This is a genomic window from Halobellus sp. EA9, from assembly GCF_051195055.1.
GTDB lineage: Archaea > Halobacteriota > Halobacteria > Halobacteriales > Haloferacaceae > Haloquadratum > Haloquadratum rubicundus.
This window is the reverse complement of sequence record NZ_JBNTJW010000003.1, coordinates 54,299-108,936: the sequence shown is the minus strand read 5'-3', so window position 1 is coordinate 108,936 and position 54,638 is coordinate 54,299. Positions and strand designations below refer to the sequence as shown.

General features: G+C 67.3%; 54 protein-coding genes and 1 pseudogene (1 of these 55 cut by a window edge). 21 read left to right on the top strand and 34 right to left on the bottom strand.

Going from position 1 to position 54,638, the window contains the following annotated elements; all coding sequences use genetic code 11:
* Positions 1–782: the final stretch of a formate dehydrogenase subunit alpha gene (fdhF, locus tag ACQUQ0_RS05295; RefSeq protein WP_435183641.1), read on the top strand. 1,345 nt of this gene lie to the left of the window's left edge; only the last 782 of its 2,127 coding nucleotides appear in the window; its start codon lies beyond the left edge, outside the window; the stop codon is at positions 780–782.
* Positions 783–963: 181 nt separating this feature from the next.
* Here the strand turns inward: fdhF and ACQUQ0_RS05290 are convergent, their stop codons facing one another.
* From ACQUQ0_RS05290 to ACQUQ0_RS05280, 3 genes are all read right to left on the bottom strand, one after another.
* Positions 964–2,781, bottom strand: a complete 1,818-nt coding sequence (locus ACQUQ0_RS05290) for an aldehyde ferredoxin oxidoreductase family protein (RefSeq protein ID WP_435183640.1) — start codon at positions 2,779–2,781, stop codon at positions 964–966.
* Between the two features lie 128 nt (positions 2,782–2,909).
* Positions 2,910–3,290: a Rid family detoxifying hydrolase gene (locus ACQUQ0_RS05285; protein ID WP_372390056.1), complete on the bottom strand. Its 381-nt coding sequence runs from the start codon at positions 3,288–3,290 to the stop codon at positions 2,910–2,912.
* Between the two features lie 102 nt (positions 3,291–3,392).
* Positions 3,393–3,803: an EamA family transporter gene (locus tag ACQUQ0_RS05280; protein ID WP_435183637.1), complete on the bottom strand. Its 411-nt coding sequence runs from the start codon at positions 3,801–3,803 to the stop codon at positions 3,393–3,395.
* Positions 3,804–3,943: 140 nt separating this feature from the next.
* Between ACQUQ0_RS05280 and ACQUQ0_RS05275 the strand changes: the two genes are divergently transcribed.
* Together ACQUQ0_RS05275 and ACQUQ0_RS05270 are read left to right on the top strand one after the other, a co-directional pair.
* Complete coding sequence (locus tag ACQUQ0_RS05275) at positions 3,944–5,275, top strand: NAD-binding protein (RefSeq protein WP_435183636.1); 1,332 nt, start codon at positions 3,944–3,946, stop codon at positions 5,273–5,275.
* A gap of 26 nt (positions 5,276–5,301) precedes the next feature.
* On the top strand, positions 5,302–7,167 hold the full coding sequence (locus ACQUQ0_RS05270) for a BCCT family transporter (protein WP_435183634.1): 1,866 nt from the start codon (positions 5,302–5,304) through the stop codon (positions 7,165–7,167).
* 15 nt (positions 7,168–7,182) lie between these two features.
* On the opposite strand, the gene ACQUQ0_RS05265 is transcribed toward ACQUQ0_RS05270, so the two are convergent.
* Together ACQUQ0_RS05265 and ACQUQ0_RS05260 are read right to left on the bottom strand one after the other, a co-directional pair.
* Positions 7,183–7,749 carry an anthranilate synthase component II gene (locus ACQUQ0_RS05265; RefSeq protein WP_435183631.1) on the bottom strand — a complete coding sequence of 189 codons (567 nt, stop codon included), beginning with the start codon at positions 7,747–7,749 and terminating at the stop codon, positions 7,183–7,185.
* On the bottom strand, positions 7,746–9,449 hold the full coding sequence (locus ACQUQ0_RS05260) for an anthranilate synthase component I family protein (RefSeq protein WP_435183629.1): 1,704 nt from the start codon (positions 9,447–9,449) through the stop codon (positions 7,746–7,748). Before ACQUQ0_RS05260 ends, ACQUQ0_RS05265 begins: the two co-directional genes overlap by 4 nt.
* A gap of 295 nt (positions 9,450–9,744) precedes the next feature.
* Between ACQUQ0_RS05260 and ACQUQ0_RS05255 the strand changes: the two genes are divergently transcribed.
* The 3 genes from ACQUQ0_RS05255 (at position 9,745) to ACQUQ0_RS05245 (ending at position 11,450) form a co-directional block, all read left to right on the top strand.
* Positions 9,745–10,650, top strand: coding sequence for a bifunctional 5,10-methylenetetrahydrofolate dehydrogenase/5,10-methenyltetrahydrofolate cyclohydrolase (locus tag ACQUQ0_RS05255; protein WP_435183627.1), 906 nt, complete (start codon positions 9,745–9,747; stop codon positions 10,648–10,650).
* 70 nt (positions 10,651–10,720) lie between these two features.
* On the top strand, positions 10,721–11,137 hold the full coding sequence (locus ACQUQ0_RS05250; RefSeq protein WP_435183625.1) for a VOC family protein: 417 nt from the start codon (positions 10,721–10,723) through the stop codon (positions 11,135–11,137).
* A gap of 151 nt (positions 11,138–11,288) precedes the next feature.
* Entirely contained in the window at positions 11,289–11,450 is a 162-nt protein-coding gene (locus tag ACQUQ0_RS05245; protein WP_435183623.1) for a hypothetical protein, read from the top strand.
* A gap of 72 nt (positions 11,451–11,522) precedes the next feature.
* On the opposite strand, the gene ACQUQ0_RS05240 is transcribed toward ACQUQ0_RS05245, so the two are convergent.
* Together ACQUQ0_RS05240 and ACQUQ0_RS05235 are read right to left on the bottom strand one after the other, a co-directional pair.
* Complete coding sequence (locus ACQUQ0_RS05240) at positions 11,523–12,560, bottom strand: sulfite exporter TauE/SafE family protein (RefSeq protein ID WP_435183621.1); 1,038 nt, start codon at positions 12,558–12,560, stop codon at positions 11,523–11,525.
* 3 nt (positions 12,561–12,563) lie between these two features.
* Positions 12,564–12,713, bottom strand: a complete 150-nt coding sequence (locus ACQUQ0_RS05235; protein WP_435183619.1) for a DUF7512 family protein — start codon at positions 12,711–12,713, stop codon at positions 12,564–12,566.
* 606 nt (positions 12,714–13,319) lie between these two features.
* Here ACQUQ0_RS05235 and ACQUQ0_RS05230 point away from each other — a divergent pair.
* The gene (locus tag ACQUQ0_RS05230; RefSeq protein WP_372390044.1) at positions 13,320–13,724 is read left to right on the top strand and encodes a helix-turn-helix domain-containing protein; all 405 of its coding nucleotides are present in this window, start codon (positions 13,320–13,322) and stop codon (positions 13,722–13,724) included.
* Between the two features lie 153 nt (positions 13,725–13,877).
* On the opposite strand, the gene ACQUQ0_RS05225 is transcribed toward ACQUQ0_RS05230, so the two are convergent.
* The 3 genes from ACQUQ0_RS05225 to ACQUQ0_RS05215 all read right to left on the bottom strand — a co-directional run bounded on the left by ACQUQ0_RS05225 (position 13,878) and on the right by ACQUQ0_RS05215 (position 19,149).
* Positions 13,878–15,797: a beta-CASP ribonuclease aCPSF1 gene (locus tag ACQUQ0_RS05225; protein ID WP_435183618.1), complete on the bottom strand. Its 1,920-nt coding sequence runs from the start codon at positions 15,795–15,797 to the stop codon at positions 13,878–13,880.
* Between the two features lie 247 nt (positions 15,798–16,044).
* A complete protein-coding gene (katG, locus tag ACQUQ0_RS05220; RefSeq protein WP_435183617.1) occupies positions 16,045–18,210 on the bottom strand; it encodes a catalase/peroxidase HPI in 2,166 nt (721 codons plus the stop codon).
* Positions 18,211–18,414: 204 nt separating this feature from the next.
* On the bottom strand, positions 18,415–19,149 hold the full coding sequence (locus tag ACQUQ0_RS05215) for a DUF2270 domain-containing protein (protein WP_435183616.1): 735 nt from the start codon (positions 19,147–19,149) through the stop codon (positions 18,415–18,417).
* A gap of 249 nt (positions 19,150–19,398) precedes the next feature.
* Between ACQUQ0_RS05215 and ACQUQ0_RS05210 the strand changes: the two genes are divergently transcribed.
* Complete coding sequence (locus ACQUQ0_RS05210; protein ID WP_372390036.1) at positions 19,399–19,683, top strand: translation initiation factor eIF-1A; 285 nt, start codon at positions 19,399–19,401, stop codon at positions 19,681–19,683.
* 18 nt (positions 19,684–19,701) lie between these two features.
* Here ACQUQ0_RS05210 and ACQUQ0_RS05205 read toward each other — a convergent pair whose 3' ends face one another.
* Together ACQUQ0_RS05205 and ACQUQ0_RS05200 are read right to left on the bottom strand one after the other, a co-directional pair.
* The gene (locus ACQUQ0_RS05205) at positions 19,702–20,079 is read right to left on the bottom strand and encodes a DUF7475 family protein (protein WP_435183615.1); all 378 of its coding nucleotides are present in this window, start codon (positions 20,077–20,079) and stop codon (positions 19,702–19,704) included.
* Positions 20,080–20,105: 26 nt separating this feature from the next.
* Positions 20,106–21,233, bottom strand: a complete 1,128-nt coding sequence (locus ACQUQ0_RS05200) for a glycosyltransferase family 4 protein (RefSeq protein WP_435183614.1) — start codon at positions 21,231–21,233, stop codon at positions 20,106–20,108.
* Positions 21,234–21,327: 94 nt separating this feature from the next.
* Between ACQUQ0_RS05200 and ACQUQ0_RS05195 the strand changes: the two genes are divergently transcribed.
* Together ACQUQ0_RS05195 and ACQUQ0_RS05190 are read left to right on the top strand one after the other, a co-directional pair.
* Positions 21,328–23,340, top strand: coding sequence for an aldo/keto reductase (locus tag ACQUQ0_RS05195; protein ID WP_435183613.1), 2,013 nt, complete (start codon positions 21,328–21,330; stop codon positions 23,338–23,340).
* The gene (locus tag ACQUQ0_RS05190; RefSeq protein ID WP_435183612.1) at positions 23,337–24,170 is read left to right on the top strand and encodes a CDP-alcohol phosphatidyltransferase family protein; all 834 of its coding nucleotides are present in this window, start codon (positions 23,337–23,339) and stop codon (positions 24,168–24,170) included. The genes ACQUQ0_RS05195 and ACQUQ0_RS05190 overlap by 4 nt, the downstream gene beginning before the upstream one ends.
* A 95-nt stretch (positions 24,171–24,265) precedes the next feature.
* Here the strand turns inward: ACQUQ0_RS05190 and ACQUQ0_RS05185 are convergent, their stop codons facing one another.
* Positions 24,266–25,174, bottom strand: coding sequence for an AEC family transporter (locus tag ACQUQ0_RS05185; RefSeq protein WP_435183610.1), 909 nt, complete (start codon positions 25,172–25,174; stop codon positions 24,266–24,268).
* Between the two features lie 96 nt (positions 25,175–25,270).
* Between ACQUQ0_RS05185 and ACQUQ0_RS05180 the strand changes: the two genes are divergently transcribed.
* The 3 genes from ACQUQ0_RS05180 (at position 25,271) to ACQUQ0_RS05170 (ending at position 27,921) form a co-directional block, all read left to right on the top strand.
* Positions 25,271–25,747 carry a hypothetical protein gene (locus ACQUQ0_RS05180; protein ID WP_435183609.1) on the top strand — a complete coding sequence of 159 codons (477 nt, stop codon included), beginning with the start codon at positions 25,271–25,273 and terminating at the stop codon, positions 25,745–25,747.
* Positions 25,744–26,496: a hypothetical protein gene (locus ACQUQ0_RS05175; protein WP_435183607.1), complete on the top strand. Its 753-nt coding sequence runs from the start codon at positions 25,744–25,746 to the stop codon at positions 26,494–26,496. Before ACQUQ0_RS05180 ends, ACQUQ0_RS05175 begins: the two co-directional genes overlap by 4 nt.
* Positions 26,497–26,676: 180 nt before the next feature.
* A complete protein-coding gene (locus tag ACQUQ0_RS05170; protein ID WP_435183606.1) occupies positions 26,677–27,921 on the top strand; it encodes an iron-containing alcohol dehydrogenase family protein in 1,245 nt (414 codons plus the stop codon).
* Between the two features lie 5 nt (positions 27,922–27,926).
* Here ACQUQ0_RS05170 and ACQUQ0_RS05165 read toward each other — a convergent pair whose 3' ends face one another.
* Positions 27,927–28,538 (bottom strand): hypothetical protein, encoded by a 612-nt coding sequence (locus tag ACQUQ0_RS05165; protein ID WP_435183604.1) that lies wholly within the window; start codon positions 28,536–28,538, stop codon positions 27,927–27,929.
* Positions 28,539–28,651: 113 nt separating this feature from the next.
* Here ACQUQ0_RS05165 and ACQUQ0_RS05160 point away from each other — a divergent pair, with 113 nt between their 5' ends.
* The gene (locus ACQUQ0_RS05160) at positions 28,652–29,272 is read left to right on the top strand and encodes a molybdenum cofactor guanylyltransferase (protein ID WP_435183602.1); all 621 of its coding nucleotides are present in this window, start codon (positions 28,652–28,654) and stop codon (positions 29,270–29,272) included.
* Here the strand turns inward: ACQUQ0_RS05160 and yqeC are convergent.
* Complete coding sequence (gene yqeC, locus ACQUQ0_RS05155; RefSeq protein WP_435183601.1) at positions 29,269–30,000, bottom strand: selenium cofactor biosynthesis protein YqeC; 732 nt, start codon at positions 29,998–30,000, stop codon at positions 29,269–29,271. The two genes, ACQUQ0_RS05160 and yqeC, sit on opposite strands and share 4 nt — an antisense overlap.
* A 1-nt stretch (position 30,001) precedes the next feature.
* Positions 30,002–30,373: a CBS domain-containing protein gene (locus ACQUQ0_RS05150; protein WP_435183599.1), complete on the bottom strand. Its 372-nt coding sequence runs from the start codon at positions 30,371–30,373 to the stop codon at positions 30,002–30,004.
* 91 nt (positions 30,374–30,464) lie between these two features.
* On the opposite strand from ACQUQ0_RS05150, the gene ACQUQ0_RS05145 reads away from it, so the two are divergent.
* Positions 30,465–30,692 (top strand): CDGSH iron-sulfur domain-containing protein, encoded by a 228-nt coding sequence (locus tag ACQUQ0_RS05145; protein ID WP_435183598.1) that lies wholly within the window; start codon positions 30,465–30,467, stop codon positions 30,690–30,692.
* Positions 30,693–30,698: 6 nt separating this feature from the next.
* Here ACQUQ0_RS05145 and epsC read toward each other — a convergent pair whose 3' ends face one another.
* Positions 30,699–31,565 carry a serine O-acetyltransferase EpsC gene (epsC, locus tag ACQUQ0_RS05140; RefSeq protein ID WP_435183597.1) on the bottom strand — a complete coding sequence of 289 codons (867 nt, stop codon included), beginning with the start codon at positions 31,563–31,565 and terminating at the stop codon, positions 30,699–30,701.
* A gap of 217 nt (positions 31,566–31,782) precedes the next feature.
* Here epsC and ACQUQ0_RS05135 point away from each other — a divergent pair, with 217 nt between their 5' ends.
* Positions 31,783–31,905: a hypothetical protein gene (locus ACQUQ0_RS05135; protein ID WP_435183595.1), complete on the top strand. Its 123-nt coding sequence runs from the start codon at positions 31,783–31,785 to the stop codon at positions 31,903–31,905.
* 443 nt (positions 31,906–32,348) lie between these two features.
* Here ACQUQ0_RS05135 and ACQUQ0_RS05130 read toward each other — a convergent pair whose 3' ends face one another.
* On the bottom strand, positions 32,349–32,588 hold the full coding sequence (locus ACQUQ0_RS05130) for a hypothetical protein (protein ID WP_435183593.1): 240 nt from the start codon (positions 32,586–32,588) through the stop codon (positions 32,349–32,351).
* 33 nt (positions 32,589–32,621) lie between these two features.
* On the bottom strand, positions 32,622–32,945 hold the full coding sequence (locus ACQUQ0_RS05125; RefSeq protein ID WP_435183591.1) for a phenylacetate--CoA ligase family protein: 324 nt from the start codon (positions 32,943–32,945) through the stop codon (positions 32,622–32,624).
* A gap of 45 nt (positions 32,946–32,990) precedes the next feature.
* Here ACQUQ0_RS05125 and ACQUQ0_RS05120 point away from each other — a divergent pair, with 45 nt between their 5' ends.
* Complete coding sequence (locus tag ACQUQ0_RS05120) at positions 32,991–33,836, top strand: alpha-ketoacid dehydrogenase subunit beta (RefSeq protein ID WP_435183590.1); 846 nt, start codon at positions 32,991–32,993, stop codon at positions 33,834–33,836.
* A 110-nt stretch (positions 33,837–33,946) separates the two neighbouring features.
* On the opposite strand, the gene ACQUQ0_RS05115 is transcribed toward ACQUQ0_RS05120, so the two are convergent.
* From ACQUQ0_RS05115 to ACQUQ0_RS05065, 11 genes are all read right to left on the bottom strand, one after another.
* Positions 33,947–35,257 (bottom strand): ABC transporter substrate-binding protein, encoded by a 1,311-nt coding sequence (locus ACQUQ0_RS05115; protein ID WP_435183589.1) that lies wholly within the window; start codon positions 35,255–35,257, stop codon positions 33,947–33,949.
* 14 nt (positions 35,258–35,271) lie between these two features.
* Positions 35,272–35,922 carry an IS6 family transposase gene (locus ACQUQ0_RS05110; RefSeq protein ID WP_435183588.1) on the bottom strand — a complete coding sequence of 217 codons (651 nt, stop codon included), beginning with the start codon at positions 35,920–35,922 and terminating at the stop codon, positions 35,272–35,274.
* A 175-nt stretch (positions 35,923–36,097) separates the two neighbouring features.
* Positions 36,098–37,030 (bottom strand): VOC family protein, encoded by a 933-nt coding sequence (locus ACQUQ0_RS05105; RefSeq protein ID WP_435183586.1) that lies wholly within the window; start codon positions 37,028–37,030, stop codon positions 36,098–36,100.
* 100 nt (positions 37,031–37,130) lie between these two features.
* Entirely contained in the window at positions 37,131–37,916 is a 786-nt protein-coding gene (locus tag ACQUQ0_RS05100; protein WP_435183585.1) for an HpcH/HpaI aldolase family protein, read from the bottom strand.
* A 128-nt stretch (positions 37,917–38,044) separates the two neighbouring features.
* Positions 38,045–38,410 carry a VOC family protein gene (locus ACQUQ0_RS05095; protein ID WP_435183583.1) on the bottom strand — a complete coding sequence of 122 codons (366 nt, stop codon included), beginning with the start codon at positions 38,408–38,410 and terminating at the stop codon, positions 38,045–38,047.
* 92 nt (positions 38,411–38,502) lie between these two features.
* Positions 38,503–39,471, bottom strand: coding sequence for a branched-chain amino acid ABC transporter permease (locus ACQUQ0_RS05090; protein ID WP_435183582.1), 969 nt, complete (start codon positions 39,469–39,471; stop codon positions 38,503–38,505).
* Positions 39,468–40,355, bottom strand: a complete 888-nt coding sequence (locus ACQUQ0_RS05085; protein WP_435183581.1) for a branched-chain amino acid ABC transporter permease — start codon at positions 40,353–40,355, stop codon at positions 39,468–39,470. Before ACQUQ0_RS05085 ends, ACQUQ0_RS05090 begins: the two co-directional genes overlap by 4 nt.
* Positions 40,356–40,541: 186 nt before the next feature.
* Positions 40,542–41,252, bottom strand: a complete 711-nt coding sequence (locus ACQUQ0_RS05080) for an ABC transporter ATP-binding protein (protein WP_435183579.1) — start codon at positions 41,250–41,252, stop codon at positions 40,542–40,544.
* Entirely contained in the window at positions 41,245–41,991 is a 747-nt protein-coding gene (locus tag ACQUQ0_RS05075; RefSeq protein WP_435183578.1) for an ABC transporter ATP-binding protein, read from the bottom strand. Before ACQUQ0_RS05075 ends, ACQUQ0_RS05080 begins: the two co-directional genes overlap by 8 nt.
* A gap of 228 nt (positions 41,992–42,219) precedes the next feature.
* Positions 42,220–43,074 (bottom strand): methylenetetrahydrofolate reductase, encoded by an 855-nt coding sequence (locus tag ACQUQ0_RS05070; RefSeq protein ID WP_372389971.1) that lies wholly within the window; start codon positions 43,072–43,074, stop codon positions 42,220–42,222.
* A gap of 180 nt (positions 43,075–43,254) precedes the next feature.
* A complete protein-coding gene (locus ACQUQ0_RS05065) occupies positions 43,255–44,604 on the bottom strand; it encodes an aminomethyl transferase family protein (RefSeq protein WP_435183576.1) in 1,350 nt (449 codons plus the stop codon).
* A gap of 108 nt (positions 44,605–44,712) precedes the next feature.
* Here ACQUQ0_RS05065 and ACQUQ0_RS05060 point away from each other — a divergent pair, with 108 nt between their 5' ends.
* A complete protein-coding gene (locus ACQUQ0_RS05060) occupies positions 44,713–45,114 on the top strand; it encodes an acyl-CoA thioesterase (RefSeq protein ID WP_435183575.1) in 402 nt (133 codons plus the stop codon).
* A gap of 197 nt (positions 45,115–45,311) precedes the next feature.
* On the opposite strand, the gene ACQUQ0_RS05055 is transcribed toward ACQUQ0_RS05060, so the two are convergent.
* The 4 genes from ACQUQ0_RS05055 to ACQUQ0_RS05040 form a co-directional block, all read right to left on the bottom strand.
* Positions 45,312–46,073 (bottom strand): IclR family transcriptional regulator, encoded by a 762-nt coding sequence (locus tag ACQUQ0_RS05055; protein ID WP_435183574.1) that lies wholly within the window; start codon positions 46,071–46,073, stop codon positions 45,312–45,314.
* A gap of 876 nt (positions 46,074–46,949) precedes the next feature.
* A complete protein-coding gene (locus ACQUQ0_RS05050) occupies positions 46,950–47,906 on the bottom strand; it encodes an NAD(P)-dependent oxidoreductase (RefSeq protein ID WP_435183573.1) in 957 nt (318 codons plus the stop codon).
* Positions 47,907–48,091: 185 nt separating this feature from the next.
* Entirely contained in the window at positions 48,092–49,411 is a 1,320-nt protein-coding gene (locus ACQUQ0_RS05045) for an aminomethyl transferase family protein (RefSeq protein WP_435183572.1), read from the bottom strand.
* A 254-nt stretch (positions 49,412–49,665) separates the two neighbouring features.
* Positions 49,666–51,228: a class I adenylate-forming enzyme family protein gene (locus ACQUQ0_RS05040; RefSeq protein ID WP_435183571.1), complete on the bottom strand. Its 1,563-nt coding sequence runs from the start codon at positions 51,226–51,228 to the stop codon at positions 49,666–49,668.
* Between the two features lie 480 nt (positions 51,229–51,708).
* Between ACQUQ0_RS05040 and ACQUQ0_RS05035 the strand changes: the two genes are divergently transcribed.
* The 3 genes and pseudogenes from ACQUQ0_RS05035 (at position 51,709) to ACQUQ0_RS05025 (ending at position 54,573) form a co-directional block, all read left to right on the top strand.
* A complete protein-coding gene (locus ACQUQ0_RS05035; RefSeq protein ID WP_435183569.1) occupies positions 51,709–52,290 on the top strand; it encodes a DUF1684 domain-containing protein in 582 nt (193 codons plus the stop codon).
* A 135-nt stretch (positions 52,291–52,425) separates the two neighbouring features.
* A pseudogene (locus tag ACQUQ0_RS05030) lies at positions 52,426–54,135 on the top strand (PAS domain S-box protein); the annotation flags it as partial.
* Positions 54,130–54,573, top strand: a complete 444-nt coding sequence (locus tag ACQUQ0_RS05025; RefSeq protein WP_435183829.1) for a sensor histidine kinase — start codon at positions 54,130–54,132, stop codon at positions 54,571–54,573. The pseudogene ACQUQ0_RS05030 and the gene ACQUQ0_RS05025, both read left to right, overlap by 6 nt.
* Positions 54,574–54,638 lie beyond the last annotated feature (65 nt).

The following is a 54,638-nucleotide window of genomic DNA, read 5'->3' as shown; positions in this document are numbered from 1 at the left end:
TCGTCCTCCCGGCGACTACGTGGGCCGAGCGCGGCGGCACGGTCACCAACACCGACCGGCGCGTCCAGCGGATGCGTCCGGTCCAGAAGGTCCACGAGAACACCAAGCACGACCTCGACATCCTCTGTGAGGTCGGCACGCGCCTCTTCGGCGAGGGCTTCGACTTCGAGGGTCCCGAGGAGGTCTTCGAGGAACTCCGTCAGGTCTGTCCGAGCTACCACGGGATGACCTACGACGCGCTCGGCGAGGAGGGCATCCACTGGCCCTGCTACGAGCCCGGCGACGAGGGCGACCAGTTCCTCTACGAGGACAGCTTCGACACCGAGAACGGCCTCGGGCAGATTGAGGGCGTCACCCACCAGGAGCCCAAGGAAGTACCCGACGAGGAGTACCCGCTCGTCCTCACGACGGCCCGCCTCGAAGAGCACTACAACACCGGGACGATGAGCCGGCGCTCGCCGCGGCTCAACAAGCAGTACCCCGAGAACTTCGTCGACGTCCACCCGAACGACGCCGAGCGCTACGGCATCGAGGACGGCGACACGATCACGGTCAAGTCCCGGCGCGGCGAGATCGAGGTCGAAGCGCACGTCACAGAAGACATCAAGGAGGGCGTCATCTGGACGACGCCGCACTTCGCGGCCGCCTCCGCGAACAAGCTGACGAACGCCGTGCTCGACGAGCGCGCGAAGATCCCCGAGTACAAGGCCGCCGCGGCCGAACTCGAAGTCGAGATCGAGCCCGACGAGGCCGAGCCGAGCGACGTGCCCGCCGACGACTGATCGCCGCCGCGCCGCGACCAGTCGGCGCCGCTCACGGATTCGCGCTGTTCTTTCGCGGACGCGACAATTGCCAGCGACGGCTATCCTTTCGATCTTCTCGGCCCTCTCGACCGACTGGCGTCTTTGCGAATAATCATCCACCGCATCAATTTCGGTGCGCCTCGCTACGGGCCGACAACGCCTACTCGTCGTGGCTGGCGAGCGGCGACGCCGCGACGGGCGTGTCGTCGTCGACGACGTCGAGGAGGTCCAAGCGGTCGAGTAACGACCGCGCCGGGATCCCCTCGGCGCTCCACTCCCGAGCGGCGTAGTAGCGCCGCCGGAGCCGGTCGAACCACCCGGGATCCAGCGCCGCCCCGTCGCTGGGGCCCTCGGACAGGGGCTGTTGGAACGCCGTCGGCAGCGACTCGTCAGCCGCGTCGAACCCCTCGCGGACGTTGAACAGGCGCGTCAGCGTCCAGGTGCGCTCGCCGACGCGGAGCAGTTTTGCTGGATCCGTCGGCGCGCGCGCATCGATCGCCGCCAGCCACTCCGCGCCGAGGTCGTCTTCGAGGGCGGCGCCGGCGAAGTCGTCGGCGATGAGGCACCACAGCGCCGAACTGATCGTCTGCTCGCGGATCACCAGTCGGACGCGGTCGGCCTCGTCCCACTCGTCGCGGAACACTTCGGTCTCGGCCGGCAGCGACCGCCGGTGACAGGCCCCGCGGTCGCTCGTCGCGTATGCTAGCGCCATCGTCGGCGACCCGCGCGGGTCGTAGGCGGGCACCTCCATCGACTTGACGGTCGGCACCAACTGCTCGGCGCCGAGCCGTTCGGCCGCCGCGTCGACGCCGTCGGCGAGCGCGTCGGCGGCGTCGGTGTCCCGGCGCGAGATCGACTCGATGAGCGCCTCCGCGACGCGTTCGTCGCCGAACGAGAGCGGCCCGTCGAGGCCGAAGTCGGCGTCGACGACCCCCGATTCGCTCGCCCGGATCGCCCAGGCGACGGCGTTGCCGGCGCTGATCACGTCGAGGCCGAGGCGGTCGCAGGCCTGCCCCAGCGTCGCGACGGCGTCGAAGTCGTCGATGCCGAGGCCCGCGCCGAGCGACATCGGCGTGGCACCGCGGGGGACCGACTGCCCGTCTTCGGTCTCGACGCGGAAGCCGCCGGGGATCGCCTCGCCGTCGCGCTCGCGCTCGACGGCGGCCTCCCGGACCGCTTCGATCCCGATGTCGTCCGCGCCGTCGAAGGACCCCTCCTGCCAGCCGCGCGTCGAGAGGACGCCGACCTCGTCGGCGAAGTCAACGGTTTCAAGGGTCGCGCTGGCGGCGTGCCAGCGGCCGACGTCGTCGTCACGGTACTTCGATTCGTACGCCTCGCGGAGGGACTCGATCTCGGGGGGACGCTCCGGCGGCGCGCCGCGCGCGACGACGGCCTTCAGCCCCTTCGCGCCCATCACCGCGCCCGCGCCGCCGCGTCCGGCGTGGTGGTCGCCGCCGTCGGAGGCGATCGTCGCGTAGCGCACGCGGTGTTCGCCCGCGGGGCCGACGCAGGCGACGGGCGCGTCGAACGCCGCGCAGGTCTCGACGACGTCCCGACCCCACAGGTCCTCGGCCGGGGTGAGGGTCGCCTCGCCCGCTTCGAGTTCGAGTGCCTGCGGCTCGTCGCTCGCGCCCGTCACGGCGACGCCGAGCGCGCCGTCCAGCGCGCCGACGAGGGAGCCCGCGAAGGCGCCGCCGCTGTACGAGTCGAGGAACGTCCCGGTGAGCGGCGACCGCGTGATCGCCGCGAACTGGGGCTCGCCCGGGAGCAGCCCGCTCAGGGGGCCGAGCACAAACAGCAGGTGATTGTCCGGCCCGAGCGGGTCCGTGCCCGGGTCGAGCCGGTTGTAGAGGTAGCGCGCGCCGAGGCCCTTGCCGCCGACGTACTCCCGGAGCCACCGATCCGGGAGGCGCTCGCGTTCGACCGTTCCCTCGGTCAGGTCGACGACGAGCAGGTCGGTGGGGGCCCCGTCAGTCATCGCTGAAGGATAACCCACCGGGATCCATTAAGCGTTCGTTATCGGAAGGGTCGGGATCCGCGGACGGATCGCGGATGGATCCCGGACGGATCGCGGACGGATCGCGGATGGACCGCCGACCGGCCCCGCTACTCGGTCGTCGCGACGGCCTCGATCTCGACGGCCGCGCCCTTCGGGACCGCCCCCGCGCCGACGGCGCTGCGGGCGGGCGGCTCCTCGTCGAAGAACTCGCTGTAGGCCTCGTTGAACGCGTCGAAGTCGTCGATGTCGTCGAGGAAGACCGTCGTCTTCACGACGTCCGACAGCGAGAGCCCCTCGGATTCGAGGATCGCCTCCACGTTCCGGAGGCACTGGCGGGTCTGTTCGTCCACTGGTTCGTCGTCGAGCAGTTCGCCGTCGGTCGTCAGCGGGAGCTGGCCCGCGGTGAAGACCAGATCGCCGTTCGTCGTCGCCTGACTGTACGCGCCGACTGCGGCGGGTGCGTCGTCGGTGCTGATGGTTCGTTTCATCCGCCAGGGCGTACCCGGTGGGAGATGATAAAAGTCGGCGGAGCGCCGATTCGGCCACAGCGTGACAGCGAACTGATCATCTGTGCCGGGACGCTCGCGGCCTCACTGATTGATGACGACGATCGCGACGAGCGCCAGGCCGATCCCCGCGGCCTTCTGGAGCGACAGCGGCTCGCCCAGCGCGGCGACGCTTATCACCGCGGCGGTCACGAAGTACATCCCGCCGATCGTCGAGACCACGGCCGTCGACCCGACCGTCACCCCGACGAACGTGGAGACGACGCCGACGGCGGCCGCGACGCCCGCGACCGCCGAGAAGACCAGGCCGCGGTGGGTCACCGCGAACGAGGCGTCCGAGACGAGGACGTACAGCCCGGTGACGGCCGTGGCCGTGAGATACGAGAGGAACGCGGCCGTCTCGGGATCGATGGTGTTGGAGGCGACGTCGCCGAAGACGATCCAAAAGCCCCAAGCGATCATCGTGCCCGCGCCGAAGAGGATCGCGGGGTTCACGCGCGGTCACCTCGCGGGGCTCTCGGGTCCGTGGTGTGCATACAGATCCTACGGCGAGGCGGGTTTTGAGGCTGCCGCGAACACATCTCATCGAGATTCTGACAGTACAGTTTTTATCCCCGATCCGCGTGTATGCGATAGTGGTTGACTCGCAAGACGAGCCGGGGCCGCGGCCGTTCGAGCAGGTCTTCTACCCGACAGAGCGGGTGCCGTTCGTGGAGTGGCGGGAGTTCTCCGGCGCGAAGCCCACGGTCGCGCTCGTGGCGGCGATCACGGTCCTGGCGTTCGTGACCGGCCTCTCGAACCTGAGCCAGGCTCGGCCGGTCGTCGCGGGCCCGCTGGCGTCGGTGGTGCCGGTGGCGCCGATCTTCGTCCGGTTTGCGGGCGTGCTCTTTGCCTTCCCGCTCGGGCTCGTCACGTTCGGGCTGCGACGGCGACGCCGGATCGCGTGGTACGCCGCGGTGGCGCTTCTGCCGGGGCTGGCGCTGCTCCCGCTCACGACCGGCCGCACGACGGAGATCCCGCTCCTCCTCGCGATCCTCGTGACGCTGCCGCTCCTGGGAGCGAACCGCGAGGAGTTCGACCGGTCGCTCGACCTCTCGCCGTTCCAGATCGCGTCGCTGACGGCGATCCTGGGCGTCGGGCTCTACGGGACCGTCGGCGCTTACGGGCTCCGGCGGCAGTTCCTCGAACTCGACGGCTGGGGCGACGCGTTCTACTACGTGGTCGTGACCATCGCGACCGTCGGTTACGGCGACATCACGCCCACGACCCTCGAAGCGAAACTGTTCTCGCTGACGGTGATCCTCTTCGGCACCGGCGCGTTCACCGTCGCGGTCGGCGCCCTGATCGGCCCGGCGATCGAGTCGCGGATGGCGGCCGCCTTCGGAACGATGACCGCATCAGACCTCTCACTCCTGGAGGGCCACGTCGTGGTCCTCGGGTACGGCGACGTGGCCGAATCGTTTCTCGACCGCACCGACGACGACACGGAACTCGTCGTCGTCACCGAAGACGCGGAGGTCGCCTCGCGACTGCGGGACGGAGGCTTCGAGGTCCTGACTGCCGATCCGACCGACGAGTCGACCCTGGAGGACGCCCGCGTCGACGTCGCCCGCAGCGTGGCCGTCGCCGGCGACGACGACGCCGAGAACGTCCTCGCGGTGCTCGCGGCCCGCGAGGTCAACCCCGACGTCCGGGTCGTCGCCGTCGCCAACGAGGAGACCCACGTCCGGAAGCTCGACGCCGTCGGTGCCGACGAGGTGATCGACCTCCGCTCGATCGGCGGCCGGCTCCTCGGCGCGTCGGTCCTCGGCGCAGACCCGGACGACGGCGACCGCCTCGGATCGGATCTCGTGGACTTCGGCGGATCGCCGGCCGAGGGCGACGCTCCCGACACGGGAGCGCCAGACGACGGCCCGCCGACCGACGGTCCGGCGGGCGACGACGCGTCGGACCAGTCAACACGCTAATAATGATCCTCGCTAACACGTAGCGTATGAGCGCCCCAGACGGGACGGACGGCCGGCGCCTCCTCTCGGAAGCGCTGCTGCTCGCGTTCGTCGGGTCGGGCGCCGTCGTCCTCGTCGGCTTCTTCTTCCCCGGCGTCGTCGGCCGCGCGCTCGGCGGGCAGACCTGGCTCGGGCTCTCGCTCCTCTTCTTCGGCTCGGGGCTGGGTTACCTCGCGGCGCTGCCGTACGAGCGCGTCCGCCCCGACGACGCGGGTGTCGCCCCGCTCGTCCGCGTCCGTCGGACCTCGGTGCGGACGCTCCTCTCCGAGCTCGTCGCCGTCCACGACCGCGTGACGCTCGGGCTCCCGCTCGTCGTGTTCGCGCTCTACTTCGGGCTCCGGCTCGCCTTCCCCGCCGGCACGACCGCCGCCGTCGATGCGCTCACCGGCGCGGTCCTCCGGTGGATGGGTCCGATTCTACTGGCGGCGATGCTGCTCGCGGTCGGCTTCTGTGTCGTCGTCTTCTTCAGCTCGTGGGGCGGCGTCCGGCTCGGCGGCGAGGACACGGAGCCGACCTACACCTACCCGACGTATTTCGCGCTCGTCTTCACCGCCGGCATCGCCGCCGGCATCGTGTTCTGGGGGCCCGCCGAGGCGCTCTTTCACTACCGACAGCCGCCGCCGTACTTCGACGTCGCGCCGCGCTCGGCCGCCGCCGTCGACGCCGCGCTCGTCTACGCGCTCTTCCACTGGGGCGTCTCCGCCTGGAGCGCCTACGCCGTCCTCGGCGTCCCCATCGCGTACTTCGTTTTCGAGCGCGGCGCGCCGCTCCGCGTCTCGTCGATCCTGACGCCGTTCCTCGGCGCCGAGGGCCTCGATTCCCCGTGGAGCCGACTGGTCGACACGCTCGCGGTCTTCGCCACCGTCGGCGGCGTCGCGACCTCCATCGGCCTCGTCGCCCAGCAGTTCCTCGCGGGCGTCCAGTTCCAGTGGGGCGTCCCCGCCGGCGCGGTCGGGCCGATCCTGTTCGTCGGCGGCCTGGCCGCGGTCTACACGCTCTCTGCGGTCTCGGGGCTCCACCGCGGCATCCGCCGGATCGCCGGGCTCACGCTCGTGCTCTTCGCGCTGTTCGCGCTCCTGCTCCTCGCGGTCGGGCCGCGGGGCTTCGTCTTCGAGCGCGGGGCCGACGCGGTCGGCGCCTATCTGGTCAACTTCGTCCCGATGAGCCTCTACACGGGCGGCTCGTGGGTCACCGCGTGGACCGTCTGGAACTGGGCGTGGTGGTTCTCGTGGGCGCCCTTCGCCGGCCTCTTTCTGGCGGCGCTCTCCCGCGGCCGGCGACTCCGGACCGTCGTGCTCACGAGCGTCGGCGCGACCTCGCTGGCGACGGGCGCGTGGTTCCTCGTCGTCGGCGGGACGTCGCTGTGGATGCAGCGCCGCGGCGGCGTCGACCTCCTGGGCGCGATAGACGCCCGCGGCGGCTCGGAGGCCGTCGCCGGCTTCCCGCTCCTGTCGGCGCTCCCGCTCGGCGATCTGCTGCTCTTCCTGTTCCTCGCGCTTATCGTGGTCTTCATTGTGACCTCCGCCGACACCGCGACGCTCGTCACCGCCATCCTCGCCTCGAAGCGCGGCGTCGCGCCCTCCCGCGGGACCATCGCGCTGTGGGGGATCTTCCAGGCCGCCGTCGCGCTCGCGGTGCTGCTCGTCGGCGGCGGCGACACCCTCCAGGCGCTGGCGGTGCTCACGGGCGCGCCCTTCTCGATCCTGGCGGTGCTGGCCGCCGTCGGGCTGTCGCTGTCGCTGTACCGCGAGGGACGGGGCGACGCGCACACCTCGATCGTCCGCGTCGTGGTCGATCGCCTCCCGAAGATCGAGACCCACCACGACGTCGAGCCGCCCGACAGAAAGGAGTGAGGCGGCGTCGATCGATCAGTCCGCGATCGAGGTACAGAAGTTGCGGACGATCCGCTTGCCCGCGTCGGTGAGGATGCTCTCGGGGTGGAACTGCACGCCGTACTGGGGCTTTTCCCGGTGTTGGACGCCCATCACGACGCCCTCCGCGTCGGTGGCGGCGGTCTCTTCCAGTTCGTCGGGCAGGTCGCCGCGCTCGACCGCCAGCGAGTGGTAGCGCCCGACCTCGAAGGGGTTCTCGACGCTGTCGTACAGCGGGCTGCCGCCGTGGCGGACCAGCGAGGGCTTCCCGTGGACGACCTCGGGCGCGTGCCCGACGCGCGAGCCGTAGGCGGCACACAGCGCCTGGTGGCCGAGACAGACCCCGAGCGCGGGGTACTCCGTCTCGGCGAAGACGTCGATGGAGACGCCGGCCTCCTGGGGCGTTCCCGGGCCCGGCGAGACGACGATGCCGTCCGGATCCAGCTCCCGGATCGCCTCGACGTCGATGGCGTCGTTCCGCCTGACGACGACGTCTTCGAACTCCCCGACGTACTGGACGAGGTTGTACGCGAAGGAGTCGTAGTTGTCGACGATGAGGATCATCGCTCTCCCGCCTCCGCGTCGGTCTCTGTCTCTGTTTCAGTCTCTGTTTCCATCCGCTCGGAGGCGGTCGGCGACTCTCCGACGTCGACGCCGCCGTCGGCTTCGACGTTCTCCCCCGCCTCTGCCTCCGACCCCTGCTCGTCGTCGCCGACGGCGAAGGAGGCGGCCTCGCCGAGCGCCTCGTCGACGGCGTTCAAGAGCGCGCGGGCCTTGTCGAGGGTCTCCTGGTACTCCGCCTCGGGCACGGAGTCGTGGACGATCCCCGCGCCGACCCGCAGGCGATACTGGTCGCCGCGGCGGACCAGCGTGCGGATGGTGATGTTGAGCGTCGCGCGGTCGTCGAAGCCGAAGACCGCCATACTGCCGGTGTAGGGCCCCCGGCGAGTCTGTTCGACCTCGTCGATGATCTCCATCGTCCGGGGCTTCGGCGCGCCGGTGATCGTGCCGCCGGGGAAGACCGCCGCGACGGCGTCGGCGAGGCTCGCGTCCTCGCGGCGCCGGCCCTCGACGAGCGAGACTAGGTGCATCACCTCGGAGTATCGGTCGACTCGCCGATATTCGGCGACCTCGACGGTCCCGTACTCGCTGACCTTCCCGAGGTCGTTGCGTTCGAGGTCGACGAGCATCGCGTGCTCGGCGCGTTCCTTCCCGTCCGTCGTGAGGTCTGCTTCCAGTTGGGCGTCCTCCTCGGGGGTGTCCCCGCGCGGGCGCGTCCCCGCGATGGGCTCTGTGACGAGGCGGTCGCCTTCGACCTCCAAGAGGAGTTCGGGGCTCGCGCTGACGAGATCGACGCCCGGGAACTCCAAGAGACCGGAGTACGGCGCGGGGTTCACCCGCCGCACCGCGTCGAACGCCTCGACCGGGTGGACCGCCGCGGGCGCGACTAATCTGTGCGAGACGTTCGTCTGGAAGGTGTCGCCGTCGTGGACGTACCGCTTGATCGCACGGACGCGGTCGGCGAAGGCCGCCTCGCCGCACTCGCTCTCGAAGACCGCGCTGTCGGCGTCGACCGGCGGCGAGACCGCCGCGGGCGTGCCGTTCACCGCCGACTCCGCGAGGTCCTTCGCGCCGGCCAGGCCGGCCTCGTAGGCGGCTTCCGGGTCGTCGCCGACGACCGGGCAGGCGGTCACGCGGAGCTCGACGGGCTCGCCCTCGGCGCGCGGCTCCTCCCAGGCGGCCACGCGGTCGAACACGCCGAGCTGGAGCCGCGGGAGCCCGTCCGACTCGGTCGTGTCGGGCAGGTCTTCGAGCTCCCGTGCGACGTCGTAGGAGAGCCAGCCGAACGCGCCGCAGGGGTAGGGGACCTCGCAGTCGCCGCGGACCAACTGCTCGCGGTCGAGGAGCCCGTCGATCGCGTCGACGGTCGGGCTCTCCGGCGTCGGGATGGCGACCGCGCCCGCGTCCCCGGTCTCGGAGTCGCTCTCGGCCTCGGTCCCTCCCGCGTCGGCGGGTCCGCCCCCGTCGGGCTCGTCGACCTGGATCCGCTCGATCGGATCGACGGCGAAGTACCCCCAGCCGGACTGTCCGCCCGTGGTTTCAAGGTAGACTCCGTCGGTGTCGGGACTGCGGACGCGGCGGTACGCCTCGAATGGGTCCGCGACGGCGACCCGGACCTCCACGGGGACGCGGGCCTCCGACGGCGCCGACGCCGCCGTCTCGACGAACGCTGCTCGCTCGGTGACGACCGTTATATCACTCATCTGGAACGGCTTCCTCCACCGGGGTCACATCGCGCGCCCCGGAACTGTCGAGTCGACCGTAGCGTCGAGTCGGGCAAAAGCCTTGCGTGAACGGCGGTTTTGTCGGGGCGGCGTCGGAGAACCGACCGCGCGGTCGGATCGCCACCGCGCGCTCTCGGTCCGGATCGGCCCACCGCACTTCAAGAGGTTGACTATTAATCGGGATCAAGTATGACCGACGGGCTCTTTGGACCGACAGAGCCTCCCGTGTCGGGTACACGGCGAAGCGACGAGGGAGCGACGGCGACTCCGAACGATGCAACAGGAATCAGAGGCGATCACGATCGACGGGACCGAAGTCAGCGAGCGGGTCAGGGGGGCCCTCGGGAACTGCGTCGCCACGTTGGACGGGGCCGGAGTCACGCCGCGACTGGCGACGGTCCGGATGGCCGACGACGGCGCGAGCAAGACCTACGTCACGATGAAGCGGCAGGCGTGCGCGGAGCTGGGGATCGAAAGCGACCACCACGAGATCGACTCCGGCGCGTCGGCCGCGGCGCTCTTCGACCGCATCGACCGACTGAACGACGACGACGCGGTCGACGGCGTCCTCGTGCAGCTCCCGCTGCCGGACCACGTCGACGAGCGCGAGGTCTTCCGGCGGATCCGCCCCGAGAAGGACGTCGACGCCTTCCACCCCGAGAACGTCGGCCGCCTCGTCGCCGGCGAGCCGCGGTACCGGCCCTGCACGCCCCACGGGATCCAGAAGCTCCTCCGGGCGTACGACGTCGACCCGGCCGGCAAGGACGCGGTCGTCGTCGGCCGCTCGAACGTCGTCGGGCGGCCGACGGCGAACCTCCTGCTCCGGCGCGCGCCCGGCGGCGACGCGACTGTGACCGTCTGTCACTCACGAACGCAGGACCTCGCGGCGAAGACCCGGACGGCGGACATTCTAATCGCGGCCGCGGGAGAGCCCGAACTGATCGACGGCGAGATGCTCGCCGAGGGCGTGGTCATCGTCGACGTCGGGATCAACCGCGTGTCCGCGACCGAGCGGGGGCCGCGTCTCGTCGGCGACGTTGACTTCGATAGCGCCAAGGAGAAGGCCAGCGCGATCACGCCCGTGCCGGGCGGCGTCGGCCCGATGACCGTCGCGATGCTGCTCTACAACACCGTCGCGGCCGCGAGCGAGCGATCGGGCGTCGCCGTCGACCTCCCGTAAGACGTCCCTCGCGGACCCGCTCGCGGCCGGCGTCCGGTGGTGCTTTGGGAGCGGGCGCTCGAACGCCGGTATGGAGCCCACCGCCCACCACGTCGGCCTGACCGTCTCGGACCTCGACCGCGCCCTCGCGTTCTACCGCGACACCTTCGACCTGGAGGTCCTCTCGCGCTTTTCGGTCGGCGGCGACGCCTTCGCCACGGGCGTCGGCGTCGACGGTGCGCGCGCGGACTTCGCACACCTCGACGCCGGCGGTGCCCGCCTCGAACTCGTCTCCTACGACTCGACCGGCGAGCCGGAGGGGGAGCCGCGGATCGACACCGCCGGGGCCGCGCACGTCGGCCTCGTGGTCGACGACGTCGAGGCGTGCTACGAGTCCCTGCCGGACGACGTCGAGACCGTAAGCGACCCCCAGACCACAGAGTCCGGCACGACGATCTTCTTCGTGCGGGACCCGGAGGGGAACCTCGTCGAGGTGCTCTCCGGCTGAGTGGTCATTCATGAATTATAGATATGGACCGTCGGAGACGCCATTTCTATACTAAAATCAAAAAAGGCTACAAATTATGGATGAAGAATAAAAATACCCGAACGAGTCCTAACTAAGTCTCATAGGGGTGCGGTACGTAACGGAATACACGATGGCGACAGTAAGCAAACCCAAACCGAACGGAACGACAGAGACCGACTTCTACCTCCCCGGGACGTCGATCTCCGCGGTCTACGACCGGATCGGCGACGTGGTCAGCCGGTTCGTCGGCCGCCACGGCGTCGTGCTGATCCCCGAATCGTACAACAAGTAACTCTCCGGATCGGTCCGTCCGGACCGTGACTTTCGCAGTTCTCTTTTCCGCCCCCGTCGATCCCTTCGCCGGTCAGTCGGCAGACCGCGCCGCGCCCGAGGGCTCCGTCGCGCGGAGTTCGCGGATCGCACTGACGACGACGGCGCTGCTCACGAGCACCGCCGCGCCGACGATGATCGCGAGCGAGACCGCGTTGAGCACGGGCATCTCGACTATCCCTCCCACCTCGCGGACTGCGACGGCGACCGACCCGAGCAGGAGCATCACGCCGAAGTAGACCTTGATGTCGTCCTCGTCGACGAGGCTCGTGGCGGCGGCGCCGAGGCGGGCCCCGAGCGCGCTCCCCGCCAAGAGTGGGACGACGATCGCGAGGTCGACCGCGCCGTCCATCGCGTAGAGGAAGCTCCCGATCCCGCCCGAGAAGACGATCTCGAACAGGTCGGTCCCGACCGCGACCGGCACCGGGACGCCGATCAGGTAGAACAGCGCGGGCATCCGGATGAAGCCGCCGCCGACGCCGAGGAACCCCGACAAAAGCCCCGTCGCGAACGCGACGCCGAGGATCATCCACAGCGAGACGCGGAGGCCGCCCTTGATCGACATCATCGGCGGCACCCGGTAGGACTGGATCTTCTTCGCGATCTCGGGGATGTCCTCGGCGGCCTCCTCGGCGTCCATCTCGGCGTCGTGGCTGACGCCGCCGTCGCCGTCGCCCCGCAGCGCGTTGTAGGTGATGAACACGCCGATCCCGCCGAGGAGCGCCACGTAGGCGACGCTGACGACCGTGTTCGCCAGCCCGAGGTCCTGGAGCCAGTGCAGCCCGATCTTTCCGACCTCGATGCCGGCGGTCGTCCCGGCGATCATCAGCGCGCCGAGTTTGTAGTCGACCTGCCCCAGGTCGCGGTGTTTCAGCGTCGCGATCACGGACGTCCCGAAGACAAAGGCCAGCCCCGAGGCGACCGCGACGTCGGTCCGATACCCCATCACGAGCAGCGCCGGGGTGACGAGGAACGACCCGCCCATCCCGAAGAAGCCGAAGAGCAGACCGATCAGGACGCCGAACCCCGCGAACATCGCCAACAGACCCGCGGCGACGCCGAGTATCTCCATCGGTCAGTCACCCCGGATGGCGCGGGCGATCGTCGGCCCCAACGCGCCCTCCAGCAATCCGTACCCGACGTACAGCAGCAGCGCCTCGACGAGTACGACGCCGATCAGGAGCGCCGCCCCGAACGGACCGGCGACGCTCTCAAGCCCGAACATCGAAACCACCTGCGTGCGATCTTGTGAACTTCATGGATTTCTGCGCAGCGAACCGTAGCCGACGCGTTCACTTAACGGTATTGGGTTCGACGCACAATACTATATCCGGGTATCCCACGTATGGTTTGAGATAAGTTATGCGTGCTATCCGGCGCCGGAATCGGACGACGTGCGAGCGTTCGGGCGCGGGCAGGTCGGATAGATTCGGTTCGATGAGAGGGGAATCATCGCCGGTATCTCTCTCGTATCGTTCGGAATCATTACACGACAGATCACGACTACTGACTCGCCGAGCGTGTCGATTTCGCACGCCCCGATCAGATGCCGGCTCGGAACCCCCGCCGCCATCGACTCATAGTGATTACTCTCACTGTTTACCGCCGAACGCCACCCCCGGTAACGGCGTTCGGCGGTAAGAAACGAGAGTAATCACTATCAAAGGACGCGGCGACGGGTCGGATCGAACCGCGGTCGATCCCCGCTCCCGCGCTCCGGCCTCGTTCCCGAATCGCCGCTCGCGGGCAGGCACGCGGGGTCGTTCCACAGAATTGTGAAGTGTCTGAACAAGCCTTATAAGCCAACAGTCCGTACGGTTCGGCAGATAAAATGCCAGACTCGATGTCCGAGCAACTCCAGCGGGATATGGAGTGCGAAGGTCTCCTGGAGTGTTTTCACGGGCTCAAGCAACTCGACAAGCAGTGTTTCCAAGTCCTGGTGCAGGCCGACGAGCCGCTGACGGTCGACGAGATCGCCGAGATCGTCGACCGCGAGCGCTCGACGGCCTACCGCTCGATCCAGCGCCTGCTCAAGGCGGGGTTCATCCAGAAGGAGCAGGTGAACTACGAGCAGGGCGGCTACTACCACGTCTACTCGCCGACCGACGCCGAGCGGATCGCCGACAGTATGCAGCGGATGCTCAACGACTGGTACGCGAAGATGGGCCAGCTCATCAGCGAGTTCGAAGAGAAGTACGATCAGCCCCAGGACGCCGAACTGGCCGTCGAAGGCTGAACGGGACTGACGCTCCCGGTCCGGTCTTTCTTCCCGTTTTCGCGGCGACTTCGGAGGCCTCGCCCGCCGTTCATAGCGATTACTCCCGTCTCTTCCGGCCGAACGCCGTCACCGAGGGGTGCGGTCGGCGGTAAACGGTGAGAGTAATCGCTATCAGTCGAACCGGAACGTCTCGAGGTTCCGCGGGGCGTACGTCCGGAGGTCGTACTTCTGGTAGAGCCCCGAGGAGAGCTGATCGGTTGCGGCCTCGTCGCCGTGGACGCAGAGCACCTCTTCGGGACGGGGGTTCATCGTCCCGACGAAGTTCTCCAGGCCGCTCCGGTCGGCGTGACCGGAGAAGCCGCTGACGGACTCGACGTCGAGCCGGAGCGTCAGCTGTTCGCTGCGGCCGCCCCGGTCGCTGAACGGGATCTCCCGGCGCCCGCTCTGGATGCGGCGGCCGAGCGTCCCCTGGGCCTGGTAGCCGACGAAGATGAGCCGGTTCGCCGCGTCCGCTCCGAGGAGTTCGAGCCAGGACATGATCGGGCCGCCGGTGACCATCCCGGACGTCGAGAGGATGATACAGGGGTCGCCGCCCGCGACCTCCTCGCGCATCTCCTGGCCGCCGTCGACCTGCTGGAACTGCTCTGCCAGGAATGGGTTTTCGTCCTCGTGGAGGATCCGATCGCGGAGGCCGTCCCGGAGGAACTCCGGGTACGCCGTGTGGATCGCCGTGGCCTCGCGGATCATCCCGTCGAGGTAGATCGGCACGGTCGGGAGGTCGCCCTCGCGCATCGCCTCTTCGAGGACGAGCATCAGCTCCTGGGAGCGCCCGACCGCGAACGCCGGGATCACGACCTTCCCGCCGCGGTCGTGGGTCTCCTTGATCAGTTGGATCAGCTTGCGCTCGGAGTCCTCCTGGTCGGTCTGGTAGTCGTCGCGCTGGCCGTAGGTCGACTCCATCACCAGCGTCTCCACGCGCGGGAAGTCGTTCGAGGCGCCGTTGAACAGTCGCGTGTCGGTGTAGTGGACGTCGCCCGAGAAGACGACGTTGTGGAAGCCATCGCCGATGTGGAAGTGCGAGACGGCCGATCCGAGGATGTGGCCCGCGTTGTGGAACGTGAGCTTGATGTCGGGCGCGATGTCCGTGACGTCGCCGTAGTCGAGCGTGATCGTGTGCTTGAGCTCCTCGCGGACCATCTCGGAGTCGTAGGGCGGCGTCCGACCCTCCTTGGCCGCGACGTCGATGTAGTCCAGTTGCAGCAGCCCCATCAGGTCGCGGGTCGGCTCGGTCGTGTAGACTGGGCCGTCGTACCCGTACTTGAACAGGAGCGGCAGCAACGCGGAGTGGTCGAGGTGCGCGTGAGTGAGGACCACCGCGTCGAGGTCGGCGATCGGGTTCGCCTCGGGGACCTGGAGGTACGGGACCTCGCCCTCGGCGCCGGGCTTGTCGCCGCAGTCGACGAGTACGCGCGTGTTCGGCGTGCTGAGGACGAAGCTCGCGCGGCCGACTTCCCGGCAGCAACCGAGGGTGGTCACGCGGACCCAGTCGGTCTCTGTGTCGGGCTCGCGGTGGATCCGCTGGCCGACGCGTTCGAGGAAGTCCCGGCGGTCGTCCCGTTCCTGCATCAGGAAGTTGCGGACGTTCTCGACCGTCGAGGACTCCATCGGCGGCGTCCGGAGCACCTCGGGCGTCCAGCCGACCTCCTGGGTGATCTCCCGGAGCGTGCTCGCGCGGCGTCCGATGGCGAGGCCGGGCTTTTCGGCTTCGATCAGCACCTCCCCGGTCGCGGGGTAGAACTGGAGGTTCGTGATCCCGGCCTCCTCGGGGATCAGTTCGAGGATCTTCGGCTTCGCCTCGGCGGGGTCCAGCTGCGTCCCCGCGGCCGGCCGCACCGTGATCCGCTTGCGCAGCGTGCTGGCGAGCTGTCGGATCAGCCCGTCGCGCTCGGCGAACTTCCGCGGCGTCTCGGTGTAGATGACCAGTTCCGGCCCCTCGTAGGCCACCCGAGAGACGACGAGGTCGTCGGGGATCTCCTCTTCGAGCCGTTCGCTGACCGTTTCGAGCGGGTCCGTGGTGTCGTTAGTGGTCATACATATCTGGAAAGCCGTGGGCAGGTACCACCAAAATCAGTGGCCCGTACCGTCGGGATCGCCCTGGTGGGTCGCCGTCGGCGACGCCGACGCGCCCGGGCGGACGAAATCGTTCGTCTCTACCTTGCCGATAGTGTCTATAAACGTTTTTCGCTGTTCCGGGAGCGACGGTCCCGGCCTCTTCGGGGAGCCGCGGCTCGTTCAACGACTGGGACGAAAAAATCCGTACGGACCGCCGGGAGCGGCGTTACTCCAGGTCGAAGCGGTCGAGCTGCATCACTTTGCTCCAGGCCTCGACGAAGTCCTCGACGAACTCTTCTTCGCCGTCCTCGGCGCCGTAGACGTCGGCGATCGCGCGGAGCCGGGCGTTCGAGCCGAAGATGAGATCGAAGCGGGTCGCCTCCCACTCGACCTCGCCGGTCTCGCGGTCGCGGACCTCGAAGACCTCGTCGTTCTCCGAGACCGACTCCCACTCGTAATCCATATCGAGCAGATTCACGAAGAAGTCGTTGGTGAGCGTCCCCGGCTCGTCGGTGAAGACGCCGCGGTCGGAGTCGCCGTAGGTGGCACCGAGCGCGCGCATCCCGCCGACCAGGACCGTCATCTCGGACACCGACAGATTGAGCAGTTCCGCCTTGTCGACCAGCCGCTCTTCGGGCGTGTCGTAGAGGTCGTCCAGTTCGGCGGCGTTACCGAGGTAGTTCCGGAAGCCGTCGACCTTCGGTTCGAGGACCTCGAAGGACTCGACGTCGGTCTGCTCTTGGGTGGCGTCCGTGCGCCCCGGCTCGAACGGCACTTCGACGTCGTAGCCGGCGTCGGCTGCGGCCTGCTCGACCGCCGCGTTGCCGCCCAGGACGATCAGGTCCGCGAGCGAGACGCGGATGTCGTCGGAGCGGGAGTCGTTGAACGCCGCCTGGATCTCCTCGTAGGTCTCCAGGACGGTTTCGAGCTCCGCGGGCTCGTTGACCTCCCAGCTCCGCTGGGGTTCGAGGCGGATGCGAGCGCCGTTCGCGCCGCCGCGCTTGTCGCTGTCGCGGTAGGTCGACGCCGACGCCCACGCGGTCTTGGCGAGCTGCGAGACGGAGAGGTCCGAATCGAGGATCTCCGCTTTGAGCTCGGCGGCCTCCTCGTCGCCGATCAGGTCGTAGTCGGCGTCGGGGATCGGATCCTGCCAGACGAAGGTGTCGTCCGGGACCTCGGGACCGAGGAGCCGCTCTTTCGGACCTATGTCGCGGTGGAGGAGCTTGTACCAGGCCTTCGCGAACGCCTGCTGGAACTCCTCGGGGTTCTCCTGGAAGCGTTCGAGGACCTCGCGGTAGTCCTCGTCGTGCTTCAGGGCGACGTCCGTCGTCAGCATCATCGGGTCTGCGGACTCGTCGAAGTCCTGTGCGGACGGCGCCTTCTCGATGTCCTCGCGCTCTTCCTCGCTGGCGGGGCGCCACTGCCACGCGCCGCCGGGGCCCTTGTGTGGCTCCCACTCGTACTCGAGGAGGTTGTCGACGTAGCCCGTGTCCCACTGGGTCGGCGTCGCGTTCCACGGCCCCTCGATACCGCTCGTGATCATCCCGGCCTTCTCGAAGTCGTGGTCCCAGCCGAGGCCCTGCTGTTCGATGGGCGCCGCCTCGGGCTCGGGGCCGACTTCCGTCTCGTCGTCGGCGCCGTGGACCTTCCCGAAGGTGTGGCCGCCGGCGATGAGTGCGACCGTCTCCTCGTCGTTCATCGCCATCCGGGAGAACTCCTCGCGGATGTTCGCCGCCGACCCTTCGAGATCGGGCTCGCCGTAGGGGCCTTCGGGGTTCACGTAGATGAGGCCCATCACGGTGTTCGCGAGCGGGTCCTTGAGATCGCCGACCTCGCCGTCCTTGAAGCGCTCGGGGGAGGTCGTCTCCAACTCGGTCTCGGGACCCCACTCGGTGGCCTCGTTGGACTTGTACTCGTCTTCGCGACCGCCGGCGAAGCCGAACGTCTCGAAGCCCATCGTCTCCAGGGCGACGTTCCCGGCGAGCACGATCAGGTCGGCCCACGAGAGCTTCCGTCCGTACTTCTGCTTGACCGGCTGCAGCAGGCGGCGGGCCTTGTCGAGGTTCACGTTGTCCGGCCAACTGCTCTCCGGCGGGAGGCGCTGGAGGGCGCCGGACGCACCGGCCCGGCCGTCGAGGGTTCGATACGTCCCGGCGCTGTGCCAGGCCATCCGGATGAAGAGCGGCCCGTAGGTGCCGTAGTCGGCCGGCCACCACTCCTGGGGCGACATCATCACTTCCTGGATGTCGGCCTTCACCTCCTCGAGGTCGAGCTTCTGGAACTCCTCGGCGTAGTCGAAGTCCTCGCCGTACGGATTGAGGTCTGCGGCGTTGTCGTCGAGAATATCCAGCCGCAACAGATTCGGCCACCAGTCCTGATTTGACCAGGTCATACACCCATAGGTGCTTCTTTCATCTTGATAAAATTGTCTAAGTCAAAAACAACGTCTCGGTTGTAGCCAAGCACTCTTTCGGTTTCGGAAAACAATTTCTTGCGGCGGGCACATCCGACCGGGAAAGCGTCTCACCAACTGCGACCGCCGACGAGGGTACTCCCGCGACGACGCTCGGATTCGATCCCCATCGGACGACGTCGGTCACCGCCGTTTCCGCAGGTCCTCGGTCCGGAGTTCGGCCTCCGCGTGCCAGGTCCGCGGGCGAAGCGCGACGACCGCGCCCACGACGTAGCAGGCGGCGACAACCCCGACGACGACGGCGCCGGGGACCATCCCGACGGCGGCGGCCCCGATCCAGTCCCGCGGTGAGAACACCGTGATGCGGACCAGCCAGGCCGCGAGCAACACCACAAACAGCGGGAGGTAGACCCGTCGCAGTCGGTGGGCGACCGCCTCCTCGGCGGTGATCTTTACCGTCGGCGTTCGGTAGTCTTCGCCGAGGTGCTGCCGCCACGCTTCGTCGGCGAGTCCGCCGTCCGGATCCAGGCCGTAGGCCCAGACGTTCTCCTGTATCGTGCGCACACGCGTCCGCCAGATGTCGTACCCCCGGTAGCGACGCGCTTCGATCAGCAGGAAGACGACGAGCGTGGCCACGCCGATGAGGATGATGTAGTGCGGATTGTCGGGGCTAGAGAAGGCCCAGGTGACGATCGCCGCGATCACGACGACGGCCCAGTTCGTCGTCTTGTCCAGACGCTCGCGCCAGAGTTTCATCCGGTGAATCTCGCCGCGGTACAGGTGCGCCATCGCCGAACTCGGCCCCATCGCCTCGTCCAGCAGGCCGGTTCCGACGTACGGGCTTGCGTCGGTCGCCTCTTCCGCTGACGGGTCTGTGTTTCTTTCCTCGCTCGATTTGTCCGCCGACTCCCCTGTCATCATTGAGGGATACTCGCGTGATACGCCCGCGTTGTCTTGTACATTTGAAACATATTCATACATTATTGCAAACAGGCTTAGGAATTGTGTTGCGGAGGAGATACTCGGCGAAGCTCGAATACATATAAGAAGTATATATGTAAAATACAGATGAAATTGCACTATGTATAACACGTGGTACCAAGTCACGCGATACCGCTACACGCGTCGGACCCGGTACTTTATCCGTCTTCCCGACATACTATAATTGTGACTGAGGAAACAGGGCGTCGAAACCTTCGAATGCCCAACGGAGACGAGCTGTTCGCCACTGTCACGGAACACAACGGTGGCAACCACGTACGCGTCCGCTGTGCGGACGGCAAAAACCGTATGGGCCGGATCCCCGGCCGAATGAAGTACCGCACCTGGATCAACGAGGGCGACGTCGTCCTCGTCGAGCCGTGGGACTGGCAGGACGAGAAGGCCAACATCGAGTGGCGCTACTCGGAGCAGGACGCAGACCAACTCCGGCAAGAAGGCCACATCGAATAGCGACCGCCCGACGGACGCCTACGATCGCCGATAGAGGACGATCAGCACGGCCACGAACAGCACCTGGACGATTTTATCCCCGATCCCCGGCGGCGAGAAGTCCGGCGCGTTGACGAAGTACCAGATCACGATCTGTCCGGCCGTAAACGGAATCCCCAGGAGGTACACGAGTCGCCGTCGGTAGTCCAGGAGGATCGCGGCGATCCCGCCGAGGAAGCCGACGCCGGCGACGATGAACGCCCAGCCCAGCCCGCTCCCGAGCGACCCGGAGACGAAGCTGACTCCCAGTGCGAGGTGCAGCAAGCCGGTGATGGCCGCCAGCGCGATGCCGAGCCAGTGCAGTCCCGAGAGCGACTCCGTTCGGAGGGTTCCGCCGGTCGACGTGCTCGTTGCCATACGTTCGCAATAGACACAGTTCGACTTCAATGTAGTGCCCGCTCGACGGCGCTGCTGAGCGCGTCCCGGAAGCGCTCCGGGGCGAATCGGTCGGTGGCGAGTCGCGGTCGATGCCCCTCCTCGATGGCGGTCGAAACGAGATCGATCGCCTCGCTCGTCCCGGCGAACAGCCGGTCGTCGCGACCGTCGAGGACGTCGCGCTGACCCCCGCCGTCGGGCGCGAACGCGATCATCCCGCCCGCGACGTATTCGGCCACCGAGAGCCCGAAGTGCTCGTCGGGCTTGCAGTTCAGGCCGTAGCGGTGCGTCCGGAGCAACTCCTCGATCCGCGATCGCGGGACGTCGGTCTCGACGGCGACGTACGAGCGCTCCCCGGCCGCCGCCTCGACCCTTCGGACGTACTGTCGGTACGCCGGCGGCGCGGCGCCGACCAAGTGGAGGTGGACGTCGTGGCCCCGCTCTCGGAGGCCGTCGACGACCTCGACCGCATCGAGGATCCGCTTGTCCGGCGCGAGTCGCCCCACCACGACGATGCCGTTCTCCCGCTCCTGCCACGGGCGGCCGCCATCGATCGGCGCGACCGGCGGGTGGACGACGGTCGCTTCGACGCCGTAGCGCCGCTCGACGACGCCCGCGGTCCACGCGGAGTTCGCAAGCAGCGTCGTCGATTTCAGATCCCCGTCGGTCGGGGCCGCCAGCCGACTCCACAGGCGGTTCAGTCTGCCGGCGTCGCCGTCTCCGTCGGTCTCGCCCGATCGGTGCCCACGGAACTGCGGATAGTGGACGTACTGGACCGAGTGCATCGACAGCGATACCTCGTTCGCGGTGCTCACCGCCAGGTCGTAGCGGTCGGCCTCGCGTTCGAAGATCGCACGGACGAGGACGGTCCGGAAGGGGAGTTGCGGTCCGAACACGGGCGTCGCCGCGGAGAGCGCTCGCGCGACCGCGCTTGCGCCCCGCGGCGACCGGACCGAAAGCCCCGCGGGATCGAGACCGACGTCGAACCGCTCGGCCAGCGCCGCCGGATCGGTCGTCGACAGCGTGTACAGCGTCACGTCGTGGTCGTCCTGGAGCGCCGCGCAGGTCGACAGACAGACCACGTCGGCGCCGCCCTGGAGGTCGAGGGTGTTGTGGAGGACGGCCACGCGCGCCATACCGCCCGTTGGGTCGGCCGCGTGATTACTGTTGGTCTCCCAGCGGACCGAATCCGCCCACGCGTTTTTGTCGCCCCCGTCCGAACGGCCGCCGATGGAGTGCGCGTTCGTCGGCGCGGGCGCGGTGGCCGAGAAGTACGCCGCCGGTCTCGACGCGTCCCCGCTCGAACTGACCGCCGTCTGTGACCTCGACGTCGCTCGCGCCGAAGAGCTCGCCGACGCCCACGGCGCGACCGCGTACGGCGACCTCGAATCGCTGCTGGACGCCGAATCAGCGCCGCTCGTCGCGAATCTCACGAGCCACGCCGCCCACGCGGACGTCACCGAGGCGTGCCTCTCTCGCGATCGGCACGTCTTCAGCGAGAAGCCGCTGGCCCTGGACGCCGACCGCGCGCTCGCCCTCGTCGAGACGGCCGAGCGACGCGGTCTCGCGCTCGGCTGTGCGCCGATCAATCACCGCTGCGACGCCCAACGACACGCGCGGTGGCTCCTCGGCGACGGCCGCCTCGGACCGATCCGGCTCGGCTACGCCCACGCTCACGTTGGCCGCGTGACCGAGTGGCACGACTCGCCGGAGTCGTTTCTCGCGGTCGGTCCGCTGTACGACGGCGCCGTGTACCCGCTGAACCTCCTTGTCACGTGGTTCGGCCCGGTCGATCGCGTTCGAACTGCGGACGCGCTCGACGTCTGGACCGCGCGCGAGGACCGGCGGCCCGAGCGTCCCGCGCACGTCGAGGCGACGCTCGCCTTCGAGTCCGGCCCCGTCGTCCGGCTGACCGCGAGCCTCTATGCGCCCCACCGGAGTCGGGAGTTCAACAGCCTCGAACTCCACGGCGACGACGGCTCGCTCTACCTCGCGGACAGCGGCGCGCTCGCGGCCGACCGCGACACCGTCGCCGTCGGCGGCGCCGGCAGGCCCTACGTCTCGGCGCCCCATCCGGCCCCGCGACGCCAACGCGCCTACCTCGCCGGGCCGGAACGGCTCGCAGCGCGCGTCGCGGCCGACGGGCCGACGACCGCGGGCGCGCGACGCGCCGCCCACGTCGTCGGCGTCTGTAACGCGATCGAGCGCGCCGCAGAGACGGGCGACTCAGTCGGCGTCGATCCCGACGACTCGACGCGGGCCGCGCTGGAGACCGAGCGCTCGCCGCCGCCCGTCCGTCCGCTCGAAGACGCCGATCGATCCGCAGAGTCGGTCGCTCGCGGAGTCGGTTCCCCCGACCGCGACGCGGCGCTCCGGCTCCCGCCGATCGGCTTCGGCTGCTCGCGCTACCGCGGCGGCGACTACGTCGACCGCATCGACTCGATCGCGACGGCGCTGGACGCCGGCTACAGACTCCTCGACTCCGCGGAGCTCTACGGCAACGAGGCCCGGATCGGCGACCTGCTCGATTCGCCCGGCGCGCCGGACCGCGAGGGACTCTTCCTGCTCGGCAAGGTCTGGAACACGAACCACGAGCACGTCGCCGAGGCCTGCGAGGGCACACTCGCGGAACTCGGCGTCGACGCCCTCGATTCGTACCTGCTCCACTGGCCCGACGCCTGGCGCTATCAGGGTCCGCTCCGGGCGCTCGCCGAGCATCCGCCGGACGAGCAGGAGGCGCTCACCTTCCCGACCGACGCCGACGGCGGTCCCGACGCCGTCGACGTGCCGCTCGCCGAGACGTGGGCGCGGATGGAGCGGCTCGTCGACCGCGGGCTGACGCGGACGCTGGGCGTCTGCAACGTCTCGCTCTCGGACCTGGAGACGATCCTCGAATCGGCGCGCGTGCCGCCCGCGATCGTGCAGATCGAGTCCCATCCCTATCTCCCCCGGACCGAACTGATCGAGGCGTGCCACGCCCGGGGGATTCGCGTGCTCGCGCACTCGCCGCTGTCGGCGCCGGGCCTGCTCGACGAGCCCGCGCTGGCGGCCGTCGCCGACGCGCACGAGGCCTCGCCGGCCGCCGCGGCGCTCGCGTTCCACGTCGACCGCGGCGTCGTGCCCATCCCGGCCAGCAACGATCCCGACCACGTCGTCGACAACCTCGCGGCCGTGCGACTCCGCCTCACCGACGCGGACCGCGAGCGGCTGGCGACGCTCGCCGACCCGGGGTTCGAACGGTGACCGCCGCCGACCGAGTGCCGCGGGCTCTCCGGCGCGAGTGGGTCGCCGCGGTCGCCGTCCTCGCGCTCTCGACCCTGGGCGGCGCCGCCGCTCTCGGCCCCGCGCTCGCTCCGACCGACCCGATCGGGATCGACTTCGGCGTGCTGCCGCGGTCGCCCACCGTCCGCTGGCTCGCGGCGGCCCTCGCCGTCCTCGCGTTCGAGGCGACGTTCACGTATCGCCGGCTGGACGCGAATCGCCCGGAACGCTCCGCCGAGGCCGCCGCGCCGACCGCCGCCGCGTACGCGTCGCTCGGGCTTCCGAACCTCGTGACGCTCGTCCGCGGCGCGCTGTTCGCCGGCGTCGCGGGCTTCGGACTGCTCGCGCCGACGCCCGCGGTCGCGTGGGCGCCGGCGATCCTCTACGGCGCTGGGTGTGCGCTGGACGCCGTCGACGGATTCCTGGCGCGCCGTCGCGGCCGCACGACGGAGCTCGGAGCGAAACTGGACCTCGCGATCGACACCACCGGCTTCCTCCTCGCGCCCGTCGTCGCCGTCCTCTGGGGACAGCTCCCGGTCTGGTACCTGTCGCTCTCGGCGGCGCGCTACTTGTTCAAACTGGGCCGCGGCCTCCGTCGGCGCCGCGGAAAGCCCGTCTACGACCTCCCGCCGAGCCGCCTGCGGCGACCGCTCGCCGGCCTCCAGATGGCGTTCATCGCGTTCGCCCTCGCGCCGGTCCTGTCCCTGTCGGCGATCCGACCGCTGGCGGCGCTCGTGCTCGCGCCGTCTCTCGCGGTGTTCGCCCGCGACTACCTCGCCGTCTCCGGGCGACTCCCGCGGGGCGACGACTGATAGTGAGTACTCTCACTGTTTACCCCCGCCACCCCCAGTGACGGCGTTCGGCGGGAAGCGACGAGAGTAATCACTATGAGGCCGGCTCGTCGGGCTCACCCGACGGTCTGAATGAGCACGAAGAGCGTCCCGACCGAGGCGAGAGTGGTCAGGAAGACGTTCAGCGAGGCGAACTCGGGGTCGCCGCCGAGTTCGTTCGCGAACACGTACGTCGAGACGGCCGTCGGCATCCCGAGCATCACGACCGCGGCGGTGAACGCGGCGGCGCCGACATCCAGCGTGGAAAACACGGCCCAGGCCAGCGCCGGCATCCACGCCATCTTCAGGGCGACGACCGCCGCGCTCGTTCCGAGGTCGCCGTCGGGGAGCTCGAACTGGAGCGACGCGCCGACGCACAGCAACGCGAGCGGGAGCGCCAGGGACCCGAGCGCGTCGAGGCCGACGGTCAGCGGCCCCGGCACCGAGACGCCGACCGAGCCGACCGTCAGCCCGAGCACGAGCGTCAGCAACACCGGGCTCCGGACCAACTCCGTCAGCTCGTCGCCGATCGACGCCCCGGCCCCGTTGATCCCCGTCAGGACGGCGATCGTCAGCGGGACCTGCGTCAGCGAGACGACGCCGAGGACGACGCTCGCGACCGCGGTGACGTCGCCGCTGAACGTCGCGGCGATGAGCGGCAGGCCGAGATAGCCCAGATTCGAGTGGTAGGACTGGACGATCGCGACGCCCCGGCGGTCCCGATCGACGCGGTTCCGGTGGAGCAGCCACGCGACGCCGGCGGTCCCGATGAGCACCGCCAGGGAGCCGGCGACGAGCGCCGGCGTGAGCAGGTCCCCGATCGCCCGGTCGTACGTCGAGACGAAGACGAGCGCCGGGAGCGCGACGTAGTACGTGAGGTCGTTGAGCCGCTTGGTGCGCGTGGGACCCAGGACCCCGACCCGACGGAGACCCGTCCCGGCGAACAAGAGCACGAGGAGTCCGAGCAGGCGGCCGAGGACCTCCATACCCGCTCCGAGTCGGTTCGGGAACTTACGCGGTTCGGTCTCCCGTCCCGCCGGTCTGCTCCGTATTTTTATTGTGTCGCCGTTCCAGGTGGGCGTGTGACCGACCGCACACGGGAACTGATCGACGAATACGACCTCGAACCCGAGCTGATCGAGGGGCTGTTGTGGCGCTTCGAGGCGGACCTCCCGGTCCCGGACCCGGAGGCCCTCGAAGACACCCACGTCCAAGTGTACGAGTTCCTCGGGGAGGACGACGAGCCGCTCCGCTCGGCGGCGGACCACTTCTACCAGTTCGAGAGCCACGACGAGTACGGCGTGCGCTCGGACGCGCCGGCGACCGAGCCCGACTTCGAGATGGTGCTCGACGAGCTCGTCGACGCGGGGCTGATCGCGCGCACCGACGACCGGCGGCCCCGCTACTCGGCGTCGTTCCATCAGGTCCTGCGCGAACTCGGCCCCGAGTTCACGCGGAGGGAGATCGATCGCCTCTGTGCCGAGACGGGAATGGACAAGCGTGCGGTCTACCGCGCGATCATCGACTCCCACGACCTGACGCTGGATCTCGGACGATGACGGGGGAGGGATCCGATTCGGCCCGAGATCAGTCCGTCGCCCGCGAGGAGGAGACTGCTCCGTCGCCGTCGGAGGTGTCCGTCCCCGACGGCGTCGACGACCGGCGGTCGATGGCGTCAGACCTGCTCGATGCGGCCGAGAGCGACCCCGGTGACGTCTCCCGCGACGAGATGGCGCAGATCGTCGCGCTGCTCTCCGTGGACGACGGCGAGGCTCGATCGACGGCCGCGAAGGCGCTGCAACACCTCTACGACCGGCCGGCGCTCTTCGCGCCCTACGTCGAGGCGCTGCTCTCGGCGGCCGCGTCGTATCCGGACGACTTCGAGGGGATCCCCGCGCCGGCGGTGTGGATGGGCTCGCCGCACGTCAGAGCGACCGTCTACGCGACCGACGCGCTCGCTCGCGTGGCGCAGCGGGAGCCGTCGCTCTTCGTTCCGCACGTCGAGGAGATGGCGACGCGACTCCGGAGCGATCGGAACGTCTCACGGTACCTGCTTTTCGTCGTCGGGCTGGCGGAGGCGGACTCGCCGGGGCTGGTGTCCCGCGAGTGGCTCCGAGACGAGCTCTGTGACCTGCTCGACCGCGGCCGCGGCAACGGCTATCCGTCGTGGGCGGCGGACGTCCTCGGACAGCTGGGCGATCCGGAAGCGCTGGCCGCGGTCCGCGAGGCGCACCCGGGCGAGGACGCGGACGACCTCGCGCGGGAGGCGTTCGACGAGGCGATCGCGGCGCTCGAAGCGGCGGAGTAGGGGCGGACAGCCGGCACTCGAACTGCCCCCGCGTCGTTGTGCCGGACAACCGCGGACGGCGCGGGGCGATGGTCACCGCACGCGCGCCCTGGTCCCGGGTTCGGACATAAACTTTCGCCCGTGGGATTCTGCCGCCGTGGCGGGAGTAGGCCTTTGGGGGATCCCGGCATAGAGGCTGCTATGACACCCACCGAGGGCTTCACCTTCGACTTCCGCCCCGGCGCGATCCGCGTCGGCGCGGGCTGCGTCGCGCGCCTCGGCGACGAACTCGACCGCCTGGGGTGCGACCGCGCGATGCTCGTGAGCGGGAGGACCGTCGGTCGGACCGACGCCGTCGTGGATCCGATCCGCGAGGGGCTCGGCGACCGACTGGTCGCGGAGTTCCCCGAGACGACGCCCGAGAAGACCCTGGGAACGGCGCTCGCAGGGCTGGAGACGGCCCGCGCTCACGACGTCGACGTCGTCGTCGCGGTCGGCGGCGGGAGCACCCTCGACGTCGCGAAGGTCCTCGGCGCGCTGTCGTCACACGGCGACGACGCCCGGGCGACGGCCGAACGCGCGGTCGAGACGGGAGAGCTATCGGTCTCGGACGGGGGCGAGCCGCTCCCGGTCGTCGCCGTGCCGACTACGCTGGCCGGCGCCGACCTCTCGGACCTGGCGGGCGTGACGCTCACGCTCGACCGCGGCACCGAACTGGACGGAGCGGACGCCGGGTCCTCCGGCGAGGGCCCGCCGAGCGGCGGCGTCTCGGATCCGCGCCTGATGCCGGAGGCGCTGTTCTACGATTCCGACCTGTATCGGACGACGCCCACCTCGGTCCTCACCGCGTCGGCGATGAACGGCTTCGACAAGGGAATCGAGGCGCTCTACTCGCCGCTCGCGACGCCGATCACGGACGGCACGGCCGCTCGCGGGCTTCGACTACTCCGGTCGGGGCTGGGGACGCTCCGCGCCGAGCCGATGAACGAGGCGCGGCTCCGGGAGGTGCTCTCGGGGATCGTCGCCGTCCAGTACGGGCTCGCGGGGCGCGAGGGCTACCGCGCGTCGATCATCCACGCCTTCGGCCACGGCTTCTCCCACGGGTACGACGTCCACCAGGGCACGATCCACGGTGTCGTCGCGCCGCACGTCCTCCGCTACCTATTCAGCGAGATCGACGGCCGCCGGGACCTGCTGGCGGAGGCGCTCGGCGTCGACGCAACCGGCGGTCCGGAGGCGACCGCCGGCGCGGTCATCCAGGCCGTCGCGGGCGTCCGCGACGACCTGGGGCTCCCGAACCGCCTCCGCGACATCGACGGGGTCGATCAGTCCGACTTTCCCGACGTCGCGGCCGCGATTCACGACGACGACCTGCTGGCGGTCGCGCCGGACGGCCTCGATCCCACTCCCGAAGCCATCGTCGCCATCCTGGAGCGGGCCTGGTAGCGGCGTCAGGACGTCTCGGATCCCCCGTCGGCGCCTTCGAGGTCGATGTCGGCCTCCCGGATCGCCGCCGCCAGCTGGGACCCGTCGGGGACCGCCTTCAGAAACGCGGGGGAGTCGACGCCGACTTCGCCGTTGACCGAGAGGAAGCCGAGCCCGCCCGAGGCCGCGTCGTCGAGATTGACCAGGAAGGCGACCTTGCGCTCGGCGTCGACGCCGTCGATCGTCAGGTCGGGATCGACCGAGCCGTAGAGGCGCCGGTGTTCGAAGACGTGTTCGACGCACTTCCGGGTCGGCGCGAAGAGCAGGAGCAGGTGGACGCCGGGCCCGTCGCGGGCGAGCCGCGTCCGGAGGTCGTGGGCGTCGTCGGCGTAGAAGTACCGCTCCATCCGCCGGTACTGCCGGAGGATCTCGTTCGCGCCCGAGGCCATCCGCACCGCGGGGTCGGCCTTCAGTTCGACGAGATAGGACACGCGCTCGGGCGGCGCCGTGCGGACGTACACGTCGACGGCCCCGCGGTTGCCGTAGTGGTCGTAGGGCTCTTCGAGGCTGATCTCGGCGTCGTCAAAGGCGGCCTCGAAGTGCTCGACCACGGCCGTCGCGAGCTCGTCTTCCCGCATCACGCGTCCTCCCGCATCGCTCGGAAGCACTCGCCCGCGGGATAAATGCGCTCCGCTGTGTGCGCCGGGGAATGGCTCGTCAGCTTCTTTGCGCCGGACGGGAAAGCGCTCCTATGCGCGCCGCACTCGTCCTCGCCGGCGGTCGCTCGACCCGCTTCGGCGACCGCGACAAGGCCGTCGCCGACCTCGCCGGGACGCCGATGATCCGCCGGGTGGTCGACCGCGTCGCGGGCGTCGTCGACGAGGTCGTGATTAACTGCCGATCGGATCAGGAGGACGCCATCAACGACGCGTTCGCCGACGCCGAGGTCGACCCGGCGTTCGCCGTCGACCGCGAGCCCGACGCGGGTCCGATGGCCGGCATCGCCCGCGGCCTGGAGGCCGTCTCCGCGGAGTACGCGTTCGTCGTCGCCTGCGACATGCCGTTCGTCGACCCCGCGTTCGCGGAGCACCTCTTCGAGCGGGCCGCGGGCCACGACGCCGCGGTCCCGCGCCTCGACGAGTGGTTCCAGACGACGCAGGCGGTCTACCGGGCCGCCCCGATGCGCGAGGCCTGCCTCCGGGCGCTCGAACGCGACGACAGCCGGATCGTCGCGCCGCTCTCGGACCTGGAGAAGGTCGTCCTCGACCGCGAGGAGATCGAGCGGGTGACGTCGGTAGAGACCTTCGAGAACCTCAACACCCGCGAGGAGTTCGACCGCGCCGTCGAGCGCCTCCGCGGGGACAGACGTTAGACCACGTCGACGATCGGCTCGTCGGCCCGCATCTCCGCGAGGACGACCCGCGGCACGTCGGCGCGCTCGTGGATCTCGGCGGCGATCTCGCGCGCGCTCGCTTCGAGGGCGTCGTCGTCGACCATGTTAACGAGCGGGATCGGCGTCGCGCCGTCGGGCACCCCCTTCAGCCCGCCCTCGTCGCTCGCGAGCACCGCCGCGACGTCCGCGGGCCGGATCTCCTCGCCCGGTTCGAGCCCCGTAAGCGACGCGACCTCCTCGACCCGGTGGACCAGCCCCTCCGAGAGCGGCTCGCCGACGACGTGGGCGCTCGCGATCGGGACGACCGTGTCCGCGCACCCGGGGATCCGCGGCTCCCGCTCGTTCGGGGCTTTGAACCGCCGCATCCGCGCGCCGTCGGCCTTCACGAGTACCGGGACGTCCCGCGCGGCGAGACCGTCGATCGCGTCGAGCTCGTAGCCGAGGTAGCGGTCCTCGCGCTCGCGCTCGGGCACGACGCCGAGCGGCCACGCGTCGGGGTCGCCCTCGGCCTCTCTGAGGGCCGCGACGGGATCGTCGGTGACGACGACGCGGCCCGCCCAGTCGTCGAAGATCGGGATCCGGACCGTCGCCGTGACGACCGCTCGGCCCAGTTCGACCGCGAGCGTCCGCATCGTCGTCTTCTTCCCGCCCGCTCCGACGACGCAGGTGACGCCTTCCTGGGCTCGGAGTGCGGAGACGACGTCCATCTCAGGAGAGCTGCGCGGTGATGTCGGTCGACGAGACCATCCCGACGAGGTCGTCGTCGACGACCGGGAGGTGGCTGAAGCCGAAGTTCTCCATCATCGCCGCGGCCTCGGTGAGCCGCAGGTCGGGCGTGACCGTCTCGACGGACCTGGTCATCACGTCGCCGACGCTGACCTCGGCGGGGTCGAGCTCCCGCGCGACCGCGTCGAGCACGTCCGTGCTCGTCACGATCGCGATCTCCGTCGACGGCACCAACAGCGCGTTGATGTCGTGTTCGCGCATCCGCGCTGCCGCCTCTACGAGCGTCGCGTCCGGGCTGATCGTCACGAGCGCCGTCGACATCACGTCGCTGACGAGCGTCTGGTCGTTCGACATAGGCGACCGCACGCGACCGAGGGGCTTCGGTTTTTCGTCACGGGCGCGTCGCCCACGAACTATAACTGGGTGGCGATACGTGTGCTACACGATGTCACGCGAAGTCACACACGATGCGAACGGCCCCGACGTCATCGACCCCGACGACCACGACGGCGACATCTACGTCTGCCGGTGCGGGCTCTCGGACGACAAGCCGTTCTGCGACGGCTCCCACACCGCGACGGTCGACGAGGACGAGGGCGTCGACTACAAGTACGAGAACGACGACGACGAACGGCCGCGGCACCGTATCGCGACCATCGAGTTCGAGGAGTGACCGCGATCAGTCGTAGCGCTTCCGCTCCTGTGTCGGGTGGTCCTTGATGTAGACCTTCGTCCGGTCCGGGACGTCCTCCGTGATCCAGGAGTTCGCGCCGATGCTCACGTGGTCGCCGACGGTGATGTCCCCGAGCACCTTCGTGCCGGCGCCGATGACGACGTGGTCGCCGATGTCGGGGTGGCGCTTGTACCCCTTCTTGAGCGCGTGCTCTTGGCCCTCTTCTTCTTCGAAGTGGAGCGCGCCGAGGGTCACGTCCTGGTACAGGCGGACCCACTCGCCGACGGTCGCGGTCTCACCGATGACGACGCCGGTGCCGTGATCGACGAAGAAGTACTCGCCGATCTCGGCGCCCGGGTGGATGTCGATCCCGGTCTGGGTCTTCGCGTACTCGGTCAGTTCGCGTGCGTACTCGGGCGCGCCGATGTCGTAGAGGACGTGGGCGACCCGCTGGACCGAGATCGCGAGGAAGCCGGGGTACGACCGGATGATCTCCATATACGTCTTCGCCGCGGGGTCGCCCTTGTAGGCGGCCTCGACGTCCCGCTTCAGGACGTCGCGGATCCGCGGCAGGCTGTCGATGAGCGCCGAGACCGTCTCGTCGGGCCGGCCGTCGGTGTACGGGCAGATCCCGGCCTTCACGAGCGTCCCGAGGTCGTCGAGCTGGTCGAGGACCGCCAGCTCGTCGCGGACCAGTTCGGGGGCGTTCCAGCAGGTGGGAAACAGCAGCTCCTGGAGGAGCGCGACCTCCTCGCGTCGGTGCTCCCGGTCGGGGAAGCACGCCGTCACGTTCGTCGGGAACGGGTCCGAGTCGTCCTGATACGAGGCGAACAGCCGCTCGTGGGCGTCGCCGGCGTACCGGTAGTTGACCATAGCCTCGGTTCGGCCGGGTGGCGTATTAGAGTAGTGCTTGCTTGTCGGTCCAGCACGGCTGTTATGAAAGTTACAAGGCTAAAACCCCGCGCTTCAGGGCGGGGATACAGCCAACAATTCCTACACAACCCACCGCCGATGGCACTACCGGATATTCCACGCCCCGGTCGTTATTTTTAAAATTTGATTTTTCATAAGTGCTTATGAACACAGTCCGATGCTGGAGACAACCCGCACATATCGAGCGAAAATCGTCAACCACTCTCAGGTGAGTGACGACATCGGCGAGGGCGACGGTCCGGGCGCGGTCTTCGCCGTCGAACTCCCGGCGGGGTCGTGATCCGCTCCGCGCAGTACTGACCGCGATATGCCGCGAGGCGTTCCCTCCGGCTATCAGCGTCCGCTTCGTCAGGGGCGCGGGCCCGTCGGAGGATACACGTGGCGTTCGACGCCGGGGTCGCTGATCTGCTCGCGTGACGGCGGATGGACTTTGCCCGGCCCCGAACAGACCCCGTCCTGATGGACGAGGCGACACTGCGTAACAGTCGAATGCGCCATAATAACACTAACAGAATATACTATTTTACCATACTTATCAAATTTATTATTTTTCAGAAAATCGCTCAGCTGATCTTTAAGACCGAACTTGATCCACATTGGCATCGTAAGAAGTAGCATTAAATATATGATAAAAACAAATATTGATAAAATTTACTTAATTAAATAGAAAATTACTTGCCCATCGACCACTCTCCACCGGGTGAGTCGGGGCGCCCGATCGACTCACCCGTCGCGCTCTTCGATGAGCTTGGTCTTGTACTCGCCGCCGGGCAGGTCGTTGACGTCGACGACCGTGGGGTCGACCCGCGCCTTCAGCTGGGCGCCGACCTCGGTGATGACTTCGTTGACCAGCGCGGCCTCGTCGCGGTCGCTATCCGGCTCGCGGGCGATCTCGATCGAGATCGGCTCCTCGAAGTTCACCTTGCCCTCCTCGGGGAGGACCACGCGGAGCCGAGGGGCCACGCCCTCGACGTCGGAGATGACGTCGCGGATCGCCTAGGGGAAGACGTTCATTCCCTTGTAGATGAGCATATCGTCGGCGCGGCCGACGACCCGGATCTTCGGGGCTGTCCGCCCGCAGGAGCACTCGGTGTCGATCACCGTCACGTAGTCGCCCGAGCGGAAGCGGAGCAGCGGCGTCGCCTCGCGGCGCAGGTGGGTGTAGACGAGTTCGCCCTCGGCGCCGGCCTCGAACGGCTTCGCCGCCTCGGTCTCGGGGTCGATCAGCTCGGGGTGGACGAACCCCTGCGCGTGGAAGTGCATCCCGTTTTCCTCCCCGCATTCGGCCCACATACTCCCGAGGACGTCGCCGAGGCCCATCGCCTCGCGAACGAGGTCCGCGTTCCAGATGTCGTAAAACTCCGCGTGGATCTCGGGGTTGGCGATGCCCGGCGCGGCGCCGCCGATGACTTTCGTGATGCCGAAGTCGCCGGGGGCGACGCCGACGGCGTCCTCGGCGTTCTCCGAGAGGTAGCGGATATGGGAGGTGGTCGTCCAGAGGATGTCCGGCTCGACGTCGAGCGCGACGGAGAGCAGGCGCTCCGTGCTCTCGCCGCCGGCGGGCAGTGGAGCGCGCCGATGGTCGTCCGGACGCCCTACGGCGCCGGCATCCGCGCGCTGGAGCACCACTCCGAGAGCCTGGAGGGCGCCTACGCCCACGTGCCGGGCCTCCAGGTCGTGATTCCGAGCACGCCCTACGACACGAAGGGGCTCCTCAAGTCCGCGATCCGGAGCCCCGACCCGGTGCTGTTTATGGAGCCCAAGCACATCTACCGCTCCGTCCGGGAGGACGTCCCCGACGACGACTACGAGGTCCCGATCGGCGAGGCCGCCGTGCGGCGGGAGGGCGAAGACGTCACGGTGGTCTCCTGGGGGGCGATGATGCAGAAGACCCTCGAAGCGGTCGACCGCATCGACGCCGACGCCGAGGTGATCGACCTACGGACGATCTCGCCGATGGACCGCGAGACGGTCGTCGAGTCGGTGAGGAAGACCGGCCGCTGTGTCGTCGTCCACGAGGCGCCCTACAGCGGCGGCTGGGCGAGCGAGATCATCGCCACGATCAACGACGAGGTGCTGATGTACCTCGAAGCGCCGGTCGAGAGCATCACCGGCTACGACATCCCGGTGCCGCTCCTGTCGATGGAGGACTACTACATCCCGCACCCGCCGCGGATCGCCGCGGGGATCGAAGACGTCCTCGATTACTGACGGACGCGCGGTTTTCCGATGTCAGTCGATACCGACGGCTCGCGGTTCAGGCTACGGTTCACGAGCGAAGACCGCGTAGGGACCGAGCGGGCGGACGCCGCGAGGCGGCGTCAGCACCGGTTCTCGGGGATGATGTCCGGGTACTCTTCGAGGACGGTGAACTCGGTGTCCCGGCGGGTCGCGCCGACGAAGTTGAGTTCGATCTGCCCGTCGCCCTCGCGGAACTTCGCGGGGCCGAAGATCGAATCCCAGCTCAGGCCGCCGAGCTGGTCGACCATGTCGTCGGCGTTCGTCGAACCCGCCTGCTCGATCGACTGCGCGATGGCGCGCATCGTCTCGAACCCGCTCCCGCAGGACGCGTTCGGCAGGAGATCGCTCTCGGAGGGGTAGAGGCTCTTGAAGGTCTGGTTGATCTCGCTCTCGCTGGCGGGGTTGTAGAAGTAGGTCCCGTACCAGCCGTCGGCGGTCGCGCCGACGCTCGCCTGGGTGATCTGGTCGACCGGCTTCCCGGAGTTGAACATTATGATCTTCTCGTCCGGCAGGCCGAAGTCCGTCGCCTGATTGATGAGACGGACGGCCATTCCGGGCGTCAGGACGCCGGTGATCACGTCGGCCTCGCTGTTGGACAGCTCGGAGATGTACGACGAGAGGTCCTGGGTACCGATCGGCGCGAGAGTGCTGCCGACGACCTCGCCGCCGCGGGAGCTCATCTCCTCGCGGAGCAGTTCGAGGTTGTTCTGCCCGAGCGCGTAGTCGGGCGCGAAGAAGTGGACTTTCTTGGGGTCGTAGCTCCGGTCGATGCTGTTCTGGAGGTCGTGGATGAAGTCCACCCCGACGGGCACAATGTGGCGGTTGCTCACCCAGATGAAGTACGAGTACTCGGTGCAGTTCTCCCCCTCGCGGGCGTTGACCGAGGACACCTGCGTGGGCAGGATCGGGATCTGGGCCTGGTCCCGGATGTACGGGAGCACCGCCAGCCCGGCCGAGCTTATCGACGGGCCGATGATGGCGTCGACGTCCTCCTGTTGGACGAGCGAGCGGGCGCCTTCGAGCGCGCCCGAGGAACTCCCCTCAGAGTCGCGGGAGACGACCTCGATGCTCTGTCCGAGGATCTCGCCGCCGAGGTGCTCGCGGGCCATCTCGACGCCGCGCTGGACTTCCTGTCCGGTGAGCGCGAACGGACCGCTCAGGGGCGTCAGCAGGCCGACGCGGACGGGACCGTCGAGCGACGGACTCGTCGTCGTCCCCGTCTGGCTGTCGCCGCCGCTGCCGCCTCCGGACGTCTCCGTATCGCCGCCGCCTCCGCCGTTCCCGCCGCTGGAACAGCCGGCGAGTCCAGCGAGCGTGACGGCGGTCCCGGCGGTCTTGATGAACGTTCGTCGTCGGGCGTTTCGGATCCGGCTATTAGTCTCTTTGGCCATGACAACGGGCACCGTTAACTTAGGCAGACGTTCCAGGTCCAGGCGAACTGTTTGAGCCAGTTGTTCGTCGTGGCTACGTCGTCGCCGGGGAAAGATGCGTAGAACGTGTCAATCCGGCGTTTCAGTTCCTTTATCCAGCGTTCGATGCGGTTTCTCACACTGTGTTGACGGACGATGTGTGTGATGCCAAGTGGGGTGAAGACGGGGCCGTAGCTGGCCCCGTCTGTCACCACAATGGGCGGGGCTCGCCCGTACAACTCGGCGAGTTCCGACAGGAACCGCCGAGTTGTTAGCGTGTTTCGAGACGGTGCTACTTCCGCGTGCAACAGATCCCGTGTCTCGGGGTCAACCGCCGCAAACAGCACAAACTCTTCACCCTGTTGTGAGATCGCCGTCTCGTCCATCAACACGACGGCCGGCAGGTCGGCGGCTGGCCGCCGACCAGCCTCTCGCAGTCGCTGGCCAAATTTCTGGATCCACTTCCAGATTGCCACGTGAGACCGATCGACGCCGAGCCATCCGAGGACTCGCTCGATCTTCCGCAGACTCACACCGTGATTGTACAGCAGGATCGCCAGCTCGACAGACTGGCGATCCGTCCGCTCACGCTCGAAAAACTCAATCTCCTCCAGCACCTCTGCCAATTCGGGAAGGTTCAGTTTCATCAGCTCCACTAGGAGCCGAATCTTCCCATTCCTTTCGCTAAGTTAACGGCGCCTGACAACGGTTGGCAAGTAGATGGTGAGGATTAAATAGATTTGGATGTTAATTCCCGATATATTCGATTCGGAACCGAGCGGAGCGCCGTTCGCAGAGACCGCCCGCGAACGCGCGGACTGTTTAGTACTCGACGCGCGCCTTCGACTCGATCTGGCCGATCCACTGGCGGTCTTCGAGGTCGCCCTCCTGCCACTCGACCGTCTCCCAGGTGGGGTCGAAGACGAGGTAGCCGCCGGCGTTGAACTCGATCCGGTGGCCGCTGACGGGGTCCCGCACGTAGAGGAACTTCCCGCGGGAGATCGAGTGCTGGCCGATCCCGTCTGTCGGGATGCCGTGTTCGTTCATCGCGTCGTGGGCGTCGAAGAGGTCGTCGGCGGAGTCCACCTTGTAGGCGATGTGGTGCAGCGCGGGGTCGTTCGCGGCCTCCTCGTCTTCGATCACGGCGGCCTCGATCTTGTTGCCGTTCGCGCTGAGGAACGTCCCCCAGCGGGAGCCGTCCTCTCGATTATACCGCTCTTGGACGCGGAAGTTCAGCGCCTCCTTCAGCCACGCGCGGAAGTCGTTGGCCTCGGGGTCCCACAGCTGGACGTGGTCGATCCGCCGCGGCGCGATCGGGTTCGTGGTGGTCCGCGAGTAGGTCTTGTTCTTGAGCTTCGAGCGCCGCTCGGCCGGCGGGTCCGGCTTTTCCATCTCGTGGTAGAACTCGAACTCGTGGCCCGTGGGCGTGGTGAAGCGGAACGCCTCGCCCTGGCCGAGCTCCTCGCCGGCGTCGATCCAGGTCACGTCGATGCCCTCCTCGTCGAGGACCGCCTCGAACTCGCTCAGATACTCGGGCTTTCGCGTCTGCCAGCCGACGTGGTCGACGCCGGCCTCTTCGGCCTCCGAGAGGACGATCGAGTGGTGGTCGAACTCGTCGACCGCGCGGAGGTACGAGGTGTCGCCCTCGCGTTCGACCTCCTCGAAGCCGACCGCGTCGACGAAAAATTCTAACGACCCCCCGAGGTCGGGCGTTTCGAGCGCTACGTGACTGAGACGGGCAAGCTCCGGCGACATACACCACGACCTCTCGCGTCGTCGATAATAATTCATTCGACAGTGCGGCCGCCTCTTCCCTGGGTCCCCCGCACGAGCGCTCTCGGTGGGGGCTCGCTTCCTACCGCAGGTGATCGACCGCGTCGAGCCGCTCCGAGAGGACGGACTTGACGGAGGCGAGGTCGCCGCCCATCCGGATGATCTGGTGGCCCTTCTCGACGGCGTCCTCGATGGCGTCGGGGTCGTTTGCGATCACGCCCGTCGGGACGCCGGCGTCGTGGGCGGCCTCGCGGATCTCGGTAATCTGGTTCGCGACGTCGGGGTGGGTCTTGTCGCCGGGGTGGCCCATCTGGACCGAGAGGTCCGAGGGGCCGATGAAGACGAAGCCGAGTTCCGGGACCGAGAGGATCTCGTCGAGTTCGTCGACGGCGGTGGTCTTCTCGATCATCACGCCGATGCAGACCTCCTCGTCTTCGGTCCGGATGTAGTCGTCGCCGGCGAGTCCCCAGGTGCGCGAGCGGCCGCTCGCCATCCCGCGCTCGCCGGGCTCGCCGTCGTACTCGAAGCGGGTCGCTTTGACGGCCTCGCGGACCTCCTCGGCGGTGTCGACCCGCGGAATGAAGACGTTGCGGACGCCGGCGTCGAGCACCTTCCGGATCAGCGAGGGGTCGCCGGTCGGCAGGCGCACGAACAGCTCGGTGCCGCCGACGTCGGCCGCGCGGGTCAGCTCCTCGAAGACGGTGCTGTCCCAGGGGCTCGGGCCCATGTGCTCGAAGTCGAGCCAGACGAAGTCGATGCCGAGTTGGCCGTAGATCTCGATCACCGTCGAGGAGAACGTCGACGAGCGCGCGCCGAAGATCACCTCGTCGTTCTCGATCGCGTGTCTGAAACGGTTGTGTTGATCCATACGCGACTGATGGGGCAGCGCTCGGGTTATAAATTCCGATGCCGACGCTTTTCCGATGCCGAAGCTTCGAGGTCGCGACGGCGCCGCGGCTTGCGGCCGTGAATGAATCGAGGAACTGGGGAGTGAGGTTACTCGCTGTCGTCGACGATCTGGAAGCGGCGGCCGTCGGGGTCGCGGAAGTTCGTGATCGTGCGGCCGGTCTCCTCGACGTCGTAGGGGCCGACGATGGAGTCGACCTCCTGGGCTTCGAGTTCGTCGGTGATCTCGTCGATGTTGTCGACGGCGAAGGCGATGTGGTTGATGCCGGGGACCTCCTCGCCCTCGACGGTGTGGATCTCGAAGAGGGGACCGTCCTCCTCGCCGGGGACGAGCTCGAAGGACTCGCCGTGGTGCTCTGTGGTGCGGAGCTCCTCGTAGCCCAGCTTCTTCAGGAAGTCGGCCATCTCCTCTGCGTCGCTCGCTTCGATCTCGATGTGGTCGATCTCACCGATCATACAAGCGGAGTCGCGTCGGACGCCAGTAAATATTCCGATACAGGCGGGATAGCGCAGGACGGCCGACGGACGGAGAACCCGACCGGAGGAGATCAGTCCTCGCGGTCCTGAATCCGACCCATCACGCCCTCGGGCAGGAGGAAGATGAACGCGACGAAGAGCACCCCGAGGATGATGAGGTAGCCCTCCGACCAGACGCCGCCGAGGTAGTCCTCCAGGAGCGTCAGGAGGAACGCCGCGATGAAGGGGCCGACGAAGGTGCCGGTGCCGCCGACGACGACCCAGATGATCACCTCGCCGGTGAGCGCGAACTCCATCAGCGACGGGGAGGCGACACCGACGGTACCGACGTAGATCGCCCCGGCGACCGCCGAGATGACCGCCGAGATGATCCACGCCAGCAGCTTCTCGCGGTCGGTGTCGTAGCCGAGGTACCGCATCCGGAGCTCGTTCTGCCGCGACGCGTGGAGGATGCTCCCGTAGTCCGAGCGGAGGAGCAGGTAGAGCCCGACTACGAGCGCGCCGACGACGATGAGCGAGAAGTAGTAGAACGGCAGCGTCTCCGCGAGGTTGATGCCGAACACCTCCGGCGGCGACACGTACGCCAGGCCGTTCGAGCCGCCGGTGAACGACGTCGTCACGAACGTGAAGTCGTGGACGATGACGCCGAACGCCATCGTGAACAGCACGAAGTACACCTCGCCGATCCGCCGCTTAATCGGGGCGTAGCCGATGAGGAAGGCGATCGTCGCCGCAAGGACGACCGCGGTCGGGAAGCCGAGCCAGTAGGACGCGTCGTAGTCGACCACGAGCTTCGCGACGGAGTACGCGCCGATGCCGAAGAACGCGGCGGGCGCGAGCGTGATCAGGCCGGTGTAGCCGAGCGCGATGTCGACCGAGATGGCGAACAGCCCGAAGATGATGGCCTTCGTGATCAGCCCGACCGCGTAGCTCTCGACGCCCATCGGCGCGAAGAGCAGGCCGATCACGAACAGCAGTCCGACCCAGCGGTACCGCTCGTCGGCGAGGTACCGACGGGCGGAGTCGATGGCGACGCTCATTCGAACACCTCCGGCTTCCCGAAGAAGCCACGCGGTTTGTACAGGATGAACACCATCGCCGCGACGAAGATGCTGATCTCGACGTAGGTGGGCTGCAGCGCCAGCCACCCGAACGCGATGACCTGGCCGACGATCAGGCTGACCAGGAACGAGCCCTTGAAGCTCCCCATCCCGCCGACGATGATGACGAGGAACGCGAGCAGCATATACGTCATCCCGACCCCGGGCGTCAGCGACGTGATCGGCGCCGTCAGCCCGCCCGCGGCGGCCGCGAGCGCCGACCCGAGCACGAACGTCAGCGTGTAGACCTTACTGGAGTCGACGCCGAGGATCTCGGCGGTCTCCGATGCGTTCGCCGTCGCGTGGATCTCCAGGCCGAAGCGCGTCTTCGCCAGGAGCGCGCCGACCGCGAGCGCGACGGCGACGCCGACGACGATCACGAAGAGCCGGTGGGTCGGATACGAGACGCCGAGCAGATCTGTCGTCCCCGGGAACGGCGAGGCCAGGCTCCGCGACTGGTCGCCGAACTGGAAGCCGATCAGCTCCTCGATCACGAGGCCGATGCCGAAGGTCCCGAGGAACCCCAAGAGCGGCTCCTCGTAGAGGTGATGCAGGATCGTCCGTTCGAGGACGAGCCCCAGGAGCGAGACGATCAGGATCCCCGAGACGATCCCGATCCAGAAGCTCCCGGTCGCGCCCGTGATGTAGTAGGTGAGATAGCCGCCGAGCGTGACCATCGCCCCGTGGGCGAAGTTGATGAGGCCGATGAGTCCGAAGATCAGCGTCAGCCCGCTGGCGACGAGAAACAGGATCATGCCCCGGCTGACGCCGTTGAGGAGGTAGGTGACGAAGTCGTTCGGCGTCAGAAACAGCGTTTCGACCATCGTGTTCACCGCCCGCGGGTCACGGTGCTGTCCAGTCCAGCGCCCGTCCCGCGTCCGGTTCCTGCGTTCAAATCTTTTATTATCATTCGTCGGTAGCCCGATGGTTACGCCACTGCCTATTATATTTACTTGTGGCGAGACGCACCCGTCAGCGAGCCGAAACCAACGGCGCGTGAGTGGCGCCGCTCAGACCGTGAGGTACTCCTCGTGGAGTTCCTCGTCGCCGAGCGCCTCGTCGTCGCCATCGGCGACGATGCGACCGGATTCGATGATGTACCCGCGGTCGATGAGCGGCAGCGTCCGCGTGATGTTCTGCTCGACGAGCAGGACCGCCCGGTTCTGCGTCACGAGGTCGTCGAGCACCTCGACCACCTCGTCGACGATGATGGGCGCGAGCCCCTCCGTCGGCTCGTCGAGGAGCAGGAGGTCGGGGTCGGTGACGAGCCCGCGGCCGATCGCGAGCATCTGCTGTTCGCCGCCCGAGAGGGTCCCGCCGAGCTGGGCCGAGCGCTCGTCGAGCCGCTCGAAGCGGTCGAAGACGTTCGCGATGCGCTCTTCCTGTTCGGCCTCGGAGAGCCCCTTCGGCGTCGCGAGTTCGAGGTTCTCGCGGACCGTCAGGGCGGTGTAGATCTCGCGGTCCTCCGGCACGTACGCGATCTTGTCGCGGATGATCTCGTGGGGGGCCAGCCCGGAGATGTCGCGGTCGCGGAACCGGACGGTCCCGGTCTTCCTGTCGATACGGTTGACGATGCTCTCGAGGATCGTGGTCTTGCCCATCCCGTTCCGGCCGAAGATGCCGACGACGCCGTTCTCGTCGACCGACAGCGAGACGTCGAAGAGCACCTGGCTCTCGCCGTAGAACGCGTCGAGGTTCTCCACCGTCAGGATGTCACTCACCGAGGTACACCTCCTTTACGTCATCGTTGCTGACGATCTCCTCGGGCGTCCCCGTCGCGAGCACGCTCCCGTTGTGGAGGACCGTGATCCGGTCTGTGATCCGCCGCATGAGGTCGATGTCGTGTTCGATGATCAGGATGGTGTAGTCGCCCCGGAGGTCCTCGATGATCTCCTCTAGCTCCTCGGTCTCGGAGGTGTTCAGCCCCGCCGCGGGCTCGTCGAAGAGGATCACCTCCGAGTCCATCCCCAGGACGACGCCGATGTCGAGGAAGCGCTTTTCGCCGTGCGAGAGGTTCTTCGCCACCGTGTCGAGCCGCTCGCTCAGGTGGACGCGCTCGGCGATCTCTTCGATCCGCGCCGTGTCTTCGGGCTCGGCGTCGACCACGCTCCGAACGGTCTTCGAGGGGTCCCGGATCGCCAGGTGCAGGTGCTTCTGGACCGTCATCTCGGGGAAGTACTGGACGACCTGGAACGACCGGCCGATCCCGAGGCGGGCGATGTCCGAGGGCGGGCGCCCGACGAGGTCGTCGTCCTTGAAGCGGACGCTCCCGCTCGTCGGCTCCAGTTCGCCGGTGACGAGGTTGACCGTGGTCGTCTTGCCGGCGCCGTTCGGCCCGATGAGACCGTGGATCTCCCCGGCCCGGAGCTCGAAGCTCACGTCCTCGACGGCGACCACCGAGTCGAACTTCTTGGTGAGCCCCTCGATCGAGAGCACGGACTCGCCTCGCTCAACCGACAACATCGTTCCTCCTCGGTCCGACGGACGCCCCCGGCCGCCGTTCCGGACCCACGCGCGGTGTGTCTGCGGAAATGTGTTCGACCATACTGAATTCCTACCGGGGAGGTCTATCTTGACCCCAATAATCTTTTCGGGGACGATTCGGCGGATCGGATGAACGTCCGCGCTGCGACGGCCGAATAATGGTAGCTGACTGAAAGAACGCTCCCGCTGAGAGGCGGATCCGGCTCAGTTGAGGCGGCTCTGCCGCCATTCCTCGGAGTCGGGGACCTGATTGAAGGTGTAGATGTGGAGCCCGCGGATGCCGTACTCGTCGGCGTGTGGGGCGAGGCCGTCGACGAGCTCGTCGGGCCGGTACCGGCCGCGCGAGCCGATGAACTGCTTGATGAACCCCACGATGCCCGATGTCTTGCGGAGGAACTTCACGGAGTCGCCGACGCCGACCTTCTGGGAGATGCTCAGGAGCTTCTCGTACTTCATCACGCCGGGGATGCCGACCTCGATCGGGAGGTCGACGCCGCGGTCGCGGATCTCCTCGATCCACTCGAGCACCGCCTCGGGGTCGTAGCACAGCTGCGTGGCGATGTAGGTCGCGTACGGCGCCTTCTTGTCCATCGCCTCCGCCAGCGTCTCGTCCGAGAGGAAGTCGTGGCCCTCGGGATAGCCCGTGATGCCGATCTCCTCGAACTCGTAGTCGAGGTCGTCGAGCGCGACGAGCATGTCGTAGGCGGACTCGAACTCGCCGATCGGCTCCTCGCGGTCGCCGCCCGGCACGAAGATGTCCTCGATGCCGACGGCCTTGAGGCGCTCGCAGATCTCCGCGAGGTGGTCGGGGCCGCGGACGTATCGCGCGGAGACGTGCGGGACGACCTCGTAGCCCTCCTGGGCGGCGCGCTCTGCGGCCTCGATGGTCGCCTCCAGTTCCAACTGCGGCGAGGCCGTGATCGTGATGGTCGCGCCGTCGGGGAGGTGTTCGATCTCGTCGTCGAAGCTGTCGAACGGCATCAGCTCGAACCGTGGGTTTTCGAGGAGCGATTCGGCGGTCGTACGCGTCGAAGACGCGGAGAGTCCTTGGGAAGCCATGTGTGGGTAATTAGGGTGTGAGCCCGGCCGCCGTCGCCGGCGTTCCGAGCGGACGATACGTTGTGTGTGCGCTCATCTTTCCTTTCTTTGCCCAGGGCCGTCATAAAATTTGCTCTCTGTCCGCGTGAGGCCCGCCGCGGGCAGTCCCGATCAGCCCGCGTACCGCCTATCGCGTTCCGCTCACCGATTGTCGGCCGTGTACGGGACCGGCGCGACCGTCGCCCGGATATCGGTCGATTCGTGGCGCTCGACCGCGGGGTTCGCCGAGTCGTCGGGCTCGCCCCAGACGACCGTCACCTCGGTGCCGGGCTCGGCGAGGTCGACGTCGAGGACGGCGAGGGAAAGCATCGTCCGCTCGTTGTAGGTGTAGGCGCCCATCCGCGACGTCCCGACGAGTTCGCCGTCCTTTTCGATGCGGTCGTGGTGGGACGTCGAGCGCCACGGGATCGGCAGCTGGAGGAAGCGCTTCGTCTCGCCGTCGCGGAACAGCGACCCGAATACGTCGATCACGTCGTCGTCGTCCCACTCCAGGGTCACCAGCGTCCGGTCGGGGTCGTCGAGCTCCGCGGCGATAGCCTCCCGCCCGACGAAGTCGTGGTCGAGGTCGACCAGCCGGCCGTAGCCGATCTCGACGGGCGTGACGTAGTAGTCGGTGACGCCGTCGGCGTCGAGGCTGCCCGCGATGGAGTAGTACCCCTCGACGCTCCGCGCGTCGAGCCACTCGCGGTAGTCGCGCATCAACTCGCCGTCGTAGACCGCGGGCAGCGGCATCCCGAGCCAGCCCGAGACGACCGCGGAGCTCCCGTAGCTCATCCCGCCCAGCTGGCGGATGCCGTGTTCCTCGCCCGCGTCGAGGACGAGCCGCTTGATCGCTTCGCCGTCCTCCCAGGGGCCCCAGAACTCGAAGCCGGGCTCGCCGGACATCCCGTGCCGCAGGAGCGTCACCTCGCGGCCGTCGATCGTGACGTCGGTTAAGTTGAAGAAGCCGAGGTCCGGGAGCGGCTCGTCCGCCACCGACTGCATCACATCGAGCGCCTTGGGCCCCTGGATCTGGTAGCGGTAGTTCGTCGGCGGCCCGTCGCGAACGCCGGAGGTCTCGTCGCGCTCGGTCGCGACGTCGTAGTCGCCGGTCTCGGCGTGGTACTGCACCCAGTTTGCCGCCTGCGGCGGACCGACGAGCGCGAAGTCGTCCTCGTCGAAGTAAAAGAGGATCCCGTCGCCGATGAAGTAGCCCTCGGGGTTCGCGAGCACCAATTGTTTGGCCGTGCCGGGTTCGTGCCCCTCGAAGCCGTTCACCGCCAAGTCCGAAAACAGCTCCAGCGCGTCGGGGCCTTCGACCCAGAAGTCGACCATGTGGTGAGACTGGTCGGCGAACGAGCAGGTCTCGCGCCACGCGCGCTGTTCTTCGATCCAGGTCGTGTGTTCGTCGGGGACGTTGGGGAAGCCGAACGCGCCGCGGCCCTGCGACCGCAGCATCTCGACGGGCGAATCGACGGATCCGAGCAGATCTTCCAGGCTTTGCGGGCTCATCTGTTCGGGGGTCGTTGTCAAGCCCTCTATTAATAGCTTCGCGTCTGTCGCGTCGAATTTGCTGCCGGCGAGCAAAGGTACTTATGTGGTGCGATGAACATCGGGACGATGTTCGAGTTCGAGTGGAAGTGCGCTTGGGGTGACGCCGACCCCCACGGCATCGCCTACTATCCGAATCTGATCGACGCGATGCACTGCGCCGGCGAGGAACTGATGGACGACCTCGGCGTGGCCTACTGGGACATCCCGGAGGAGTACGGCGTCCACCTGCCGATCGTCTCGATGGACACCGACTTCGAACGCCCCGTCGAGGTGGGCGACGTGCTCACCATCTCCGTCGAACCCGACGTCGGTAACAAGAGCCTCGGACTCGAATTCACCGCCACCGACGCGGACGGCAAGACCCGATTCAGCGCCCGCGAACAACACGTCTGCGTCTCCAAGGCGGACAACGAGCCGGAGCCCCTCCCCGACGAGGTCCGCGACCCCCTCGAATCGGTTCTGGAGTAATCCCATCCGACCCCGGAACGCCCGAGTCCGCTCTGTCGCCATCGAAGCCCAATTGAGCAGTCAAATAATATCAACATCCGACATATTCGTCACGCGGAGACGACGGATCGACGCGCACGCTCGGCGTGGAGGGCCGTGGGTCACCTCGGAGACCGCTCCCGTGCGACGACGCGAATCGACGGACCGGCGGCCCACGGTCAGTTCCCGTACTGGTAATTGATGGTGACGGTGTTTACCATCTCCCGGAGCTTCTGGAGGAGTTCCTCCTGATAGGATTCGTCTCGGATCCGCCCAGTGGGGACGACGATCCCGAAGGAGCCCAGCACCCCGTCTTCGACGAGAATCGGGACCGCCGCCATCCCCATTCCGATGACCTGCTCGTTCCAGTCTACGGCGTAGCTGTCCTCGCGGATCTGTTCCAGTTCCGCCTTCAGTTCGTCGGGATCGGTGATCGTGTACTCGGTCCGCTGTTCGAGCCCGCGCTCGGCGATGATCTCTTCGACGCGCTCGTCCGGCAGATACGCGAGGATGGCTTTCCCCGTCGCGACCGTGTGCATCGGCGTCGCGGCGCCGGTGTAAGTCCCGAGGCTCAGCGCCTGGCGGCCCTCCTCCTGGTGGTACACGACCGCCCGGCCGTCGTTTTCGATCGTCAGGCCGACGAGCTCGTCGGTCTCGGAGACGATGCGCTTCATCTCGGGCTTTGCCACCTGGAACAGGCGGTTCCGGTGTTTCATCTTCCCGCCGATCGTGAGGAAGTATGAGCTCAGCCGGTACTCGCCGTCCTCGCGGGTCACATAGCGCGTCTCGCTCAGCGATCGCAGATAGTCGTAGACGGTGCTGTCGGGGAGGTCCATCCGCGTCGCTAACTCCGAGGGCCCCGCCCCGTCGAGTTCCCAGAGCAGATCCAGGACCTCGAACGCGCGCGTGACGGTCGTCAGCGATGTCCGATCCGTGGGCATACCTCATCAACGTCTTCGACGATTGTGAACCTTCCGATTTGTTCGGAGAACCGTCCGATTCGACCGTCTCAGGCCCAAGATACGGTGGTTCGGTTCTCCGGGAACACAAACATCCTAAATGATAAGGAATGTTATCGGTTCGCGCGACCCACTTCGATTCTGAACGGCGGCCTGTCGTCGTGCGGGAGCACGTCCCGAAGGGTTCGCCGGACGCCGCCTCCGTAGATCGACACCGCGTTCGTGACTGAGTCGTTCATACTCGCTATCTGCCTTCGAACCTATCGAATCGATATGTTCGGATCTAAATTCGTTATACGAGAACAAAATATTCCGTCCGTACGCGCTATTCGATTAAAATAACACACGTACGCCTGTGATTCTCGCCACCAGGAGTTTCGAATCGGGATCGATAATGCGTGTACGAGCGTTATTCTCACGTCGATAGCGTCGATCATCCGATCTGCGAGTCGTCCAGCACTGCCCAAAATCGAGCATATCGGATAAGTCAATAATAGTATGTGTTACCTCCCACCGATCCGACGCTGTCGCGGCCCGCGCCGATCGTCCACGCCCGAGATGGCCTGCGTTGACGAGCGGTGATGTACAACGGTGGCCTCTCGGGTGATCTCGATGCTCGTTCCCCTCCGTGGTTCCGTCACCGCGCTGCTACTCCGTTGCGTTATGCGAGAAGGCTCACGAACGAATCCATAGAAAAGCCGAGCATACCGGATGTTATTTTATTATGATACGATCGTGGTTCCCGGTGTATCCCGGGGTAGTCTCGGGACAGGCCTCATAGTGATTGCTCTCACTGTTTACCGCCGAACGCCACCCCCGGTAACGGCGTTCGGCGGTAAGAGACGAGAGTAATCACTATCAGGGATCGACCGGGACGTAGCGGTCGAGGACGTCCTCGCCCGCGAAGAGTCGGGTGACGTTCTCCGCGAGCTGGTCGATGTTCCCAGCGCGGCACTCGGCGGTCATCGCCGCGATGTGCGGCGTGAGCACGGCGTTGTCCAGGTCCTGCAGCGGCGAATCGGCCGGGACGGGCTCGTGTTCGAAGACGTCGAGGCCGGCGCCCGCGATGTCCCCGTTCCGGAGCGCGTCGACGAGGGCCGCTTCCTCGACGACGGGACCCCGGGAGACGTTCACCAGCAGGGCAGAGTGCCGCATCAGATCGAGTTCGGCCTCGCCGATCAGCCCGCGCGTCTCGCCTGTGAGTTCGGGGGTGAGGATCACGACGTCGCTCTCGGCGAGCAGCGTCTCCAGGTCCGTCCGCTCCCCGTGGGCGAGCTCGGCGTCGATGCTCGGAACGTAGGGGTCGGCGACGAGGACGTCGACGTCGAACCCCGAAAAGAGCATCCCGACGCGCTTGCCAACGTTCCCGAAGCCGACGATGCCGACGGTCGACCCCGAGAGCCGCGTCCCGAGCGGATACTCGTCGCGCCACCGCCCCTCGGCGATGATCTCGCCGGCGACGGGCAGTCGTCGCGCGGTCGCCAGCGTGAGTCCGAGTGCGTGTTCGGCCACGGAGAGCGCGTTGTGGCCGGGCGTGTGGGTGACGGTGATCCCGTTGTCTCGGGCCGCCTCCAGATCGATCGAGTCGATGCCGGTGCCCAGTTTGCCGATCAGCGACAGCTCCGAGGCGCTGTCGAGAACTGCCCTCGTGAGCGGGATTCGAGAGGTGACGATCGCCACGTCGTATTCGGCCAGTTCGGTCTGGAGCGTCTCCTCGTCGCCGTCGATCCCGACCGTCACCTCCCAGGTGTCGTCGAGGTGGTCGAGCAACCGCTCGGTGGGGGTGATGTCCTGATCGACGATGGCTCGTGTCATATTTCTCCGAAGGCCCCCGGGGTACTTTGCAGTTTCTGGATTCGATCGGCTGCCGGGGCTCTTCGGTCGTGTTGATACCGGGGGCTCGTCGTCGACTCGTCGAAAGGGGACCCGAAAACGTGGGAACCCGAACCGGGAGTGGGACAGACGTCAGGTTCGGACCGGACTGGTCAGTCTGTGGGGGATTACCGCTTGTCTTCGCTGTACGGCGCGTTCGCGACCGTCGCCGTGACTTCCTTCTGGGCGTGGCGCTCGACGCGCTTGTTGTCGTTGTCCTCGGGGTCGCCCCAGATCAGGGTGACCTCCGTGCCGGGCTCGGCGTACTCGGTGTCGATGACGGCGAGCGAGAGGAACTCACGCTCGTTGTAAATGTAGGACTTGTCCGTCGAGACGCCGATGTGCTCGCCGTCCTTCAGGACCTCGTCGTACGGGCACGCGGCCGACCGCGGGTGCGGGAAGTCCATGTACTGGTAGGTCTCGCCCTCGCGGAACAGCGACGCGAAGATGTCGACCATGTCCTCCTCGTCCCATTCGAGGGTGACCTTCTTCCGGTCGGGGTCTTCGACCTCGTCCTCGAGCGCCTCCGCGCCCACGAAGTCGTGGTCGAAGTTGATGATGTGGCCGTAGCCGAGTTCGACCGGGGTGAAGTAGTAGTCGGTGATATCGTCGGAGTCGAAGCTCCCGCCGATCGAGAGCAGGCCGTCGCCGACGTCGAGCCACTCGAGGTAGTCCTCCATCCCCTCCTCGAAGATGGCCGGGACGACGAGCGGGATCCAGCCGAGGATCGCGTTCGGCGTCTGGTAGGCCTCGGCGCCGAGGTGCTTGATGTCGTACTCCTCGCCGGCCTCCATCACGGCCTCCTTGACCTTCTCGCCGTCCTCGTAGTCGCCCCAGAACTCGAAGCCGGGCTCGCCGGCCATCCCGTGGCGGAGGAGCTTGGCGTCGACGCCGTCGATGGAGATGTCGCCGAAGTTGAAGAAGCCGAGGTCGGGGATCTCGTCGTCGACGGCCTCTTCCATCACCTTGATCGCTTCCGGGCCCTGGACCTGGAAGCGGAAGTTGTTCGGGTCGTCGCCGGTCTGGACCGGACGTCCCTGGATGTGTCCGTCGACGTCGTAGTCGCCCGTCTCGATCTGGTACTGGAGCCAGTTGTGGGCCGGGCGGCTGCCGACGCTCAGGAACTTGTCCTCTTCGAGGTGGAACCAGATCGCGTCGCCGATGTAGTTACCGTTGGGGTTGGCGACGACGAGCTGCTTCGCCTTGCCGGGCTCGGTGTTCTCGAAGCTGTTGACCGCGAAGTCCTTGTAGAGGTCGAGCGCGTCGGGGCCCTCGACGTAGTGGTCGGTCATGTGATACGACTGGTCGGCGAAGGCGACGCTCTCGCGCCAAGACCGCTGCTCTTCGATCCAGTTGGTGATCTCGTCGGGGACCTTGGTGAACTGTCCGACGCCCAGATCTCGGGTGAGTTCGACGGGACTGCCGGCCTTTTCGACGGCCTCTGCCATACTATCGCTGAAGGACCACGCTCTTTGGCTCATTGTAGTATTCCACCTTAGTGGAATATCGTATCCTACTTAAGATTTAGGTAGTAGGCCCGTCGGAATTCGAGGTTCTGGTATATTATATAAATATTGGCTTTACCTTCAAACAAGAGATATGTGATTTATCCCCACACGTGAGTCGGTAACGACTCCGCCCCGAGAGGAAAACAGAAAACGGAAAGAACGGAGTAAACGGAGAAATCGACCGTCGGTGCCCGTTACGTGAGGTCTTCGTTCTTCGCGCTCAATCGATCGAGCTTCCCGGTGGAGGTCCGCGGCAGCGACTCGTCGACGAAGTGGTACTCCCGCGGCCGTTCCATCCGCGCGAGGTTGTCGCTCTCCAAGCACCACTCGTCGAGCTCCTCGGCGGTCAGGTCGGGATCGGAGGCGTAGACGTACGCGGTCACCTTCTCCCCGTACTCCTCGTCTTCGACGCCGACGATTGCGGATTCGTTGACGCCGGGGTGGGCGTTGAGCCGCTCTTCGATCGGCGAGGGGTACACCTTGATCCCCTTGGACAGGATCATCAGGTCGGTGCGGCCCTCCAGGTAGATGAAGCCGTCCTCGTCGCGGTAGCCGAGGTCGCCGGAGTACCACCAGCCGTCCTCGAACACCTCTTCGGTCTTGTCGGTGCGCTCCCACGCCCAGACCGGACAGTCGGGCGCGCGGACGGCGATCTCGCCGACCTCGCCGGTCGGCTTTACGTCCTCGTAGGTGCCGTCCTCGTCGATGATCCGGATCTCGACCCCGGGGACGGGCTTGCCGACGCTCTCGACGCGCTCCTCTGTGAGTTCGGGGTCTTCCATCACGGTCGCGTACGCCTCCGTCGCGGCGTAGGAGTTCTTCACCACGTCACAGATGTTCTCTCTGAGCCGCCGCAGCGTCGTCGCGTCGAGGACCTCGCCCGCGGACATGATGGCGTTGAGCGAACTCAGGTCGTAGTCGTCGAGGTCGTCGAGGTTGAGGATCTCCCGCCACATCGTCGGGACCAGGAGCGCGGAGGTGAGCTCGTGCTCCTGGATCATCTCCAGGTAGTCTTCGGGGTCCCACGAGCTGAGGAAGTAGGTGGTCGCCCCGGAGACGAGCGCCGGCAACACCACCGAGTACCACGCGGCGAAGGAGGGAGTAAACACGTGGGGCTGTCTCGCAGGGCGGTTGAGTTCGTAGACGCTGACCAGGGCGTTGGCGCGGAAGTAGAGCCCGCGGTTCGTGTGACACCAGCCCTTGGGCTCGCCGGTGGTCCCCGAGGTCCACATCACGACCGCCGTGTCTTCTTCGCGCACGCGGACGTCCGGTTCGGTCTTCGACTGGCCGTCGAGGAACGGCTCCATCCCGACCTCGTAGTCGGTCGTCGCGGATCCGGTGTTGACGACGACGTCGATGTCCGAGGTGATCTTGTCCTTCAGGCGCTCCTCGTACGTCTCGGCCGTAACCTCGTCGACGACGAGCACCTTCGGCCGCAGCGAGTCGATGCAGTGTTTGAGCGTGTTCGGCGACGCCCGGATGTGGAGATTCGAGACCGTACAACCGGCCTTCAGTCCGCCGTTCCAGAGAACCGTGTGTTCGAGGGAGTTCTCACAGAGGAGGGCGATGCGATCTCCCGGTCCCGCATACTTCTGGAAGGCGTTCGCCGCCTGATTGCTCCGCTCGTCGAACTCCCGCCAGGTCAGCGTCTCGCCGTCGGTGCCGTTCCCGAACGCAACCTTGTCCGGGTTGTTCTCGGCCGCGATCCGGGACAGATCCTTCACTGCCGGCACCTCGACGGTCGAACTGTGGTGCATATCCAAAATTGTCGCGTTCATCTACCTTATAATTTGAGAAAGTATGACAGAGTCCGTTTCGACGGGAATATCGGTCGTTGCCGGGGTCAGCCACGGCATCCGTCCACAGTGGGATCGGCCGTCCAAAACATTTTAATAGAGCAACAGTCCGATCAATCTCGACGATCGATACGGGCCGAGCAATCGACTTCACGTTTGGTAGGCGTTAGCGAGTGTTCTTCGAATGTGAAAATAAAATAAACAATATAGATATGAAAATTTAAAGCTACCAGATTACATAATTCTAATACTGGCCTGAATTGCATATTCAGGCAATTTAGCCACAATATAGAAATATAAGTAAACTAAAAATGATAGTATTATATCTTATATATTTTGAAACACGCGCTCGTGCGCAACCGACTGCCGTCCGCGAAAGTGTTTTTGTTCGATGCGTGCAATATCGTGGTACCCGCGCGAGTCGGCGCGGCTCTCACCCCTATGACCTCACACCCCGACGACGAGTGGCGGACGGAACTCCTGCGGAACCGCGAACGGAAGGAGCGGTACTTCCGGGAGAATCAGCGCTCGCCGATCCCGCCGGAGCTCCGCGGCGACGCCTTCCCCGGGCTCGATTACTACGAGCCCGACCCCGACTACCGATTCGAGCTCGGGCTGCGGCGGTACGACGAGCCGGAGCCCGTCACCGTCGAGACCACCGCCGACGGCGAGCAGAGCTACCGCCGCGTCGGCCGGTTCGAGTTCGAGATCGACGGGACGGCAGTCTCTCTCGACGCCTTCGAGCCGACCGACGGGAGCGACCGGCTGTGGGTCCCCTTCCGCGACGTCACGAGCGGCGAGGAGACCTACGGCGCCGGCCGCTACGTCGACCTCGAACCCGGACCGGACCGGCGGGACGACGGCACCTGGGTCCTGGATCTGAATCGGGCGTACAACCCCACCTGCGCGTACAACCCCGCCTACGAGTGTCCGCTCGTCCCGCCGTCGAACTGGCTCGACGTGCGGATCGAAGCCGGCGAACGCGACTTCCCGGCCGACGTTCACGAATACGAGCACGCGTAAGGCTCTCGGACGGACGTCCGCCGTGGTCGCATCAGAGACTGCGGCGGCCCGTCCGACGAGCATCCCGCCGCCGACGGCGTCCCCCGACCGCCGGGCGTTTTATTGCCGCTCCCGATCGGCTTCGCCTGGTGACCGATGATGGGCGTCGCGACCGACGAGATCCGGGTGCTCCACGTCGACGACGATCCGGATTTCGTCGAGATGGCGGCGACGTTTCTCGAACGGGCCGACGACCGCCTGTCCGTTCGGGCGGTGACGACCCCGGGGGAGGCGCTCGCTCGTCTCGACGACGACCCGGACGCGATCGACTGCGTCGTCTCCGACCACGACATGCCGGAGAGCGACGGGATCGAACTGCTCCGAGCGGTCCGCGAGGACCACCCCGACCTGCCCTTCATCCTCTTTACGGGCAAGGGCTCCGAGGAGATCGCGAGCAAGGCCATCTCGGCCGACGTGACGGACTACCTCCAGAAAGGGCCGGAGACCGACCAGTACCCGGTTCTGGCGAACCGGATCGCGAACGCCGTCGAGCACTATCGGTCGCAGGCCGCGCTGGCCGAGCGAAACCGTGAGCTCCGCAGCTACGAGCGGATGATAAACACGATGCACGAGTCAGCGTGCATCTACGACGCCGAGGGCCGCTTTCGGATGGTGAATCAGTACCTGGCCGACTGGTACGGGACCAGCCGGGAGGCGCTCGAAGGGGAGATGTGCGGGCTCATCCCCCACATCAGGTCCGTCTCGGAGGGCGACCCCTACCAGGAGCTCCTCGACGGCGAGCGCGACGAACTGCTGGGGGAGGTGGAGGCGGACTTCCCCGGGCACGGGCGGGCCATCGTCGAGTACCGGCTGACGCCGCTCGACGTCGACGGGTCGATCGAGGGCGTCGTCGCCGTCGCCCGGGACATCACGAAGCACCGCGAGCGCGAGCGGGAGCTCGGGCGGATCCGGGACCTGCTGGACGAGACCGAGCGGCTCGCGGGCGTCGGCGGCTGGGAGATCGACGCCGAGACCCGCGAACTGGCCTGGACGGATCACCTCTCCGAACTCCTCGCTCTCGATCCCGGAGACAGCCCGTCGCTGTCGGACGTCCTTGAGGCCCTCCGGGAGACGGACCGCGCCCGCGTCGAAGGCGCCATCGAGCGGGCGTTCGACTCGGGCAAGCCGTTCGACGTCGAAGCGCGGACGGCCGGCGACGACCACCGGTGGCTCCAGTTCCACGGCGAGCCGAAGACGGCCGACGGCGCGGTGACGTCCCTCAGGGGCGCCGTCCACGACGTCACCGAGTACCGCCGCCGGGAGCGGGAGCTCGAACAGGCCCGCGCCGAGTACGAGGAGCTGTTCAACGGGATGAACGACGCCGCCTGGGTCATCGACACGGACACGAACTTCCTCGCGGTCAACGACGCGGCCGTCGAACGCACCGGCTACTCCCGCGAGGAGCTGCTCTCGATGCGCCCCCACGACGTCGACGCGGGGACCGATCCCGCGGAGATCACCCGGCTCATCGAGACGATGCCGGAAGACGAGATCTAGGTGTTCGAGACCGTCCGGGAGACGAAAGACGGCGAGACGATCCCCGTCGAGATCAGTTCGAGCCTCATCACCTACGAGGGCGAGACCGCTATCCTCAGCGTCAGCCGCGACATCTCGAACCGGAAGCGGCGCGAAAAGCAGCTCGAAGAGTTCGCCTCGGTCGTGAGCCACGACCTCCGGAACCCCCTGAACGTCGCCTCGGGCCGGCTCGAACTCGGGATGCGCGAGTGCGACAGCGAACACCTCGCCCACGTCGCTCGCGCCCACGAGAGGATGCAGACGCTGATCGACGAGCTCCTGACGATGGCGCGGAGCGACCAGCCCGTCACCGATCGCTCGCCGGTCGACCTCCCGACGCTGCTCGACCGGAGTTGGCAGACCGTCCAGACGGGGTCGGCGACGCTCGACTCTCGCACCGACCGGGTCGTCCGCGCGGACCAGTCGCGACTCCAGCAGCTCCTGGAGAACCTCACCCGCAACGCGGTCGAACACGGCGGCGAGGACGTCACCGTGACGGTCGGCGACCTCGACAACGGGTTCTACCTCGAAGACGACGGGCCGGGGATCCCGGCCGACGAGCGCGAGAAGGTGTTCGAGACCGGCTACTCCACCTCCTCGGAGGGCGTCGGGTTCGGGCTGAGCATCGTCGCGCAGGTGGTCTCGGCCCACGACTGGCAGATCGAAGCGACCGAGAGCGACGACGGCGGCGCGCGGTTCGAGATCACCGGCGTCGAGTTCGCGGACTGACCCGGGGAGGACCGAGCGCGCGCTCGGCGGGGAGAAACCGATATGTGTCCCTCACGAGAAAGGAC

What these genes read in the sequence shown, in the direction of transcription:
- epsC (WP_435183597.1), bottom strand. Translation starts at nt 31,565, where the DNA reads ATGGTCAACTACCGGTACGCCGGCGACGCCCACGAGCGGCTGTTCGCC.
- ACQUQ0_RS05260 (WP_435183629.1), bottom strand. Translation starts at nt 9,449, where the DNA reads ATGAGTGATATAACGGTCGTCACCGAGCGAGCAGCGTTCGTCGAGACG.
- ACQUQ0_RS05270 (WP_435183634.1), top strand. Translation starts at nt 5,302, where the DNA reads ATGAGCGCCCCAGACGGGACGGACGGCCGGCGCCTCCTCTCGGAAGCG.
- ACQUQ0_RS05240 (WP_435183621.1), bottom strand. Translation starts at nt 12,560, where the DNA reads ATGGAGATACTCGGCGTCGCCGCGGGTCTGTTGGCGATGTTCGCGGGG.
- ACQUQ0_RS05200 (WP_435183614.1), bottom strand. Translation starts at nt 21,233, where the DNA reads ATGGCGCGCGTGGCCGTCCTCCACAACACCCTCGACCTCCAGGGCGGC.
- ACQUQ0_RS05070 (WP_372389971.1), bottom strand. Translation starts at nt 43,074, where the DNA reads ATGGCTTCCCAAGGACTCTCCGCGTCTTCGACGCGTACGACCGCCGAA.
- ACQUQ0_RS05150 (WP_435183599.1), bottom strand. Translation starts at nt 30,373, where the DNA reads ATGTCGAACGACCAGACGCTCGTCAGCGACGTGATGTCGACGGCGCTC.
- ACQUQ0_RS05115 (WP_435183589.1), bottom strand. Translation starts at nt 35,257, where the DNA reads ATGGCCAAAGAGACTAATAGCCGGATCCGAAACGCCCGACGACGAACG.
- ACQUQ0_RS05205 (WP_435183615.1), bottom strand. Translation starts at nt 20,079, where the DNA reads ATGGCAACGAGCACGTCGACCGGCGGAACCCTCCGAACGGAGTCGCTC.
- ACQUQ0_RS05055 (WP_435183574.1), bottom strand. Translation starts at nt 46,073, where the DNA reads ATGCCCACGGATCGGACATCGCTGACGACCGTCACGCGCGCGTTCGAG.
- ACQUQ0_RS05035 (WP_435183569.1), top strand. Translation starts at nt 51,709, where the DNA reads ATGACCTCACACCCCGACGACGAGTGGCGGACGGAACTCCTGCGGAAC.
- ACQUQ0_RS05165 (WP_435183604.1), bottom strand. Translation starts at nt 28,538, where the DNA reads ATGCGGGAAGACGAGCTCGCGACGGCCGTGGTCGAGCACTTCGAGGCC.
- ACQUQ0_RS05085 (WP_435183581.1), bottom strand. Translation starts at nt 40,355, where the DNA reads ATGGTCGAAACGCTGTTTCTGACGCCGAACGACTTCGTCACCTACCTC.
- ACQUQ0_RS05090 (WP_435183582.1), bottom strand. Translation starts at nt 39,471, where the DNA reads ATGAGCGTCGCCATCGACTCCGCCCGTCGGTACCTCGCCGACGAGCGG.
- ACQUQ0_RS05050 (WP_435183573.1), bottom strand. Translation starts at nt 47,906, where the DNA reads ATGACACGAGCCATCGTCGATCAGGACATCACCCCCACCGAGCGGTTG.
- ACQUQ0_RS05125 (WP_435183591.1), bottom strand. Translation starts at nt 32,945, where the DNA reads ATGGGCCTCGGCGACGTCCTCGGGAGTATGTGGGCCGAATGCGGGGAG.
- ACQUQ0_RS05145 (WP_435183598.1), top strand. Translation starts at nt 30,465, where the DNA reads ATGTCACGCGAAGTCACACACGATGCGAACGGCCCCGACGTCATCGAC.
- ACQUQ0_RS05230 (WP_372390044.1), top strand. Translation starts at nt 13,320, where the DNA reads ATGCCAGACTCGATGTCCGAGCAACTCCAGCGGGATATGGAGTGCGAA.
- ACQUQ0_RS05045 (WP_435183572.1), bottom strand. Translation starts at nt 49,411, where the DNA reads ATGGCAGAGGCCGTCGAAAAGGCCGGCAGTCCCGTCGAACTCACCCGA.
- ACQUQ0_RS05025 (WP_435183829.1), top strand. Translation starts at nt 54,130, where the DNA reads ATGGCGCGGAGCGACCAGCCCGTCACCGATCGCTCGCCGGTCGACCTC.
- ACQUQ0_RS05100 (WP_435183585.1), bottom strand. Translation starts at nt 37,916, where the DNA reads ATGGATCAACACAACCGTTTCAGACACGCGATCGAGAACGACGAGGTG.
- ACQUQ0_RS05040 (WP_435183571.1), bottom strand. Translation starts at nt 51,228, where the DNA reads ATGCACCACAGTTCGACCGTCGAGGTGCCGGCAGTGAAGGATCTGTCC.
- ACQUQ0_RS05285 (WP_372390056.1), bottom strand. Translation starts at nt 3,290, where the DNA reads ATGAAACGAACCATCAGCACCGACGACGCACCCGCCGCAGTCGGCGCG.
- yqeC (WP_435183601.1), bottom strand. Translation starts at nt 30,000, where the DNA reads ATGGACGTCGTCTCCGCACTCCGAGCCCAGGAAGGCGTCACCTGCGTC.
- katG (WP_435183617.1), bottom strand. Translation starts at nt 18,210, where the DNA reads ATGACCTGGTCAAATCAGGACTGGTGGCCGAATCTGTTGCGGCTGGAT.
- ACQUQ0_RS05185 (WP_435183610.1), bottom strand. Translation starts at nt 25,174, where the DNA reads ATGGAGGTCCTCGGCCGCCTGCTCGGACTCCTCGTGCTCTTGTTCGCC.
- ACQUQ0_RS05290 (WP_435183640.1), bottom strand. Translation starts at nt 2,781, where the DNA reads ATGACTGACGGGGCCCCCACCGACCTGCTCGTCGTCGACCTGACCGAG.
- ACQUQ0_RS05105 (WP_435183586.1), bottom strand. Translation starts at nt 37,030, where the DNA reads ATGTCGCCGGAGCTTGCCCGTCTCAGTCACGTAGCGCTCGAAACGCCC.
- ACQUQ0_RS05110 (WP_435183588.1), bottom strand. Translation starts at nt 35,922, where the DNA reads ATGAAACTGAACCTTCCCGAATTGGCAGAGGTGCTGGAGGAGATTGAG.
- ACQUQ0_RS05225 (WP_435183618.1), bottom strand. Translation starts at nt 15,797, where the DNA reads ATGACCACTAACGACACCACGGACCCGCTCGAAACGGTCAGCGAACGG.
- ACQUQ0_RS05245 (WP_435183623.1), top strand. Translation starts at nt 11,289, where the DNA reads ATGGCGACAGTAAGCAAACCCAAACCGAACGGAACGACAGAGACCGAC.
- ACQUQ0_RS05250 (WP_435183625.1), top strand. Translation starts at nt 10,721, where the DNA reads ATGGAGCCCACCGCCCACCACGTCGGCCTGACCGTCTCGGACCTCGAC.
- ACQUQ0_RS05060 (WP_435183575.1), top strand. Translation starts at nt 44,713, where the DNA reads ATGTTCGAGTTCGAGTGGAAGTGCGCTTGGGGTGACGCCGACCCCCAC.
- ACQUQ0_RS05195 (WP_435183613.1), top strand. Translation starts at nt 21,328, where the DNA reads ATGGAGTGCGCGTTCGTCGGCGCGGGCGCGGTGGCCGAGAAGTACGCC.
- ACQUQ0_RS05175 (WP_435183607.1), top strand. Translation starts at nt 25,744, where the DNA reads ATGACGGGGGAGGGATCCGATTCGGCCCGAGATCAGTCCGTCGCCCGC.
- ACQUQ0_RS05170 (WP_435183606.1), top strand. Translation starts at nt 26,677, where the DNA reads ATGACACCCACCGAGGGCTTCACCTTCGACTTCCGCCCCGGCGCGATC.
- ACQUQ0_RS05095 (WP_435183583.1), bottom strand. Translation starts at nt 38,410, where the DNA reads ATGATCGGTGAGATCGACCACATCGAGATCGAAGCGAGCGACGCAGAG.
- ACQUQ0_RS05135 (WP_435183595.1), top strand. Translation starts at nt 31,783, where the DNA reads ATGCTGGAGACAACCCGCACATATCGAGCGAAAATCGTCAACCACTCT.
- ACQUQ0_RS05265 (WP_435183631.1), bottom strand. Translation starts at nt 7,749, where the DNA reads ATGATCCTCATCGTCGACAACTACGACTCCTTCGCGTACAACCTCGTC.
- ACQUQ0_RS05215 (WP_435183616.1), bottom strand. Translation starts at nt 19,149, where the DNA reads ATGACAGGGGAGTCGGCGGACAAATCGAGCGAGGAAAGAAACACAGAC.
- ACQUQ0_RS05160 (WP_435183602.1), top strand. Translation starts at nt 28,652, where the DNA reads ATGCGCGCCGCACTCGTCCTCGCCGGCGGTCGCTCGACCCGCTTCGGC.
- ACQUQ0_RS05065 (WP_435183576.1), bottom strand. Translation starts at nt 44,604, where the DNA reads ATGAGCCCGCAAAGCCTGGAAGATCTGCTCGGATCCGTCGATTCGCCC.
- ACQUQ0_RS05255 (WP_435183627.1), top strand. Translation starts at nt 9,745, where the DNA reads ATGCAACAGGAATCAGAGGCGATCACGATCGACGGGACCGAAGTCAGC.
- ACQUQ0_RS05235 (WP_435183619.1), bottom strand. Translation starts at nt 12,713, where the DNA reads ATGTTCGGGCTTGAGAGCGTCGCCGGTCCGTTCGGGGCGGCGCTCCTG.